Raw genomic sequence first — 57,671 nt, 5'->3', positions numbered from 1 at the left:
GTTGTGTCCGTCGCCCCAACAAGGACACTTGCATGCCATTGCTGGTCAACGCCTATTCCACGCTGCGCGAGCCGTTGTGGCCGGATTTCCTGCCGCGTGCCGCCGTGCAGCACCGCGACCACGCCGATCCGGAACTGGCCACGCATCTGCATGGCTTCGTCGGCTACGTGAGTCAGGCCGGCGACGGCCAGATGACTCAGCCGCGCTATCACCTGATGCGGCATGTGCAGCGGGTGCGTCAGCACTTCACCTTCGAGGTCGACGATGCGGCTTTCGGGGAATTGGCGCAGTGGGCCGAGCAGGCCAACGCGGTGTGTTTCCTGGCCGACGGCAGCGTGCGCGATCCGCACGGGCGGGTGCTGATCAGCCAGGGCGAGCCGGCGATCGATGAGCAGGCGCAGGTGCCGTATCCGCCGGATGCCTTGCAGCGGCGTGCGCAGCAACTCGCGCAGCTGACCGCGCAAGGCATCCGCGTGCCCCCCAGCCTGCCGCCGGTGCCTGGCGAGGCCGAAGCGCGGGTGCGCGATGCGGCGGCGGTGACGCAGCGCATGCTGGCATTGTTTGCGGTGGCCTTGCGCGCGGAGATGCTGGCCGCCGGCGATACGCCACCCGGGTTGGAAGAGATGGACGCCCGCCTGCCCGGCGTGGCGGTGGCACTGTCGCCGCAGGAGCGCGCCTTTTTTGCCCAGCCTGCGCCGGAGCCGCAGCAGCTCGCCAACTTCGGATGGCGCTACGAGAGCCTGGCCGTGCTGCAGTGGGCCCTGGGGCTGGCCGAGGCGCTGCCGGAGCCGACCAGCCTGTGCGATGTGCCCCTGGCTGCCCAGCGCGCGCTGGAGCATGCTGAGGCCGCGACGCGGCCGTTGCTGACGCTACGGCCGGTGCCCGAGCTGCTGGATGCGCTGGACCGGCACTTGCGCCTGCATTGGGCGGTGCGCCAGGCCGGCCAGAGCGAGCAACCGCCACCGGCCGGCATCGTGCCGGGCGTGGTCTACGAGCGTCACTACACCCTCAACTGGCTGCTGCACTTCGAAGACGCCGACTGGGACGAGGTGGATACGCCGACGTAAGCGGGCCGGCCGCAGGCTGCGCCGTCACTGCGCGGCAAGCGCGTCATCTGGCGGTCTGGCTGGTCGTTGCGTGCTTTGCGCTCCGCGCAGGCGTCGATGTGAAGCGGGCATCTCCAGGAGCGAACCGTCGCCCTAGGCGCCAGCCGCCTCCAGGCGCGCCTGCACGGCGGCCAGTGCATCCTGCAGCTCGGCGACGGTGGCTTCCAGCGTTTGTACGCGCGCTTCAAGCTCGCTGCTGTCGGCACTGCTGCGAGGGCCTGGCGCAGCGCGTGCCGCCGCGGCCTGCAACGCCTCTACGTCCAGCTCGCCGCTGAGCAGATGCGCATAGCGGTCCTCGCGCTGGCCGCTGGCACGCGGCAGCTGCACCGCCAGGCCGCGCTGGATCAGCCGGTCCAGATGGTGGCGTACGTCGTCGGCATCGTTGAAGCGCGCCAGCCGCTCGCTGCGCGCGAACAGCTCGCCCAGCGTCTGCGGGCCGCGCAGCAGCAACAGGCCGATCAGGGCCACCTGCTGGCGGGTCAGATCCAGCACGCTGCCCAGCCGGTGTTCGTAACGCTCGGCGCGCGAGGAGAACTGCTGGCGCACCAGGCCCAGCGTTTCCAGCTGGCGTAGCGCGTGATGCACCACGCCGGTCTGCAGGTTCAGCACCGGCTCGCGTGCGGTCTTCTGGTTGGCGGCCACCTGCGCGGCGTTGACCGTGAGCGGATACGCATCCGGCGTGGTCGCCTCTTTTTCGATCAGGCAGCCAAGCACGCGGGCCTGGGCGGTATCGAGGACGGGCGGGGAAGGTGCATCTGTCATGGGGGCGACTCCGGGGCAATCAGCGCACAAGCATATGCCGATCCTGCATTGGCGTTCTTCAGGCCGCGATCCCGTGCAGGGCAGCCAGAGCGGCAACGGGATCGAAGCGGCCGTCAGTCGTCGCAGGCGCATGAGGCACGCGTGCAACGCCAGCAAATCCCACGGTGACCACGTCGCCGTGCGTGCGCACGTGCCGCTGCCCGCAGCACTGCTGTCGGCCGGAGCGGGCGGCGCGGCGCGAACCCGCTAAAATCGCGGTCTTCATTGCCGCTCCTGTCCTGGTGGATGCCATGCGCCCCTCGCTTTACGCCCCGTTGTCCCTGCTCGCCTGCACCGCGCTGGCCCTGAGCGCCTGCAAACCCGGCGATAAGGAGCTGGCGCAGCGCGCGCAGGACGCGGCCGTGTCCGCCAATGCGGCCGCCGGCGCCGCCGCAGCCAAGACCGCCACGCCGCCCGTGGCCGCCACCGCGCCGGCCGGCGACGACAACCTCAACGCGGTGCTGTGGATGCAGCGCTCGGAGGAATACCGTGCAGTGGCCGAGCAGACCTACCGCGCCGCTGCCGACAAGCTGGACGCGGCGCTGAAGCAGCCCAACTGGGACGCGCTGGTGCCCGAGGAACGCGGCAATGCCGCCACCGGGCTGAAGCCGGCGGTGGTGCTGGACGTGGACGAGACGGTGCTGGACAACTCGCCGTACCAGGCGCGCCTGCTGCGCGACGGCAAGGAATACGACGAGCTGAGTTGGGACCAGTGGGTGGCGGAGAAGAAGGCCACCGCGATCCCGGGCGTGGTGGATTTCGCCAAGGCCGCCAATGCCCGCGGCATCACCCTGGTCTATATCTCCAACCGCGCCGTGCACCTGAAGGACGCCACGCTGGCCAACCTGCGCAGCGTCGGGCTGCCGGTGGCCGATGACAGCGTGTTTCTGGGCCTTGGCACGGTGGTCCAGGGCTGCGAGCAGAACGGCAGCGAGAAGAACTGCCGGCGCCAGCTGGCCGGCCAGAAGTACCGCGTGCTGATGCAGTTCGGCGACCAGTTGGGCGACTTCGTGCAGGTCACCGCCAACACCGGCCAGGCGCGTGGCGCGCTGCTGCAGCAATACCACGACTGGTTCGGCGAGCGCTGGTGGATGCTGCCCAACCCCAGCTACGGCGGCTGGGAGCCGGCGCAGTTCAACAACGATTACGCCCAGCCCTGGCAGCAGCGCCACGATGCCAAGCGCGCCGCGCTGGAGGTGGCCCGATGAGCCGCGCCCCGTTGCCGCTGGCCGCGCATGAGCGGCTGATCTTTGCGCTGGATGTGCCCGGCCACGACGAGGCGATCGCCTGGGTCGACCGCCTGGGCGAGTCGGTGTCCTTCTACAAGATCGGCATGGAGCTGCTGGCCTCTGGCGAGTACTTCCAGGTGCTCGACGCCCTGGCCAGGCGCGACAAGCGCGTGTTCGTGGACCTGAAGTTCTTCGACATCCCGGCCACCGTGGCCGGCACCATCCGCCGGCTGGCGCAGTGGCCGGTGAGCTATTGCACCGTGCACGGCTGGCACGCCGGCATGCTGCAGGCCGCCGCCGAGGCCAACCACGGCGACATGCGCCTGCTGGCGGTGACCGTGCTGACCTCGATGGGCCGGCCGGACCTGGCGGCGATGGGCATCGACCGCGAACCGGTGGAGGTGGTGGTGGAGCGCGCGCTGGCCGCGCAGGCCGCCGGCATCGACGGAGTGATCGCCTCCGGCCAGGAGGCCGGCCCGATCCGCAGCGCCACCGGCGCAGGGTTTTCGATCGTCTGCCCTGGCATCCGCCCCGGCGGCCCGGTCGGCGACGACCAGCAACGCACCGTGGGTGTGGCGCAGGCCTTCCACGACGGCGCCGATGCCATCGTGGTTGGCCGGCCGATCCGCCTGGCTGCCGATCCGGCCGCTGCGGCGAATGCGATCCAGGCCGAGATTCGTACTGCATTGGGGCAACGTCACGAGTAAGGCGGCTGCGGTTTCTTGCGACCTCGCAAGATGCGAAATGCGATAGCCAGTCAACTCAGGTAGGGAAATCACCCACCTGGGGTGGGGTATTGCCTGCTGGTGAGGATTACGTGAAAACGTAATTCTTTATCGGCAGGCGACCTAGACGGTGACCATCGTCTGCAAGGATGCGCATGTGCGCGATGTTTGCGCCATATCGCCCAAGGACGGTACTACCGCAGCGTCTCGCGCTGCCGGTCGCTGCCGATATGGGACACCGGTTTCGGATAGCAGTGTCATGCGTGATCTTTTTCGGCCGCTAACTGCGGTGGTGCTTTGTATTGGCCTTGGCGCCTGTTCTCTCGTCGCCAACGTGCCTGAGTTGTTCCGCTACAACGAACCCACCGACGGTCAACGAACGCGTCTGCGCATCGTCGGCGATGACGGTAATACCGTCATCTACCCTGGGACCACGTGCGACCGTGCCAACGTGCCGGGATTTGGCAGAGCTGCTCGCGCGCTGGTGTTCGGTGGGCAGGATCTGGGCATGCCGCGCTTGAGCGATACACCCAAACATCCCTTGGAATTGGCTGTGCGGGCAGGTGAACCCATGGTGGTGGGTTTCAGTGCCGGTGCTGTAGCCAGTCAGACGTGTCCCAAAGCGCCGCCAGGCTATCGAATGGTCTGCAATGCCCCGATCGGTCACGGGCCGACTTGCGCAACCACGCGGAGTTTCGTGCCGGAATCGGGTATCGATTACGAGGCGCACGTGGATTTCGGTGCGGGCCGCTGCCGGCTCGATGTGTATGCCCTGACAAAGCGTAACGACGGTACGACCGAACGCCGCGCCATTGCCGCCGCGTTACCCAGCTGCCCCGCCACCTCAAAGGAATGATTGCCATGGCACATGTCCGTTTAATCTCCATTGGCCTGGGCGCCGCACTGCTCAGCGCCTGCGCAACGGCTCCAAAACCCAAGGCGATCGTCGCCGAGCCGATCCAGCCACCATTGACCGTGGTCGCGTCGAAAGATACCTATCGCAAGACCACCGGGTTGCGTGTCGTGCATCGCTCGCACACCGCAAAGGCAACTAGCCTGAAAGTCATGCAGGGAATCTTCGGGGCGATGAGCACCGGCGGAAACATTACGGCATTTAAGAAGGAGGATCTGCTCGGTGACCCGAATGAGGATCTGGTAGATCCTTCAATCAAGGAACTCCCGCACGCGCTGGAAGAACAACTGCGCAGTTATGCGCTGGCGCATCCTGCGGCCACGCCGCCCGCGCAGTTTGTGATCCGTCCCGCCACATGGGCATTGATCTACACTTCGTTGTCGGATTCGCAGACGCCCTACCAATTGCACCTTTCATTGGATATGGAAGCGCGTGCTCCGGACCGCGACGGCCAGCGCCAGGCAACGGTCACACAACGCTGCAATCCGGCACCCATTGAGTTGTCACTGGCCGACTGGCAAGCGGCAGACTACGCCAAGGTGAAGCAGGTGGGTGCTGATTACGTTGCTCAGTGCAGCGAAGAGTTCGCACGCAACTTCCCGACCTTGTTTCACGAGACCGCAGCGGTCGCTGCTTCTGACTAATCAATGAGTTACGTAGATATTATTAAAGTGTTGCTTTAACGTTAAAGCCTGCGTACGATGCCCCTCGTCCGATGTCAGTCGGAAGCTGTGCCACTCATTGTCCACCGGGCTTGTCCCGGTTTTCGAAGGGATCGGGCCTTGTGCCCGGTCCTTTTTTTTGCCTGCCGATCGGTGCTTGCAGCGACTGCGTCGGCGGTGCCGTCGCTCAACGCGGCGCCGCTGCCTTGCAGTAGCGATCAATGAACTGCTGGTGGGTCGGCATGACGTCCACGCAGTGGCCGATGGTCTGCGCCACGCTGGCCAGGAAGCGTTCGGCGTCGTGATCGGGCACCTGGTCCACCAACGGGTGATAGCCCCGCGGCAGGATGCCCTGGCCGACCATCACCTGCACCCAGCTGATCTCGGCGAACATCTCCTCGGCATTGCGGTAGAAGCGCCCGCTGTCGCGGAACAGGTCCAGCGTGGTCTGCAGCTCCGGGGTGATCGGCATGGTGCGGCAGTGGCGCCAGAACGCGCTGTCGTCGCGCTCGGTGGCGTGGTAATGCAGCACCAGGAAGTCGCGGATGCGGTCGAACTCGAATGCCAGCCGGTCGTTGTAGCGCTGCACCAGCACCGGGCTGATGCCCTCGCGCGGAAACAGCTCCAGCAGCCGGGAAATGCCGGCCTGGATCAGGTGGATGCTGGTCGATTCCAGCGGTTCCAGGAAGCCGCTGGCCAGGCCCAGCGCCACCACATTGCGGTTCCAGAACTGCTTGCGCCGGCCGGTGGTGAAGCGCAGCGGGCGCGGGTCGGACAGCGGCTTGCCCTCCAGGTTGGCGAGTAGCGTCGCGGCGGCTTCGTCGTCGCTGATGTGCGCGCTGGAGTACACATAGCCGTTGCCGGTGCGGTGCTGAAGCGGGATGCGCCACTGCCAGCCGGCCGCGCGCGCGGTGGAGCGCGTATACGGCGTGGGCGGGCCGACGTTTTCGCTCGGCACCGCCAGGGCGCGGTCGCAGGGCAGCCAATGGGTGAAGTCGTGGTAGCCGGTGTGCAGCGCTTCTTCGATCAACAGCCCACGGAAGCCGGAGCAGTCGATAAACAGGTCGCCGCTGACGACCTGCCCGGAGGCCAGCTGCAGCGATTGCACGTGGCCGCTGTCCGCATGCAGCTGCACCTGCTCGACCAGGCCTTCGATACGGGTGACGCCGCGCTGTTCGGCGTAAGTGCGCAAGAAGCGCGCGTACTGCGTGGCATCGAAGTGATACGCGTAGGCGATATTGGCCAGCGGCGAATTGGCCGGCACATCGCCGGCCGAGGTCATGAACTTGCCGCGCACCGCGGCCACGGTGTTGAGCGTATAGGCACCCAGCGGCTGCGCCTTGCCGCGCGCGTGCTGCTTGATCCAGTACTGGTGGAACGGCAGCAGCCCGAGCGGGTGCCCAATCTGGGTGCCGAAGCCATGGATGTACGACGTGCCGGGCCGCTGCCAGTCGACGAACTCGATGCCAAGCTTGAAGCTGCCCTGGGTCTGGCGGACGAACTCGGCTTCGTCGATGCCGAGCAGGTTATTGAAGGCCTTGATGTGCGGCACGGTGGCCTCGCCGACGCCGACGGTGCCGAGCTGTTCGGACTCGATCAGCTGCACCTTGAAGCCGGGGCCAAGCACGCGCGCGAATGCCGCGGCGGCCATCCAGCCTGCGGTGCCACCGCCGACGATGACGATGTTGCGGAGGGGAGCGGGGATCATGCCTGTGTGTTCCTGGGCAAAGATGGCGGACGGACAAACGAACGGGGCCAGCCGGCCCCGTTCGAACTACCACACGCCCATGTCGGCGCGTGTGGCGATGGGGCCAATCAGAACTTGGCGCCGATTTCCAGCACGACACTGCGCGGCACGTAGTTGATTTCGCCACTGGTGTTGATGGCGATGTCCGGATCGAACTGCCCGTTGCTGCCGAAGCCGTTGTAGGCGTACGCGCTGTAGTTCTTGAAGTTGAAGGCGTTGAGCAGGTTCACGCGCGCGTTGAGCTTGAAGTCCCCGACCACGGTGAACTCCTTGGTGGCCTGGAAGTCCACCGTGCGGTAGCCCCAGATATCGCCACCGACCAGGAACTTGCCGCTGCCCGGCGGGGTGACACCGACCTGCTGGCAGGTCGCGCCATCGGGATCGGTGAAGCCGAAGCAGGCGATCGTGTTGATCGGCTCGGGCGTTGCCAGCACCAGCTTGGCACCGAAGGTGACGCCCCACGGACCATCGATCGAACCGGAAGCGACAAAGCGATGTGCGGCCACGGCGTCGGACTTCACGAACGGATAGCCGCGGATGGTCGCCTTGTCGAAACCGTACGGCTCATCGATGTTGCGGTTCTGGCGCGCGCTGGTGTGGGTGTAGGACAGGGTCAGGCCCCAACCGGATTCCTTGGTGTACGGCTTGTCGGCCGACAGCAGGACCTGGCTGTTGCGCTGCTCCAGGCCGTTGCTGCCCAGAATGGTGTTCTGGTAGCCCGGCACCGGCTCGCCCCACGGCACGTTGCCGTTCTGGAAGTAGGAGCCATCCGGATAGCGGTTGATCAGGCCCATCGCAAAGCCGTCGTAGCTCAGGATGCGCTGGAACGTCACATCGGTCAGCCAGTCGCCCACCTGGTTGGTGATGCCGATGCTGTACTGGTCGCTGTACGGCGTCTTGAGCTTGTTGTTGAACATGAACAACTCGGCGCTGCCAGCGACACCGGGAATGGTGTTGAGCTGATCGATGCCGTTGAGGTAACGCGGGTCGAACGCAACGCACGTGCGGTCTGCGCGATAGCACTGCTGGGTTGCCGGGTTTTCGAAATACACCGCGACCGGCGACAACGCCGCCTTACTGGTTTCCAGGGCCAGCTGCTCGAACAGGTTGCGGTCGTACGAACGCGCGGCACCGCCGTGCAGGATGGCGGCCTCGTCACCGAAGAAGTCGTAGGAGAAACCGAAGCGCGGAGCCCAGGCATCCTTGAAGTTCTTGCGGTTGTTGCCGGTGCTGATGTAATCGGCCACGTTGATGCCGCTGGGCAGCAGACGGTTGGCCCATGGTTGACCGGGGTTTTCCGCATCGTTGGCGTACAGCGCGTCGACGAAGGCCTGCGAGGTCACGAAGTCGGTGTAGGCCGGTGTGTCCTCGTAATCCCAGCGCACGCCGATGTTGATCATCAGCTTGTCGGTGGCGGCCCAATCGTCCTGCAGATAGATGCCGTACTGCTTGGACGGCGATACCACCGTCGCCCGCTGGCCGGGCGTGGTGTAGGGCGCAATGAAGTCGACGCGATACGGCGTGGATTCCACGCTGCCGCCGTTGACGCGGTAGCTGAACTGCGGATTCAGCGCGGCCGCGTCCTGCGAGGTCAGCTCGATGTCCTTGTAGTTCACACCCATCTTGATGGTGTGTTCGCCGTGCCACTGGAAGCTGGTGAAGGTCAGGTCGTTCTGCAGGAACCAGCCCTTCTGGCTCTTGCGCTGCGCATTCCTGCCGCCGGCCGAACCGGTGGTCAGGAAGGTGCGCTCATCGATATCGGTGGAGCCGGCACGCGGCTGGAAATATGTGTAGACGATGCCGTTGCCCAGCGTGCGCGGGGTCGGGTTGTTCTCCGAGTTTTCGGTGCCGACGATGACCTCGTTGAACCAGTTGTCTGCACTGTGCTGCCAACGCAGGTTGGTGCGCTTGTCCTTGTTGATCTTGTCGGTGGCTTGCGCGAGCGTGTTGGTGCCGCCCACGTTGGCGGTCTGGGTCTCGTCGCGATAGATCGTGCTCAGCTCGATGCGATCGCGATCGGTGGGTTCGAAATCGATCTTGCCGAAGAACAGGTCTTCTTCGAACGGCATGTTGGCCGGGCCGTACTGGCTGGCCAGATCGGAAGGCAGCTGGTTGAGGAACGCGGCTGCCTCTGCGCTCGGTTGCACGCTCTTGGGTGCGACGTTCTCCTTGCCTTCGTAGGCAACGAAGAAATGCATGCGGTCCTGGATGATCGGCCCACCCAACGCAAACCCGTATTCCTTGGTCTGCGAATCGATCTTGCCGTTGGCTTCCTCGTCGGGCCGCTTGTCGCGCAGATCCTGGTCGGTGTAGCGATAGAAGGCTTCACCGTGGAATTCGTTGGTGCCGGACTTGGTGGCCGCGGTGATCGCCGCGCCACTGATCTGGCCGTATTCGGCCTTGTAGTTGGAGGTGATGACCTTGTATTCGCCGATCGCCAGCTGCGGGAACGGGTTGCCCTGGGTGTCGCTCTGGCCGGCAACGCCGCCGCTGCGCACGTAGCTCTTCTGGCCGACGCCGTCGATATACAGATTGCCGGCGCTGGCATTGGAGGCGCCACCGCGCAGCTTGGTGTTGCCGTTGCCATCCACCTGAAACACCATGCCCGGCACGGTGTCGGCGAACTCGAGGAAGTTGCGCGTGGCCTGCGGCAATTGCTGGATCTGTCGCGCCGAAATGGTGTTGCCCACCTCGGAGGTCTTGACGTCGCGAATCATCGGCGCGCTGACCGTCACCGTGTCCAGTGTGGTCGCGTCGCCGGCGGGCGCCGCGGCCGCCTCGGTGCCGAGATCGACGGTGGCGCTGGAGGCCACCGACAGGGTCACCGTGCGGCTGGCGCCGTTGGATTCGACCTTGTAGGTGCCCGGCTGCAGACCGACGATGGTGTAGTTGCCGTTGGCATTGACCGGTGCGCGTCGCACCGAGCCGGTGGCGAGGTTGGTGACGACGACCTCGCTGCCGCTCTGTGCGGAAGCGACCTGTCCGCGCAACGTGGCGTTGCTGGACTGGGCCATGGCCGGGGTGGTGGCGAACAACGAGGCAGCCAGGGCGCAGCACAACAGGCTACGTGCCGGCAGGGTGGAGACGGTGCGGTGAGTCTTCATGACTTTCCCCCTCCCAGGGGTAAAGCGCGAACCAGTGAAGTGACTGGCGCGTCGAGGTTGGTGCTTGGTGTGGATGGAACGGGTACAGCGGGCAACAAACAAACAGCAGGGACGGCAAACACAGCAAAAACGGTCGCCAACCGGAGCGTGGCGTCTGCGGCATCGCGCGTCGCGCCGCAGCAACACATCTCAATCGGGACGATGCAACAAACCTGCTGCCGGCCCCTCCCCATTGCCGTGGGGCCGATGCAGCTTAGGCAGCGGGTGCGGTACCGGCGTCGAGACGCCGGATGCCGCCAACGCAGCCGTTACCAGATGATGCGTGCGCTCATGAACAAGGTCCGTGGCGGAGTGGACATCGCGCCGTACTGGTTGATGCTCACGCGCGGGTCGTATACGCCGGCACTGCCCCAGTCGATGCTGTACTGATCGTAGTTGCGGAAGTTCAGCGCATTGATCAGATCGCCGCGCACCTGCACCGTCACCGCATCGGTGATGTGCATGTCCTTGGACAACGACAAGTCCAGCTGGCGGGTGCCGAAGATATCGCCGCCGGTGATGAACTTGCCGCCGGGCGCATCCACCGAGACCACGCGGATGTTGTCCGAACTCGGGCCGCCGTACTGGTCGTAGGAGATCGCCTCGTTGCGCGGCGGCACCGTGGCCAGGGTCAGCTTGGCCGAGCCGCTGATGCCCCAGAACAGGTCGTAGATGCCGGTAAGCACCAGGCGGTGGCGCGGCACCGCATTGAGATCCAGGAACGGGTAGTCGGCAATGGTGGCCGCATCGAATCCGTAGCGATCGTCGTTGCCGCGATTGCCGCGCGCACGCGAGAAGGTGTAGGCCGCAGTCAGGCCCCAGCCGCTCTCCTGCGTATAGGGCTTGTCTGCCGACAGCAGCAACTGGCCGGTCTTGGTCTCCACGCCGTTGTTGCCGATGATCAGGTTGCCGAAGCCGCGGGGTGTCTGGCCGAACGCCTGGTTGCCGTTCTGGAAGAAATCGCCGTTGGCATAGCGGTTGCCCAGGGTGAAGATGAAACCGTCCTTGCTGTGGATGTACGACAGCGTGGCCGAGGTGTTCCAGTCGCCCAGCTGGGTGCGCAGGCCCAGCGAATACTGGTCGGCATACGGCGTCTTCAGATCGTTGTTGAGCAGGTCGATTTCGCCGTTGCGCACGCGCGCATCGACCAGGTTGGCCAGGCTGTCGGGATTGCTCACATAGTTCGGATCGAAGGCGGTGCAGGTACCCGCCGCCGGGACGCAGTTGGTGGGCCCGGCAAAGCGGATCGTGTACTGCGCCAGCGCGGATTTGATCTGCTCCAGGCCCATCACGTCGAACAGGTTGCGGTCGTAGCTGCGGCCGGCACCGCCGAACAGCACCAGCGACTCGTCGCCACGGAAGTCGTAGGAAAAGCCCAGGCGCGGTGCGAAGTTGTTGTTGTCCTGTTTGCGATTGCGGCCGTTGCTGATGTAGTCGTTGATGTCCACCCCGCCCTTGGCCAGCTGCTCGGCGTAGGTGGCGCTCACGGCCGGATCGGTGCCGGGGCCGTTCAAGGCCGCCACCACTTCCGGCGGGGTCACGTTGTCCAGGTACGAGGGAATCTTTTCGCCATCCCAGCGCACGCCGATATTCAACTGCAGCTTGTCGTTGACGTCCCAATCGTCCTGGATGTACAGGCCCAGCTGCTTGCTGGTGGTGGTCACCGACGGTGCGGCACCGGCGAACGGCAGGTTGAAGCGCACCTGGTAGGGAATGGCCGAGGTGCCCGCGCCATCGCCCACCGCGTAGTAGAACGACGGGTTGGCCGCAGAGTTCTCGCTCTGGGTCAGCTCCACTTCCTTGTACTTCACGCCCATCTTGATGACGTGGTTGCCGTGCCACTCCAGGTTGTTGAAGGTCAGGTCGTTCTGGAAGCTGGGGCCCTTCTGGCCCTTGCGCTGGATCGCCAGGCCGCTGGTGGCGCCGTCGTTGAGCAGCACGTCGTCTTCGGCGATGCCGCGCGTGTACACGCTCTGGCTGCCCACGGTGTAGGCGGTGGGATTGAACAGCACGTCTTCATAGGACACGCGCGCTTCGTTGACGTAGCGCTCGCCGTAATGCTGCCAGCGCAGGTCGAAGCGCTTTTCGGTGTTGAGGTTGATCTTGGAGGCGATCGCGGTGGTCTGGCCGCCGACGCTGTCGCGGCTTTCCTCGTCGCGGTACTTGCCGGTGAGCTCGAGGCGGTCGTTCTCGCCGATGTCCCAGTCGACCTTGCCGAAATACAGGTCTTCGTTGAACGGGCGGGTGACCGAGCCGAGCCGGCTCTGCACGCCGGCCGGCAAGTCGTCGCTGAGCGCGCTGAAGCGATCGGGCACGGCCACCGGATCGGCCGAGACCTCGAAGCCCTTGCCTTCGTAGCTGAAGAAGAAATGCGCCTTGTCCTGCACGATCGGTCCGCTCAGCGCAAAGCCGTATTCGTCCTGGTGGGTCTTGCGCTTGCTGCCATCGGAGTTGGGCGCGCCGGCGCGTTCGTCGGGCTGACGCGCGCGGAAATCGGTGTTGCTGGTGCGCCCGAAGATCTCGCCGTGGAACTCATTGCCGCCAGACTTGGTCGAGGCCACGATCGCCGCCGAACCGACCTGGTCGAACTCGGCCTTGTAGTTGGAGGTGATGACCTTGTACTCGCCGATGGCCAGCTGCGGGAACGGGTTGCCCGCGCTCTGCTCCTGCCCGGACACACCGCCGAACAGGTAGCTCTTCTGGCCGACGCCGTCGATGTAAACGTTCACCGCCGAGCTGCCCTGCGCGCCGCCGCGGATCTGGCTGTTGCCGTTGGAGTTGGTCTCGAACTGCATGCCCGGCACGGTGTCGGCGAACTCCAGGAAGTTGCGCGTCAGCTGCGGCACGGTGCTGATCTGCTTCAGCGACACGTTGGTGCCCACTTCGGAGGTCTTGACCTCCTGCAGCGTGGTGGCGGTGACCTGCACCGCATCCAGCGTGGTGGCATCGCCGGCAGGCGCCGCGGCTGCGCTGCCGCCCAGGTTCAAGGTGACCGACGAGGCCACCGACAGGGTCACGGTCTGCTCGCTGCCGGGGCCGGCATCCACCTTGTAGGTGCCCGGGGGCAGGCCAACCAGCGCGTAGCTGCCGTCGGCACCGGTGGGCACGCGTCGGACGGCACCGCTGGCGACATTGGTCGCGGTCACGGTGGTGCCGGCCTGTGCTGCCGCAACCTGGCCGCGCAAGGTCGCATTGCTGGACTGGGCCATGGCCGGGGTGCTGGCCAGCAACGAGGCGGCAAGGGCGCAGCACAACAGGCTGCGCGCGGGCAGGGTGGAGACGGTGCGGTAATTCTTCATGACTTCCCCCCTCCCAGGGGTAAAGCGCGAACCAGCGGAGTGGCTGGCGCGTCGGTACTGCGTCAAGCGGGACAGCTGGCAACAACGGCAAAGGACTGCAAGCAACACACGTTCGGCAAAGCGTGGTGGCGCGTTTCAGGTGGGAGGCGCCGCCCGCGGCGCGCTGGACGCGCGCACGATCAGTTCGGGAACCATCTCGGAAAACGCCGGCGGTGCGGCATCGGCGGGCGGGGCGGGCGCATCGACCAGTTGCTGGCCCAGCAACAACTGCAGTGCCCGCGCGCCCAGCCCGGCGATATCCACCCGCATGGTGGTCAGCGCCGGCAGCACGTAGCGCGCCATCGGCACGTCGTCGAAGCCGGCCAGCGCGATGTCCTGCGGCACCTTCAGCCCGGCATGGCCGAGCGCGAACAGGCAGCCCAGCGCCATCATGTCGTTGGCTGCGAACACCGCATCCGGGCGCGCGCCCTGTGCCAGCGTCTGGCCGGCACGGTAGCCGGACTCTTCGTCGAAGTTGCCCGGCAGCACCCACGGCTGCACGTCGGCATCCAGCGCCAGCTCGTCGCGGTAGCCGCGCAGACGCTCATGCGCATCGAAGTTGTCGGCCGGCCCGGCGATGAAGGCGATGCGGCGGTGGCCGCTGTCGCGCAGGTGCCGGGTCATCGTCCGCGCGCCGCCGTAGTTGTCCACGTTGAGCACCGGGCGCTGGCTGGCCGTGCCGGCGCAGTTGAGCAGCACTGCCGGCAGGCCGCCGGGCAGGGCGTCCTCGTGCACGCCGGAGTCGCCCAGCGAGGGCGACATCACCACCACCCCGTCCACGCGCCCGGGCAGGCGTTCCAGCGCCCTGCGCTGCGCCTGCGGGTCGCCGTGCGAGCTGGACACCAGCAGGTGGTAGCCCTGCTCGCGCGCCACCTGGTCGATGCCGCGGATCAGTTCGGAAAAGAACTCGCCATGCAGGTCAGGCAACACCACCCCGATGGTGTGGGTGCGCCGGCTGCTGAGGCTGCGCGCGGCGTGGTGCGGGATGTAATGCAGCGCGCGGGCCACCTGCAGCACGCGCTCGCGCACCGACTCGGCCACATGTTGGTGCCCATTCATGGTGCGCGAGACCGTTGCCACCGACACCTGCGCTTCGCGCGCGACGTCCTTGATGGTGACGCTACCGCCTTCGGAGCGTGGCCGACTCATGGCAAAACCTCCAGGACAACGCGGTTGCCGCCGCACGCCGGGAAGGGTCGCACGGTCCGCTGGCGCAGAACGTTCGTGTCACACATGCACATGAATGACATCGGCCCCAACCGATGGCGACCTCAGAGCGAGATGGCGCGCACGCTAGCAGGAACTGCAAGCGCTTACATGATGCGCTGCACCATTGGGCCAAACGCAGGTGGCACAAGGGCTTGGCGGCATCGCCTGGACAAGTTTGTCCGGGAAGGACAACGGCAGTCAATGTCGGACACTGGGCGACAACATGCATGGAACTACGAAAATCTAACGTTTCCGCACCGTACCCGGGCGCACGGTTGTCGCGCGCCTTGCCGCCAGTGCGTTCAGACAGCAAGATGCGCCGATCGATCAGGGGAACAGCGTGCGCATGTCGCCATCTACCGTCCGCGCCGGCCGGTTCCAGTCCATCGCGTGGGTGCTGCTGGCAGCGCTGTGCCTGGGCAGCTGCCAGCGCGCTGACAAGACCGCCGCCTTGCCGGGCGCCAGCGCCGAGCCAGCCGCAGCGATGCAGTCGATGACCCTGCCCTTGCGGCGCAACGACCTGGTCGCCTATGCGCGGATCCGGGTCACACCTGCGCAATACACCCAGCTGGAGGCGGCCTGGCGCAGCGGCGCCAGCCGTTGGCCGCTGACCGAGCTACCGCTGCCCAACGAGGTCGGCAGCCTGCTCGGCACTTTGTCGGCGCCCGGCGCCGAGCGCCAGCTGCAGCAGGCCTTCGATGCACAGCTGGCCGGCCAGTCGCAGGGCATCCGCCAGGCCGCGCAGTCGCTGGGCCAGTTCGGCGTGCAATACCTGCGCAGCCGCAGCGACTACCAGCCCGAGCAGCGCGCCCATTACGTGCAGCTGGTCGATGCCCTGAGCGCCTGGGCGGCCACCGCGCCGCTGGCCGACCGCGCGCGTGCCAAGGCCAGCATCGCCGACCTGGTGACCGCCGCCCGCGCCACCGGCATCGGCTCGGACGCCGATCTGCAGCGCTTGGGGATGGAAGAGAGCCTGCGCCGGCTCGGGCCGTTCTGGGCCGCGGCCAAGCAGGTGCTGGAGCGTTACGGCCTGTCGCTGGACAGCAGCCTGGATGCGCTGCGCACCGGCTTGATCAAGCAGGACGGCGACCGCGCCCAGGTGCGGCTGCGCTATCCGCTGGCCGCACACGACATCGACCTGAGCATCGCCCTGATCAAGCGCGACGGCCACTGGTACCAGCAGCAGACCCAGGACGAGGTGCAGGCGCTGCTCGGCGCTGCGCCGGCGGCGCCCGCACCCGACGCCGCTGCAAGGCCTGACACCCCGGCGGCCGCGCCCGCCACGCCCGCCGCCACCGGGCAACGCCCGGCTGGGCGATAATGACCGTGATGCCAGAACAGAATCCCCTGCCGTTCCCGGACGGCCAGCCCGCCCCGCCCAGCGCTGCCGCCACCGATCTCGGTGCCACGGCCGCCGCATTGCCGACCGCCGTTCCGGTTCCGCCGGACGCTGCGCCGTCGATCGCGCCCGCCGTCGCCGCTGCCCGCAGCGCCAAACGCCCGTGGTGGGCGCGCCTGCTCGGCCGCCTGGCCGACCCCTGGCTGAGCCTGACCATCGAACCGGACCAGCCGAGCCGCTACGACGACGGCACGCCGGTGGTCTACGTGCTGGAGGACTACGGCCTGTCCAGCGCGCTGATCCTGGACAAGGCCTGCCGCGAGGCCGGGCTGCCCTCGCCACTGGTGCCGCTGCCGGGCGACCCGCTGCAGCGCAAGCGCGCCTACCTGGCGCTGTCGCGGCGCAGCAGCAGCAATTCGCTGATCCCCGAGCAACGCGGCGGCAAGACCCATTCGGATTCGCTGGCCAAGCTGCTGCAGGCGCATCGCGTGCGCGCCGACCTGGACGTGCACCTGGTGCCGGTGTCGATCTTCGTCGGCCGCGCGCCGGACAAGCAGAGCGGCTGGTTTGCGGTGCTGTTCTCGGAAAACTGGGCGCTGGTCGGCCGCTTCCGGCGCCTGCTGGCGGTGCTGCTCAACGGCCGCACCACCATCGTGCGCTTCGCTCCGCCGATCTCGCTGCGCCAGACCATGGCCGAGGGCCTGCCGCCCGAGCGCACCCTGCGCAAGCTGCAGCGCGTGCTGCGCACCCACTTCCGGCGCATCCGCGAGGCGGTGATCGGGCCGGACCTGTCCACCCGTCGCCTGCTGGTGGACCAGGTGCTGGCGGCCGACTCGGTGCGCGAGGCCATCGCCACCCAGGCCAAGCGCGACAACTCCAAGCCGGTCGATGCCTGGCGCAAGGCGCATGCCTACGCCTGGGAGATCGCCGCCGACTATTCCAGCCCGGTGGTGCGCTCGGCCAGCTTCCTGCTGACCCACGTGTGGAACCGCATCTACGCCGGCGTGCTGGTGCATCACCTGGACAAGCTCAAGCAGGCCGCGCCCGGGCACGAGGTGGTCTACGTGCCCAGCCACCGCAGCCACATGGATTACCTGCTGCTGAGCTACCTGCTGTACGAACGCGGTATCGTGCCGCCGCACATCGTGGCCGGCATCAACCTCAACCTGCCGGTGGTCGGCACGCTGCTGCGCAAGGGCGGCGCGTTCTTCATCCGCCGCTCGATCAAGGGCAATGCGCTGTATTCGGCGGTGCTCAGCGAGTACGTCGCCCAGCTGGTGGCCGGCGGTTACTCGATCGAATACTTCGTCGAAGGCGGGCGCTCGCGCACCGGGCGCCTGCTGCAGCCCAAGGGCGGCATGATCGCGATGACGCTGCGCGCCTACCTGCGCCAGCCGCGCAAGCCGGTGCTGTTCCAGCCGGTCTACATCGGCTACGAAAAGCTGATGGAAGGCAACAGCTACCTTGACGAGCTCACCGGCCGGCCCAAGGAGAAGGAATCCATCTGGGGCCTGCTGTGGTCCATTCCCAAGGTGCTCAAGCAGAACTACGGCCAGGTGGTGGTGAACTTCGGCGAGCCGATCGCGCTCAACGACGTGCTGGCCAAGCACGCGCCCGACTGGGACGGCCAACCGCTGCCCGACGACGAAAAGCCCACCTGGCTGGCACCGGCGGTGGACACGCTGTCCACCCAGATCCAGACCCGCATCAACTGCGCCGCCGACGTCAATCCGATCAACCTGCTGGCGCTGGCGCTGCTGTCCACGCCCAAGCACGCGATGGGCGAGGCCGACCTGATCGCGCAGATCGAGCTGTGCAAGAAGCTGCTGGCGGAGATGCCGTATTCGGACCGTGTCACCGTCACCCCGCACACCCCGGCGCGCATCATCACCCACGCCGAAGAGATCAACGTGCTCACGCGCGTGTCGCATCCGCTGGGCGATGTGCTGAGCGTCAGCGGCGACACTGCGGTGTTGCTGAGCTACTTCCGCAACAACGTGCTGCACCTGTTCACCGCCTCCTCGTGGGTGGCGTGCTGCTTCCAGAACAACCGCCGCATGAGCCGTGCCGGTCTGTTGCGCCTGGGGCGCACCGTGTACCCGTTCCTGCAGGCGGAGTTGTTCCTGCCGTGGAGCGAGGACCGCTTTGCCGAGCGTATCGAGCAGACCATCGACATGTTCGTGCGCGAAGGCCTGCTGCTCAACGTCACCGATGACGATGGCGGCATCCTTACCCGCAACACCGGGCAGACCGACGAGGTGTTCCGCCTGCGTGCGATCGGCCATTCGCTGCAGCAGGCCTTCGAGCGCTATTACATCGCCATCTCGGTGCTGGTGAAGAACGGCCCCGGCGTGCTCGGTGCCGGTGAACTGGAAAGCCTGTGCCAGCAGGCCGCGCAACGCCTGAGCCTGTTGTATGCCCCGGCCGCCCCGGAGTTCTTCGACAAGACCCTGTTCCGCAGCTTCATCCAGAAACTGCGCGAGCTGCGCCTGGTGTGGCCGGACGAGAACAGCAAGCTGCTGTTCGACGAGCGCCTGGATGCCTGGGCCAAGGACGCCAAGTTCATCCTTGGCCGCGAATTGCGCCATACCATCGAGCGGGTCAGCCCCGAGGCGGTCAAGCCGGACGTGGTGCTGCCGCCGGTCGAGTAAGGCGGCAGTACAAACGCCAGCCTCTCCCTGCGGTAGGTGGTGCCGGGCAATGGCAGCGCACCCGCGGGAAAGCGCAGATGCGCACCATGCTTCCCTTCTCGCACAGGGAGAAGGTGCCCGAAGGGCGGATGCGGGTCGGTCAGCACGCAGATTATCCGGCGCTGCAGCTGACCAGAGTCACTCGCGGCGTTGTTCACCAACGCCCGCAACTTCACACAACAGTTCCGTTCGTTTCATCCGCCTCTTGCAGCCGTGCCGATAGCATCGCGCCACCTTTCATTACGATCGGGTGCGTTGGATCACAGGCGTGCCCGGCAGGAGACTTCCATGCGCGCAGCCATCCACACCCAATTCGGCGACCCGGCCAAGGTGCTTGAACTCGGTCAACGGCCCACCCCGCAGCCCGGCAAGGGCCAGGTGCGCATCGCCATGCGTCGCTCGCCGATCCACAACCACGACCTGTGGACGGTGCGCGGCAATTACGGCTACAAGCCCGCGCTTCCCGCAATCGGCGGCAGCGAAGCGGCTGGCGTGATCGACGCCCTCGGCGAAGGCGTACAGGGCCTGCAGACCGGCCAGCGCGTGGTCGCCGCCGGCGTGCACGAGAGCTGGGCGGAGTTTTTCCTGGCCGACGCGTCCGGCGTGGTGCCGCTGTCCGACGCGCTGGACGACGACCGCGGTTGCCAGTTGATCGCCATGCCGCTGAGCGCGCTGATGCTGATCGAGTTCCTGCAGGTCGAAAAGGGTGACTGGATTGTGCAGAACACCGCCAATGGTGCGGTCGGCAAGACCGTCGCCATGCTCGCCGCCGCGCGCGGCATCAACGTGGTCAATCTGGTGCGCCGCGACGCCGGCGTGGACGAGCTGCAGGCCCTGGGCATTGGCAACGCGGTCTCCACCGCCCGGGAGGGCTGGCAGGACAGCGTGCGCGCGCTGGTCGGCGAGGCGCCGATCGTGCGCGCAATCGACTCTGTCGCCGGCAGCGCGGCCGGCGACCTGATGGGGCTGCTTGCCGAGGGCGGCGAGCTGATCTCGTTCGGCTCGATGACCGGCGAGCCGCTGCAGATTTCCAGCGGCGATGTGATCTTCAAGCAGGCCAGCGTGCGCGGCTTCTGGGGCAGCAAGGTCATGGCCGCCACCAAGCCCGAGGACAAGCGCCGCATGATCGGCGAACTGCTCAAGGCCGCCGTCGATGGCAGCCTGGCTCTGCCGGTGGAAGCGGTATTCGATCTGGAAGATGCAGCCAAGGCGGCCGCGGCAAGCGCCGAACCGGGCCGCCGTGGCAAGATCCTGCTGCGCGCAGGCTGAGGACGGCGGCCCGGGTCGTCTTACGACAGTCGGCGCCTGACGCGCAAAAGCGGTGAGGCGCTTGCACGTCCGCTGACGCGAACAAGCGCCGGGATCCGTTGCCCAGATCGGCCGAAGAGATCGACAATTCTCCAAGACCGGTATATCAAGCCCCTCTCCCCTCGGGGCGAAGCCGCACCGCTTGCGCGCCACTGGCGCGCGTGCCTTTGAGCGCCCGCGTCGCAAGACGTGGGCTGGGGCGCGCAGCGGGATTGGGGTGAGGGTGTGGCCCAAGCGACCAACGCGACACGCCTCAGCTCGAGCCGGCGCCATGCCGATAAAACCCTGCCTGCGTCATCAACTGACTCAACTTCCTGTCACCGCGACCTTGATATCCACTGCCGCAAAGCAAACCCAGGCGGCCGCACGCACCAACCTCACGCCGGCTCGTCAGGCACCAGCTCCATTTCCAGCCGCGTGATGCAGTCCTTGAGATGCAGCTTGCGCTTCTTCAGGCGCTTCATCTGCAGCTCGTCCTCCATGTTGGCGGGCACGCGCTGGATCTCCTCGTCCAACGCGCGGTGGGCGCGTCGCAACTCGGCGATCTGCTCGGCGATCTCGGCGGGTGAGAGAGTTTCCACGGCTCCGAGCATACACAACCACGGGCCGGCCGCGTCACCCGTGCTTGCCAAGCCGCCCGGGGCTGCGACAATGCCTGCGCGCCGTTGGGGAAACGGCGGCGCGCCTGATCCCATCATTGCCGCGCGGCCATGGCCGTCGAGAAAGGAGTCTTTACGATGCGTTTGCGTTCTTCCCTGCTGGCCCTGAGCCTGCTCACCGCCGCCAACCTGGCCAGCGCCGCCGACGTCGCCAAGTACGACGGCTTTTTGTGCTGCAACCTGCGCACCGACGGCAGCTGGATCAGCGACAGCAACTACGCCGAAGACGGCAAGCGCATGCTTCCCGTAGGCACCCCGGTCAGCGTCACCGGCTTCGGTCGCAACCGCGTCAACCTCAAGATCGCCGGCGAAAAGCAGTCCATCGGCAACGATTACAGCCGCGACCTGGACAACACCGCCTTCGCCGCCCGCTATGTCGTCACCGCCGACCCCAAGCTCAAACTGGCCACCTTCCCGCCCAAGATCCGCCAGGCCATCAATGACGGCAAGCTCACCGGCGGCATGACCCGCGAACAGGTGCTGATGGCCGTCGGCTACCCGATCAGCAGCGAGAACCCGAATCTGGACGCCTCGCTGTGGCGCTACTGGCGCGACAGCTTCTCCGAGTACCAGGTGCAGTTCGGCCCCAGCGGCAAGCTGGTCAAGGTCACCGCGGATCCGCAGCTGATGAATCTGGTTTGGCTGCCGTGAATTGCCCGAGGTGGTCGCACATCGTGCGGCCATCTGCGTAGCAGGTTCATTGCCTGAGCAGGCACCTCGAACACCGGGAGACGGTAGGCTCCAGCAGCCGAGGTCTGGATCCTGGCGACACGCGATCAGAGCGCACAATCAGCGCCAGCGCTATTCCCCGGCCACCGGCCGCCAAAAACCGAAGCTCACATGCAACGACATCCGGACCTGTATCCCAACGACGATAACGGCGACACCCTCTGGCACATTGCCCAGCAAGGCGTGGACCTGTCGAAGCCGCGCGAGATTGCGTTCTCCGTGGTCTTCCCCACGAAGGAATCGGCCTTGGAGTTCTCGGTGATGCTGCTGCGCTTCGAGCAAAAGGTGCGTTGCTGCCACTATCCGGAAAACACCGCTTTTCCGATGGACGTGACGGTATATCCGACCATGGTGCCGTCGCACAAAGCGATTTCGGCATTCGAGGAGGAGCTGGCCGTGGAGGCCAAGCCCCTGGGTGGCCTGAATGACGGCTGGGAGTTTTCCGTGGATGACAAGGACGCCTGACGCAGCCCGTGTGCGAGAGCCAGCGATGCAGTCACTGCATCGCTGAGCCCGTTACACCCTCACCGCGTTACCGCGTTACCGCATCAGCGCTGCGACTGCGGTACGCGGCGCAGCTGCGACACGTCATAGCCCATGGCGGCGATGCGTTGGACGGCCTGCTGATAGTCGGCATCGGAGACCTGCGGAGTACGCGCCATGTACCAAACGTAATCGCGCTTGCTGCGCGCCACGATGGTCTGCGCATACTCCGCATCCCGCCAGGCGATCACGTATTCGGCCTTGAACGGCCAGAAGAACTGCATGCTCCACAGCGCACCATTGCCTTCCTTCGCCACCTGGCCGATCGGGTGCATGGACTTGAGCGGCGCCTGGAAGCTGCCCTTGCGGTAGGTGAAGGTGGTCTGGATGCGGCCATCCGGCCGCAGCGCATAGCGCTCCACGGCATCGTAGGCCTTGCGCTCCGGCCGGGTGGGAATATGCGCGATGACGTACCAGTCGCCCATGAAGCGCGGCACGTCGACGCTGTCTGCGCGGGGCAGGGCGGCACGCGACTCGCTCCCACTTGCACTCCCGTAGACCGCTAGCGTCAGCAACAACAGCATCGAACCACCTCGCATGGCAACCTCCACCAGAAAGAACCCGTAGATAGGCCTACGGCGTTACTGTGCGTCCGGATGCAACCCCATGCGATGCAGTTCCGGACTGAGTGCACGCTGGCGTGGTGTGCCAGCGGCACGACCGTAACGCTCGACATGTCATGGCGGTGTTGAAGCGCCAGGCCGACGCCTTGCGCATGCCAGGAAACGCGCGATCACGGAGCGGTGAGCGCCGGGTCGACGGTCAGCCGCACGAGGATTACGGCGCGCTTTGAAAGCGCAGCGGTGACAGGACGTGTCGTTCAGCGCCGACGGTCGAGCCATGACGGGCTGGTCGGAGTTCCGGCAGGCGGTAGCCCGACGGCATTCACCAGGGCGATACCGCGTCTTCCCCATACGGATAAATCGTCGCGATCTTTCCATCCGCGTCGTGCTCCAGCGATGCCATCTTGATGCTGCGCAGATGCGTCTGCCCGCCCGACAGCACGGCGTCGTGATAGAACAGATACCACTGGCCGTCGAACAGGCAGATGGAGTGATGCGTGGTCCAGCCGACCACCGGTGCGAGCAGTACGCCCTGGTAGGCGAATGGCCCGTACGGGGTATCGCTGGTGGCGTAGCAGATGCGGTGGGTGTCGCCGGTGGAATACGACAGGTAATAGCGGCCGGCGTGGTGGTGGACCCAGGGGCCTTCGAAGAAGCGGCGGGCATGGTCGCCGGCACGTAATGGTGTGCCGTGTTCGTCGAGGATGATGATCTCGCGGGTGGGTTCGGCCAGTTGCGTCATGTCCTCGCGCAGGCGGGCGACGCGCGGGCCGAGTGCGGGCGCGTCGTCGCCCGGTTCCTGATGGTCCGGCGCATAGACGTTGTCGCGGTACTGCTGCAGCTGGCCGCCCCAGATCCCGCCGAAGTACAGGTAATGCGCGCCGTCGTGGTCGGCAAATACCGCCGGGTCGATCGAGTAGGTGCCGGCGATGGGCTCGGCTGCGGCGACGAACGGGCCTTGCGGGCCATCGCCGACCGCCACGCCGATCTGGAAGATGCCGTCGGCCCGCTTGGCGGGAAAATACAGATAGGTCTTGCCGTCCCGCTGCGCGGCATCCGGCGCCCACATCTGGCGCTGTGCCCACGGCACGTCGCGCACGTGCAGGACCTGCCCGAGGTCCTCCACCGGTGCACCGGGATGGGCCATGCGGAAGACGTGGTAGTCGGCCATGTCGAAGTGCGAGCCATCGTCGCTGAAGGCAACGCCAGCATCGATGTCGTGCGAGGGGTAGATGTACAAGGCGCCGTCGAACACGTGTGCGGAAGGGTCGGCGGTATAGAGGTGGGTGACCAGCGGTGCGGAAATGGCGGTGCGCGCCAGCGCCTGCAGTGCAGCGGTGTGCAGTTCATCGGACATGCGCGTACCTGTGCATGAGGTGGGAGGAGGAGGAGGGCGTCAACTGGTGGCGAGCGCGGCGCTGCGTCGGCGCAGGCCCAGCTCGTGTTCGATGCGGGTTTCCAGCGGCTTGTCGATCTCGTACAGCGCAAGCAACGCGGTGCCGAGCAGGAACGGGATAGACGCATACACGCTGATGGCCAGGCGAATGCCGTTTGTCACGGCATCGCTTTGCAGCGGCAGGGCGGCATCGTAGCCATAGAACGCCAGGATGCCGGCAACCAGCGCGCCGCCGACGCTCAGGCCGATCTTCAGGCCGCACAGCATCGCCGAGAAAATGATCGCGGTGGCGCGGCGGTGATTCTTCCATTCCGAGTAGTCGGCCACGTCGGCGATCATCGCCCACAGCAGCGGGATGGTGATGCCGTAGAAGAAGCCGTGCAGCACGTAGGAGGCGAACACCCAGGCGATCGCAGTCGGTGGATACACGTAGAACGCCAGCAGGAACAGCGTGGAGATCAGCAGCGCGCCGCCGAACACGTTGCGCTTGCCGTAGCGATCGGCCAGCCGCTTGGAGAAGCCGATGCCCACGATCATCGCCAGGATGCCGCCGGCGCTGAACACGCTGAAGGCCGAGGTGGGTGCGTCCTGCGGCCATTGCAGCGCGCTCAGGCCGGCGCCGGTAAGCGCGCTGTTGATCGCAGCGATGAAGCGGTTGAAGCCGGCGTTGTCGAGGAACAGCGTCAATGCGTTCGCGTCGAGGGTGTACTTGAAGTAGTAGATGTACATCCCGCCCTTCATGGCGAGATTGATGAAGACCAGGATGGTCAGCGACAGCATCACCAGCCAGGGTTTGTTGCGGACCAGATCGGTGAGGTCCTGGCGCACGCTGCTGCGTTGTTCGCTGATCGGCAGCACGCGCTCGCGGGTGGTGAAGAAGGTGATCAGAAAGCACAGCGTGCCGACGGCGGCGAACAGCGCCATGGTGTTGCGAAAGCCCTGTGCCTTGTCGCCATTGCCCAGGATCAGCACCAGCGGCAGCAACAACACCTGGATAATGAACTGTGCAAACGTCACCGCCAGGAAGCGGTACGCCGACAAACTATTGCGCTGCTCCATGCTGCCGGTGAGCACGCCGCTCAATGCCGAGTACGGCAGGTTGTTGGCCACGTACACCAGCATCAGCAGCGTGTAGGTGGCGAAGGCGTAGGTGATCTTGCCCTGCTCGCCGAGTGCAGGCGTGTTGAACGCGGCCAGCGACAAGGCACCGAACGGCACTGCCGTCCACAGGATCCATGGGCGGAACTTGCCCCAGCGCGTGCGGGTGCGGTCGGCCAGGATGCCGATGATGGGCGTGAACACGAACGCGCCGAGCATGCCCACCACGAAGATCAGGGTGGCGGCCACACTCGCCGGGATGCGGAACACATCGGTATAGAAGAACGCCAGGAAGGTGACCAGCGTCTGGAAGATCAGGTTGGCTGCCAGGTCGCCCAGGCTGTAGCCGATCTTTTCGCGCAAGGAGAGCTGTTGTGAGCGATCGTTCATGAGGTGGGGCGGGGCTCAGGGAGTGCTGCGGAAAACGCCGCGGCGCGCGCCAGGCTGCCGGTCGCGATGGGAGGTGATCGCGACCGGCAAACACAGCACTCAAAAGGTACCGCGGATGCCGAGCATGACCGTGCGCCCGGGCTCGTACAGATCGTAGGTGGCGTTGGGCCAGGCGTAGGTGGTGCGCAGCGGCTCGTCGGTGAGGTTGGTGACGTTGAGGGTGATCTGCGGCTTGGACGGCAGCGATTCCAGCGTGTAGCTGGCAGACAGATCCAGCTGCCCGCGCGCATCGGCGTTGAGGCGCGCGTAGGGAATGCCGTTCTGGTTGGCGCCGGAGATCACCATGTCGTCGTTCCATGTGTAGGACAGGCGCACCGAGGCGGCGTCCTTTTCCCAGTACACGGTGCCGTTCCACAGGTTGGGTGCGACGCCGACCGCCACTGCCGGAATGCCTTCGCCTTCGGAGGATTGGGTGACATGGGTGTAGTTCACGCTGAAGCCCAGACCGTCGACCAGCCGGTCCAGCGGCTGCACCCAGATCGCCTCGGTGCCGCGGATGTTGAGCACGCCGTCGGCGTTGACCTGGGTCTGGACATCCACGGTGGCCGCATTCGGGCCGCCGCGCTGGTCCAGGCCGGCCTGCTGAATCGGCAGCAGGCTGTCGTAGGGCACGCCCAGGTCGTTGAAGGGAATGCGCCGCACGCCGTTGACGGTGAAGCCGCTGATGCGCTTGTTGAACAACGTCAGGCCCACATAGCCTTCGCCGCCGGTGTACCACTCGCCGCCGAAATCCACGTTGGTGGACAGGTACGGCGCCAGGTTCGGATTGCCCTGGGTTGCGGTCTGCGCGGAGGGGTCGCTGAAGTTGGTGTTGGGCAGCATCGCGCTGGGGTCGGGGCGGGTGAGCGTGCGCGAGCTGGACAGGCGCAGCACCACGTTGTCAGCCACGTCCCAGGCGGCGTTGAACGAGGGCAGGGTTTCCTTGTAGTCCGAATCCAGCACCTGGACGCGGCGGATGCCGTTGATGGTGACCGGGCCGGTGATGGTCTGGTCGGTGGTCACGTAGCGCACGCCGGCATTGAAGCGCAGCGTGCGGTTCCACACTTCGGTTTCCGCGTTGGCTTCGATGTAGAAGCCCAGGTTCTTTTCGCGGATGCCGCCGGCCGAGGCGCCGGTATTGGCGGAGTTGGTCTCCGGCGCGGAATCGCGCAGCGCGTAGTAATTGGTGTCGCCCAGGAAGCGGTTGAAATCGGCGGTGATGAAGCCATCCGGGCCGGGGCGCAGATAGCCGGCCAGCGCCGCATTCGGGATTGCCGAGCCGGGGCCGCCATTGCAGACATTGCCGCCGCCACCGCGGCAGACCACCTGCTCCCAGGCGATGCTGTTGTCGAAGCCACGGATGGTGCGCTCGGCCTGGTCGTAGGCGGCGCCGATCTTGATGTTGCGCTTGTCTTCGCCGAACTGCAGGTCGGCGCGTGCGCCCCGGGTTTCGGTCACGCGTTTTTCGTTCTGGATATTGACCCGGCCGCCGTTCCAGCCCCAGCCCAGATTGGGGTCGTTGAGATCGAGCGGGCTGCTGATCGAGGGGCGGTCGCCGCCTTCGTTGCGGTAATCGACGGTGGTGAACGGCGAGGTGACCAGGATGCTGGGCGACTCGCGCTCCAGCCAGCTGCGCGTGGCATTGGCCTGCACGTTGAGCTTGATGTCCTGGTTCTCGCCGAACAACAGCTCGGCACCCGGATTGACGCTCCAGAACTTGACCTCTTCCCGGTACGGGCGCGCTTCCAGGAAGTACTGCGCATTGGCAAACGTGGCGCTGGTGACCACGTTGTTCTGGTCCAGCTGCATGCCCAGCGGGATCATGTTGCCGTTGCGGCCGATCAGATTCATGCTGATCCGCTCGGTGGTGCGCTTGGCTTCCGAATACAGCGTGTCCAGGTAGAAATGCATGCTGTCGGACGGGCGCCATTCCAGCGACATCACCGAGGCATCGCGGTCGCGATCGCCATTCATGTAGACGCCGCGGCCCAGCCGCGGAATCAGCGCGTCGCTGATCTGGTCGATGCTCAGGCCCGGGTTGCGCGCCAGCAGCCAGGCCGCATCGATGGTCTCGCCGGTGGTCAGGCCGCTGCCGGCGGTGGCCGGCACGCGGTCGGGAATGCGCCAGTTGCCGCCACCATTGACGTTGCACGCGGCCGGTTGATTGGTGGCCGGGGTGCCGGCAGGCGGGGTGAGGCCGCACTGGGTGTAGGTGAGGCCGGGGTTGGTCCAGCCCACGCTTTCGAAGCCGCGCACGCCCAGCTTGCCGCGGACCGAGGCCACGCCCAGCAATGCGCCGAAGGTGCCTTGCTCGTTGGTCCAGCTGCCCATGAAGGCGCCGCGCGGGGTGGTCTTTTCGCTGGTGCTGTTCCAGTCCGCCTGGGCCTGATAGGTGAAGTGCACGCCGGGGCGATCGAACGGACGCGCGCTGCGCATGTCCACCACGCCGGAGACGCCGCCTTCGAGCATGCTGGCGGTGGGCGTCTTGCTGACCGTGAGCTGGGTGAAGAACTCGGTGGGAAACAGGTTCAGATCGACTTCGCGGTTCTGGTTCTGCGCGTTCAGGCCGATCGAGGCGGTGGCGATGCTGGCGCCGTTGAGCGTGGTCTTGGTGAAGCTGGTGCCCAGGCCGCGGATGGCGATGTTGAGGCCCTCGCCATTGACGTCGCGCGAGAGCTGCACGCCGGGGATGCGGTTGAGCGACTCGGCGATGTTCATGTCCGGGAACTTGCCGATGTCCTCGGCAAACACGGTGTCGGCAAAGCCCACCGAGTCGCGCTTTGCATCGGTGGAAAACTGGATGCTGCGCCGGTAGCCGGAGACGGTGACGGTGTCGAGCTGGGTCACCGCATCGCCGCTGGCAGCGGCGGCCGTGGGCGGTTGTGCGGTGGCGGCAGCGCTGTCGGCGTCGCTGGACTGCGCCCAGGCGGCGGTGCTGGTCATGCCCAGCAGGATGGACCCCAACGCGCAGGACAACGCGGTTTGTGCGTAGCTGTTCTTCACCGTAATCCCTTCCCTAACAGGTGAGCAGATGTCCCACGCATCGCCCCTGCGCAGGGAGTGCCGCTGCCGGTAGCGGCGCGGCGATGGTGCGATGGGGGAGACGGGCGATCAGCGGTGGCCGATGTTAGCGCTACCAAATTCAGAACATCACGCTGCAGGGCAGCATAGGCGACGGAAGGCATCGTGGCGGCTGCGACAGTGGCGCTGATCGGAATGGTGCCGGCTGCATATGGCGCACTGGCGTGTTGCACTGCGCGATGGTTTTTGCCCGGCAGCGTGGTAATGGTAGCGCTATCACCCGTGGCGCAAGGCCACCTTCGTGCAGGTGCAGTGCTCGATGAATCGAACCGAAGAACGCGGCAACCAGAGGCCGGGCCACACGCGACATGTGGCAGCGCATTGCAGTGGCCGTTGCGCGACTGCCTATCGCAGGCTGGGTCCAGCAGCGCTATGGCGCCCGCGCGCATGAGCGAGTTGCCGCAAGCGGCAGCCCCTGCCGGCACGCTGGCGCGCCTGGGCCGCATGCGTTGGCGCGTCTGCGCACTGCTGCTTGCCGCCACCACCATCAACTATGTCGACCGCCAGGTGCTGGGCGTGCTGGCGCCGTTTCTGCAGACGCAGATCGGCTGGAACGAGATCCAGTACGGCTATATCGTCACCGCGTTCCAGGCCGCCTACGCGCTGGGCCTGTTGTGCAGCGGTGCGGTGATCGACCGCTTCGGCACGCGCGTCGGTTACGCGCTGGCGATCGGCATCTGGAGCCTGGCGGCGATGGGGCATGCGCTGGCCACCAGCGTGGTGGGCTTTGCGATTGCGCGCTTCTTTCTGGGGCTGGGCGAGTCCGGCAATTTCCCTGCGGCATTGAAGACGGTGGCCGAATGGTTCCCGCGTCGCGAGCGCGCACTGGCCACCGGCATCTTCAATTCCGGCTCCAACATCGGTGCGATCGTCGCGCCGTTGCTGGTGCCGCTGATCGCCACCGCCTGGGGCTGGCAGGCGGCATTCCTGTTCACCGGCGTGCTCAGCGCCACCTGGCTGCTGGCGTGGTGGCTCAGCTATCACCCGCCCGAGCAGCAACCCGGCCTGTCGGCGGCAGAGCTGGCGCATATCCGCAGCGATGCGCACGAGCCAGTGCAACGGCGTCTGTCGTGGTTGCAGGTGCTGCGGCACCGGCAGGCCTGGGCGTTCGTGCTGGGCAAGTTCATCACCGACCCGATCTGGTGGTTCTTCCTGTTCTGGCTGCCCAAGTTCCTGCATGCCGAATACGGATTGAGTCTGTTGCAACTGGGCGCGCCGTTGATCGTGATCTTCGTGCTGGCCGACATCGGCAGCATTGCCGGCGGCTGGGTCGCCGGGCGCTTCATCGCGCGCGGCTGGAGCGTCAACCGCGCGCGCAAGAGCGCGATGCTGATCTGCGCAATCTCGGTGGTGCCGATCGTGTTCGCCGCACGCGCGGACAATCTATGGGTGGCGGTCGGTTTGATCGGTTTGGCCACTGCCGCGCATCAGGGTTGGTCGGCCAATCTGTTCACGCTGCCATCGGACATGTTTCCACGCCACGCGGTCGCCACCTTGGTCGGCATCGGCGGCTTTGCCGGCGCGGTCGGTGGCATGCTGATCGCCACCTTCATCGGGTTCCTGCTGCAGGCCACCGGCAGTTATGTGCCGGTGTTTCTGATGGCAGGCTCGGCGTATCTGCTGGCGCTGGCGGTGGTGCACATGCTGGTGCCACGCTTGGCGCCGGCGCAGCTGCCGGCAGATGCCGCCGCACCGACCGCCAACGCATCTTCCTGAGGGGATCATCATGCAATTACGCACACTGGCAATCGGGTTGTTGTTGGCGGCGAACGTCGCAACGCTTGCGCAGGCCGCACCGCTGGCTTCCGGCGCGCCCAAGTTCCTGGGCAGCGCCTACAGTCCGCAACAGTCCCCGGGATTTGCGCAGTACTGGAACAAGCTCACGCCGGAAAACAGCGGCAAGTGGGGCAGCGTGGAAGCGGTGCGCGACCAGATGGACTGGAGCGGGCTGGATACCGCCTACCGGCTGGCCAAGGCCAACGGCATGCCGTTCCAGATGCACGTGATGGTGTGGGGCAATCAGCAGCCGGAGTGGATCAAGTCGTTGCGGCCGGCCGAGCAGCGCCGCGAGATCGAGCAGTGGTTTGCCGCGGTGGCGCAGCGCTATCCAGATATCGACCTGCTGGAAGTGGTCAACGAGCCGCTCAACGACCCGCCCAGCAAGGACGACACCGGCGGCGGCAATTATCTGCAGGCGCTCGGCGGCAACGGCGCCAGCGGCTGGGAATGGGTGCTGCAGTCGTTCCGGCTGGCGCGCCAGCACTTTCCACGTGCGCGGCTGATGATCAACGACTACAGCATCACCAACAGCCCCCAGGCCACGCAAAAGTATTTGCAGATCGTGCAGCTGCTGCAGCGCGAGCAACTGGTCGATGCGATCGGCGTGCAGGAGCATGCCTTCGAAACCACCCCGAATGTGGCGATGTCGGTGCACCGCGACAATCTCGATGCACTGGCCGCGACCGGCTTGCCGATCTACATCACCGAGTTCGACCTGGACGGGCCCACCGATGCGCAGCAGCTGGCCGCCTACCAACGCGTGTTCCCGGTGTTCTGGGAGCACCCCGGCGTGCGCGGCATCACGCTGTGGGGCTTTCGTCCCGGGCTGTGGCGCGACAAGGAAGCGGCCTATTTGATTCGCGCCGATGGCACCGAGCGGCCGGCGCTGACCTGGCTGCGCGATTACGTTGCCAGCCACGGTGCGGCGCGGTGATCCCGGTGCCCTGCCTTTCTCCTGTCCGTTCGGCGACCGACTGATGCCTACCTCCATTCCGCTGACCCTGCACGCCGACCGCCTGTTGCCCGCCGACCCCGGCACGCGTGCGATCGCGCGCCGCCTGTACGCGCAGATCGCCGCACTGCCGATCATCAGCCCGCATGGCCATACCGACCCGGCGTGGTTCGCTACCGACGCGCCGTTCGCCAATGCCACCGCGTTGTTGCTGGTGCCGGATCACTACGTGTTCCGCATGCTCTACAGCCAGGGCGTCGCACTGGATGCCTTGGGCATTCCGCGTGCGGATGGGTCGCGCGCGGCGGTGGACCCGCGCGCAGCGTGGCGCGTGTTCGCCGAGCACTACACGTTGCTGCGCGGCACCCCCTCTGCATTGTGGTTGAATCATGTCTTCCATGAGGTGTTCGATCTGCGCATCCGCCTGGATGCCGGCACTGCCGATCATTACTACGACCACATCACCGCTGCGCTGCAGACGCCGGCATTCCGCCCGCGTGCCCTGTTCGAGCGCTTCAACATCGAGGTGATTGCCACCACAGAGTCGCCGCTGGACACGCTGCAGCACCACGCGGCCATTCGTGACAGCGGCTGGAAGGGACGCGTGCTCACCGCGTACCGCCCGGACCCGGTGGTCGACCCCGAACACGAGCAATTTACCGGTGCGCTGCAGCAGTTCGGCGCGCTCACCGGCGAGGATGTGCTGAGCTGGCAAGGCTATCTGCGTGCGCACCGGCAGCGCCGCGCCTTCTTTGCCGCACACGGCGCCACCTCGACCGACCACGGCCACCCCAGCGCGGCCACCGCCGATCTGTCGCCGGCCGAGGCGCAACGCCTGTTCGACACCGTGGTACGTGGTGCCGCCACACCAGCGCAGGCCGAGCTATTCCGCGCGCAGGTGCTGACCGAGATGGCGGCGATGAGCCTGGACGATGGCCTGGTGATGCAGTTGCACCCGGGCTGCTTTCGCAATCACAACCGGCAGTTGTTCCAGACCTTCGGGCGCGACAAGGGCGCCGATATTCCGATGCGCACCGACTACGTGCACGCGCTCAAGCCCTTGCTGGACCGGTTCGGCAACGACCCGCGCCTGCGCCTGATCGTGTTCACGCTGGACGAAACCAGCTACAGCCGCGAGCTCGCGCCACTGGCCGGCCATTACCCCTCGCTGCTGCTGGGGCCGGCATGGTGGTTTCATGACGCGCCGGAAGGCATGTGGCGCTTCCGCGAGCAGACCCTGGCCAGCGCCGGCTTCTACAACACCGTGGGCTTCAACGACGATACCCGCGCCTTCCTGTCGATTCCGGCGCGGCACGATGTGGCGCGGCGCGTGGACAGCGCCTTTCTCGCCAAACTGGTCGCCGAGCACAGGCTGGACGAGGACGAGGCGACCGAGGTTGCGATCGATCTGGCGTATCGCCTGCCCAAGCAAGCCTACAAGCTGTGAGGCTGGGCGAGGCAGCACGCAGCGATGCCTGCACGCGTGCAGGTGGTGCGGATGGGACACGCCTGCAGGCACGGTCGATGCGAGGCGCGATATGAAGCACACGGGCATGCAGGCGAGGGTGATGCGCGCGCTCAGGGATTGCGCACGCCTCGCGCGTGTCGCGATGCTTTGCATCTGCGTGGTAGTGCCCGCGCTGGCAGCACCACCGGCATCGAACCAGTTGCCGCGCGAGCGCGTCTCGCTCAACGCGCAGTGGCGCTTCCATCGCGGCGATCCTCCAGACAATCGGCAAATCCTGGACTACGACATCCGCCCGCACTTGCTACGCAGCGAAGACGGCAAGGTGGCCGACGCGCAGCCCGAGCAGGCGCAGCGCCTCGATGCCACCGCAACCCGCGTGCTCAAGCCATGGATCCTGCCCACGGCCAATGCCTCGATTGCAGATCCCGCGAAGCGGCACAAACGCCCGCCCGGCCACCCCGGCAGCAGCGTCGCTTTCGTGCAGCCGCAGTTCGACGACAGCGGTTGGGAGCGCGTGGATCTGCCGCACGACTGGGCCATCGCTGGGCCGTTCCTGGCCGATGGTCCCTACGGTGGCATGGGGCGCCTGCCGAGCTGGGGCGTGGGTTGGTATCGCAAGCGCCTGGACATCCCCGCCAGCGATCGCGGGCGGGCGCTGTTTCTGGATCTCGATGGTGCGATGGCCTATGCCACGGTCTGGCTCAACGGCAAGCTGGTCGGCGGCTGGCCGTATGGCTACAGCTCCTGGCGCGTGGACCTGAGCCCCTATGTGGTGTTTGGTGCGCGCAACCAGCTGGCGATCCGCCTGGACAACCCGCCCGACTCGGCGCGTTGGTATCCGGGCGGCGGGCTGTATCGCAATGTGTGGCTGACCAAAGCTGCGCCGCTGCATGTCGCGCATTGGGGCACGCAGCTGACCACGCCGCAGGTCTCGGCCGACACCGCGCAGGTGCAGCTGGCGATCACGCTGGACAACGCCGCGCGCAGCGCGGTGCAGGCGCAGGTCAGCACCGCCATCTATGTGCTCGACGATGCACGCGGCACACGCAGCGGCGAGCCGGTCGCGCGCATTGCCGCCGTGCAGGTTGCGGTTGCCGCCGGTGGCAGCGCCCGTGTGCAGGGCAGCACGCAGATCGACCGCCCGCGTCTGTGGGGCCCGCCGCCGACCCAGCGCCCGCACCGCTATGTCGCAGTGACGGAGGTCAGTCAGGACGGGCACGTGGTGGATCGCTACGAAACACCGTTCGGTGTCCGCAGCATCGTGTTCGATGCCGACAAGGGCTTGCTGGTCAACGGCGAACATGTGCCGATTCGCGGCGTGAACAATCATCACGACCTCGGCGCGCTGGGTGCGGCGTTCAACCTGCGCGCCGCCGAGCGGCAACTGCAGTTGCTGCAGCAGATGGGCGCCAATGCCATCCGCATGAGCCACAACCCGCCCGCACCGGAGCTATTGGAGCTGACCGACCGCATGGGCCTGCTGGTGGTGGACGAGGTGTTCGACAGCTGGGAGATGAAGAAGACCCCGCTGGATTTCCACCTGGTGTTCCCGCAGTGGCACGAGCCGGACCTGCGCGCGATGCTGCGGCGCGACCGCAATCATCCCTCGGTGATTTTGTGGAGCGTCGGTAACGAAGTCGGTGAGCAATACACCGGCGAGCCGGGTGCGGCGATCGCACGCACACTGCACGCCATCGTGCATGAGGAAGACCCCACGCGCCCCGCCACGGTGGCGATGAACTACGCCTCGCCCGAGATGCCGCTGCCCGCTGCGCTGGATGTCATCAGCCTCAACTACCAGGGCGAAGGCATCCGCGACGCACCGGAATTCGCAGGCACCGAGCGCATCCGCAAACAACCGCAATATCCGGCGTTCCATGGCAGGTTCCCGCACAAGGCCATTCTCAGCAGCGAGACCGCTTCGGCGTTGAGCAGCCGCGGTGTGTATCTGTTTCCGGTGACGCCGGACACCAGCGCGCCGGTGCGCGATGGGCGCGGCGGCGATTCGGTCGCGCACCAGGTCAGCGCCTACGAACTGCATGCGGTGGACTTCGGCTCCAGCGCCGACAAGGTGTTCGCGGCGCAGGACCAGCATCCGTATGTCGCCGGCGAATTCGTCTGGACCGGCTTCGACTATCTGGGCGAACCCACGCCGTACTACAGCTCGCGCAGTTCGTACTCCGGCATCTTCGATCTGGCTGGTTTTCCCAAGGACCGCTACTGGCTGTATCAATCGCGCTGGCGCCCTGATCTGCCGATGGCGCATCTGCTGCCGCACTGGACCTGGCCCGGCCGCGAGGGCCAGGTCACGCCGGTGCATGTGTTCACCTCCGGCGACGAGGCCGAGCTGTTCGTCAATGGCGTCTCGCAGGGGCGCAAGCGCAAGGGTCCGCTGCAGTACCGGCTGCGCTGGGACGCGGTGGTCTACCAACCCGGCGAGCTGCGCGTGCAGGCGTACAAGGAAGGCAAACCCTGGGCCGACGACCGCGTACAAACCGCCGGCAGCGCCGCGCGCATGCAGGTCACGCCCGACCGCAGCAGCATCCGTGGCGACGGGCAGGATCTGAGTTTCGTCACCGTGCGCCTGCTAGATCGCGCCGGCCGCCCCGCGCCGACCGCCGGCGATCGCCTGCGTTTCCGCATCGAAGGCCCGGGCGAGCTGGTCGCCACCGACAACGGCGATCCCACCAACCTGGAATCCTTCGCCGCGCCGCAGCGCAATGCGTTCAACGGGCTGTGCCTGGCGATCGTGCGTGCCAAGCCCGGCGCGCGTGGCACCATCACGCTGCATGTGGACTCCGACAGTTTGCAGGCCGCCAGTGCGCAGGTGGTGGTGGAGTGATGGAGTTCCTGATGACGCACTACCTGCGGTACCTGCACAGGAATCCGGCGATGCAGCAGACCCACGAGCGCCCAGCAGCATGCTTGCGTTTTGTTCTGGCCCTGATCGGCGCTGTGATGGCAGTGCCGGCCTCGGCTTACTGCGACACCCGCAGCACCTCGCTCAAGCACGCCTACGCCGACGGCTTTCTGATCGGCACCGCCGTCAATGCCGACATCGTCTCCGCCAAGGACGCTGCCTCTGCCGCGCTGGTCGCCTGCCACTTCAATGCCATCACTGCCGAGAACGTGATGAAGGCCGAAGTGGTCGCTCCGCGCCGGGGCGTGTTCGACTTCGGCGCGGCCGACGCCTTCGTTGCCTATGGGCGCGATCACGCCATGTTCGTGGTCGGCCATACCCTGGTCTGGCACAACCAGACGCCGGAGTGGTTCTTCGTCGATGCACAGGGCAAGCCCAACAGCGCCGACGCGCAGCTGGAGCGCATGCGCGCGCACATCGAGCGCGTGGCGGGGCGCTACGTCGGCAAGGTACAGGCCTGGGACGTGGTCAATGAGATCATCGACGAAGACGGACGTTACCGCGATACCAACTGGGTGCAGCGCGTCGGCGATGGCGACACCGTGGTGCGCAACGCCTTCACCTTTGCCCAACGGTATGCGCCGGATGCGGAGCTCTACTACAACGATTTCAACGCATGGCGGCCGAGCAAGCGCGATGGCATCGTGCGCATGGTCAGGATGCTGCAGCAATCGGGCATCCGCATCGATGGCGTCGGCATGCAGGGACACTGGGGGCTCAACTATCCCAGTCTGCGCGATATCGAAGACGCCATCGATGCCTACGCCGCGCTCGGCATCAAGGTCATGATCACCGAGCTGGACATCGACGTGTTGCCACTGACCAGGGAAGGCCAGGTCATCGGGACCGGGCTTGCGCACAAGCAGTTCCAGCTGCCGGAATTCAAGCGCTTTCTCGACCCGTATCGCGAGGGCTTGCCACCGCAGGTGCAGGCGCAGCTGCGCGATCGCTACGCCGAGTTGTTCGCGCTGTTCTGGCGCAAGCGCGACAAGCTCGCACGCGTCAGCGTGTGGGGCGTCAGCGATGGCATGTCCTGGAAGAACGATTACCCCGTGCCCGGCCGTACCAACTATCCGCTGCTGTTCGATCGAAACTACCAGCCCAAACCGGCACTGGATGCGGTGCTGGCGGTACCCGCGCACGCTGGCGAGCGCTAGCACGGCTGCCGGCATGCGCAGCAGGCCTGCACGCGCATGGTGGCATCATGGCCCGACTTCGTTACTGGACAGACCGATGCGCTTGCCGCCCTATCTGCTGTTGGCCGTTCCGCTGCTGGCAATCCTCGCCGCCTGCACCAGGAAGGAGGTGCCGCCACCGCGCTTTGCCGCGATCGGGCATCTGCAGAGCTTCGATCGCAGCTTCAGCGACGTGGTCGCTGGCGATGCGCGCATCGAGAAGCTCAGCGAAGGCTTCACCTGGCCCGAGGGCCCGGCCTGGGTCCGCAACGGTGGCTATCTGCTGTTCACCGATGTGCCGGAAAACAAGCTCTATCGCTGGTCCGAGGACGCAGGCCTGTCGGTCCTGCTGTCGCCATCCGGTTACAGCGGCCCGGAGCAGGCCACGCTGCGCGAAGCCGGCGCCAATGGGCTGTATGCCGAACCGGGCGGCACCGTGTTGCTGGCCGATTCGGGCACGCGCATCGTCGCCAGGCTCGACCCGGCCACGCGCAAGAAAACGCCGCTGGCGACGCAGTTCGAAGGCCACCGTTTCAACAGCCCCAACGATCTGGTCCGCCGCAGCGATGGCGTGGTGTTCTTCACCGACCCGCCTTACGGCCTGAAGGGCATGAACGATTCGCCGGTCAAGCAGCTGCGCTACAACGGCGTCTACCGGCTGGACACCGACGGCAGCGTGCATCTGCTGGACGACAGTCTCAGCCTTCCCAACGGCATCGCACTGTCGCCCGATGCGCGCACCCTGTACGTGGCCAACTCCGATCCGGAGCGCCCGATCTGGATGGCCTACACGCTCGACGCAGCCGGTGCGGTGACCGGAAAGCGCGTGTTCGCCGACGCCTCCGATCTGGTCGCCAAGGACGCGCCCGGCCTGCCCGACGGCATGGCGGTCTCCGCCGACGGCCACCTGTTTGCCACCGGCCCCGGCGGCGTCATCGTGTTCGCCCCCGATGGCCGCAGGCTGGGCCGCATCGAAACCGGCGAGCCCATCTCCAACTGCACCTTCGGCAACGACGGCCATACGCTGTACATGACCTCGCACGCGATGCTGGCGCGGGTGCGAGTCAAGGCGCTTGGCTTGGAGTTTGCGCCGTAGCGTCCATTTGCCGCCAAACCGCAGCACAGCAGTCGCCGCTCTGTAGGAGCGGCCCTGGCCGCGATGGAGCTGTACCGATCGCCGGGCATGACAAGTCGCATTCTCTCCGAGCCAGCAGCGCGATGCGACTCGAATGCAGCCAGGTCGCTTACCGAATGGCTTCCGCCTCACCCAGTACCAGCACATCATCCAGCTCCGGCCCGCCGCCGCGGTTGCCGCTGCCCGCCACGATGTACAGAGCGTCGCCGACCGCTGCGGCCTGGGTGCCGTGGCGCCCTTGCGGCAACGCAGCCAGCGTCTGCCAGGTGGAGGTGGCCGGGTCGTAGGCTTCGACGTCATCGTGCGCCTTGACCTGGCGCGTGCTCTCGCCGCCCATGACCAGCAGCTGGCCATTGCGTGCAATGGCGGCGGCACCGGCGCGCGGCGTCGGCAGCGCGGCCGGGGCAACGCTCCAGGTGCCGCGCTGGATGTCATAGACATCGACTTCGGAAATCGTCTGCGCCAAGGTGTTGCCGCTCTCGTGCGATGACCTGCGGCCACCGGCCGCGTACAGCTTGCCGTCGAGCACCACTGCATGGAAGTGATCGCGCGCACGCGGTGCGTCGGCCAGCTGCGTCCATTGCTGCGTCCTGGTGTCGAACGCATCCAGCCACGGCACGTACCCGCTCATATGGCCGCGCGTGTTGCCGCCGACCAGGTACAGCACGCCGTCGTGCGCCACCGCGCCTGCCGCGCCGCGGCGACGGCCTTTGGGAATCTCCGCGCCTGCCTGCCAGCGATCGGTGGCAGGGTCGTAGATCAACAAGTGGGTCAGCGCGGCTTCTTCCGGGTAGTCGCCGGTCAGGCCGCCGACGACGTAGATCTTCCCCGACGACACCACTGCCTGCGCATGGCTGACCGCCAGCGGCGGCGTGCTGCCCTTGGACCAGCGGCGTGTTGTGGTGTCGAAGATGTCCAGCGGGCGGTCGTCGCGCCCTCCGATCAGGTAGAGCCTGTCGCCGACCGACACCAGGCTGTTCTCATGGCGCGCGTGCGGTTTGTTGTGCGGGGTCAGCGTCTGCCAGGAGGCCACCTGCTTCGATTGTGCCGAGGTGGCCACCGGCACCGCCTTGTCGGTGGCCTGACCAAGCGCGGGGAAAGTGCCAACCGCGGCAGCAAACAGGCTTGCGCGGAACCAGCTCGTCAACAGGCGCATGCAGCACTCTTCCGATGGCGTGGGCAGGCCAGTGTAGCGACACGTGCGCGATGATCCACTCGCACAAGCATGCTGATCCAGGGCCAGGTCGCGCGTGCTTGCGCATTGCCGTGATGTCCCCGGCAGGCTGCCTAGGCAGTCCTGGCTGCCGGCTTCTTCACATCCAGCAGCACCGCGCATGCGAACACTACGGCAACGCGATACGACAGGAGAAAGGTGTGGCACGCAAACCGGCAAAGCAGGCGTCTTCGACAACACCGCCCAAGACAGTTGCCGACGCGGCGGCACGCGGATTGCGGTTGCGCGAGCAGCATGGGCGTGGTGGCACCGCAATCGGCGTTGCGCGTGCGCGCGATCTTTCGGCACGGAAATCGCTTTCCACGCAGACCATCCGGCGCATGCATGCGTACTTCGCGCGCCACAGCGTGGACAAGACTGGCAAGGGCTGGGCCGACCGTAGCGCGCCATCGGCCGGCTACATTGCCTGGCTGCTCTGGGGCGGCGATGCCGGCCAGCGCTGGGCGGCGCGGCAGTACCAGCGTCTGGAAGAGGCGGCGAGCGCGAAGACCCCGGCAGGAAAACGAGCAAGCGCGACCACGACGGCCGCCGCCCATGCCAGTGCCGCGGACAAGCGCACCCCGAAGAAGACCGCGAGAAAGAAGGCGGTCGCAAAGAAAGCAACCGGAACGTCGCCAGCGAGGAAACCGTCGGCAACACGGGCCGCGACCAAGAAAACGAGCGCCGCTAGCGCAGCGACGCGCAAGTCGGCGCACTCGGCCGGTGCCCGCAAGGCGACCGGCAAGAAGGCAGTCAAGAAGGCAGTCAAGAAGGCAGTCAAGAAGACTGCGGCCAGGAAATCTCCTGCAAAGAAGGCAGCATCGACGAAGAAGGCGGCAAACAAGACGGTCGCCCGCCGAACTGCAGCCGGGAAGAGCGCTTCCACGCGCGGTGCAGCGAAGAAAGGCACAAGCAAGACGTCTGCGCCATGGAAAAGGCCCAACCCCAAGAGTCGCTCGCGCTCAGGTCCGCTTTCCCCGGCGCAGAAGGCACAGGCCAGACAACGCGCCAAGGCAGCAGGCCGCCCCTATCCCAATCTGGTGGACAACATGGCAGTGGCAGGTAAAGGCAGCGCTGCCAAGCGGGCGAGTGGATCGGGTGCTGCGAAAAAAGCTGGTAAACGTTAGCCGCAACCGGCTGTCAGAATGGCCGAACCCGCTCGGCTCACGCGCGACGGCACGGGAGAGACGGGTTGCGCGTGAGCAGACTATTGTTCCGGGCGCTGCCGCTTGCTGTTTCGGCGGCATTGGTCCGAACAATACTTCACCTCGTCCCACACCTTTTCCCACTTCTTGCGCCAGCAGAAGGGTCGCCTGCATTGAACGCAGAGCTTTTCCGGCAAGTTCTGCTTCTTGTGGGCGGCCATGGCAAGGCGGACGTCGGACGCTGTGCGGCAGGGGTTCAAGCATGCCATAGCGATGCATTGGGCCGAAGCCTCCGCCGCTCCACGGGATGCGTCGGCGGGCTTGGCAGCGTGGTCGTGAAAGCGGCATGCGCAGTGTCTATAGTGACGCAGGTTGGCTTGTGCCGAGATGGAACGAGCCTCCCCAACGCGGGGACATGCACTCGCCTCATCATCAGACACGGACGCCCATGAAGCTGTTTCCACTTCTGCTATCTGCCCTGCTGTACGGCATTTCGCTGTGCCTTCCTGCACTGCATGGCGGTAATGATCAACTGGGTGGATTTGTCATCCTGCTGCTTGGCTGGATGCAGGTGCTCGATGGCCAGTGCCTGGCCTGGATGAGTAACCCGCTGTTCCTGCTGGCATGGCTGTGTTATTTCCTCAAGGCGGACAAGATGGCGGCGGCCCTGTTGGTAGCGGCTTGCCTGATCGGGTTGGATACCTTTCGCGCAACCCGGTTCGACAAGAACGAGGCTGGCCAGCAAGTCATGATCGATCACGTGGGCGCCGCATTCTATGTGTGGGAGTTGAGCTTTGTGGTCCTGCTCGTGCTGGTGCTGACGCGCATCTTCAATACATCCGGCGGCAGCCAGGGCGTCCGGGTATCGTGACCGACAGGCAAGCCAAGGTGTCTGAATGGCGCAGATCTGCATGACATCCAGAGGGCGCTCAGGACCATCGACATGTGGCCGGTCAACTTGAACCGCAGGGCGGTCATTGCCATCACCACGCTGGCGATTGCCTGCATCGCATCCAATCCGGAGGTTGCAGCGGCCATACCACTGCTGGAGATGGTGGGTATCGACGTGTTTGCATACTTGTTGGCAAGCCGGCTGGGCCCGGTTCTGCTGCAGGGCGTGGCGCCGGTGATCCGGGATGCATACATGCGCCGGGGCCACAGGCGGGTGCGGCCACTGGGCCATGCAGTCAACTGCTGCCTGGGTGGATACTTGCGGCAGGTGAGCTGGTACACCGGTCAGCTGGGGCTGGCCGCCGCGGTTGGTTGCACGCGGATCTGTGCGCTGCGTCGCCAGGCAACTGCCGTACCGGCTTGAACCCGAGTACCACGACAGAGGAGTCGATGCGTCGAACCTGCGCGACTGGTGAGCGAGGAAAGCGACGCTAAGGTGCCGGAACACGATTCGCGCATGGGGAACCGGCAGCGAAATCGGCAAGGTTGCGCAGGGTGATGTCGGAGATCTCCTGCAATGCCTCTGCGGTGAAGAACCCCTGGTGCCCGGTCACCAGCACATTGGGGAAGGTCATCAGGCGCTGAAACGCTTCGTCGTCGATGATCTCGCCCGAGCGGTCCTGGAAAAACAACGCGCTTTCCTGTTCGTAGACATCGATGGCCAGATGGCCGAGCTGGCGGGACTTGAGCGCGCGGATCACCGCATCGGTATCCACCAAGCCACCGCGCGAGGTGTTGACCAGCATCGCACCCGGCTTCATCGACGCCAGCGCCGCGTCATCGATCAGGTGCTGCGTTGCCGGTGTCAGCGGGCAGTGCAGCGAGACGATGTCCGAGCGTGCGAACAGCGTCTCCAGCTCCACCCGCTGCCCGAGCGCATCGAACCCAGGCGTGGGATAAGGATCAAAGCCCAGCACGTCGCAGCCCATCCCTTGAAAGATACGCGCAGTCGCCAGCCCGATCTTGCCCAGCCCGATCAGGCCCACCGTCTTGCCGTGCAAGGTGCGGCCGAGCAGGCCATTGAGCATGAAGTTGCCCTCGCGCACGCGGTTGTAGGCGCGGTGCGTCTGGCGGTTGAGCGTCATGACCAGCGCCAGGGTGTGCTCGGCCACCGCTTCGGGCGAGTAGGCCGGCACGCGTGCCACGAACAGCCCAAGTGCGGTGGCCGCAGCGAGATCCACATTGTTGAAACCGGCACAGCGCAGCAGCACCGCGCGCACACCGGCCGCGTGCAGTGCCTGCAGCACGGGCGCATCGAGCTGGTCGTTGACGAACACGCAGACCACCTCGCAGCCCTGCGCCAACGCTGCCGTCCGCAGATCGAGCGATGCCTCGAAATAAACGAACTCGGCTGCACATTGCGTGCCTAGGCGTAGTTTCGCTTCATCGAGAAAGCGCTTGTCGTAAGGGCGCGTGCTGAAGACAGCCATTTTCATGCAGAGAACTCCATCGGTGCGCGAATACGGTAGCTTGCGCATGGCCATATGGCGCTTGAACTTGTCCGAACGTGGGCGGGGCGTAGGTGAGGCCAAGCATGTCATGTCGAGCGATGCGGTGCAGATGCCATTGCAGGCACGAAGCTCTCTACCGCTGACAGCCCCTGCGCTACGCAGCCTTGCTTTGCTGCTCCGCACCGCAACAGGCACCTCTGCTCTCAGGCGCAAACAGCCGGCCTCCCTTCTGCAATCCAGACAAGAGCAGAATGCGTCCCTTCTCCCGTGCACGGGAGAAGGAACCGCAGAGCGCCGGGCAAGGGCGCTCGCCCCAGGCGTGTCACCTGCGGCGCGATCTCACCGCTGGTACCGCAGGCGCCACGCGGCTGATCAACAGCACGCCGCGTCCCGCCGTTACCCGCAAGGCATCACCCACTGCGAAACCGCAGTGTTCCAGCCAGCGCCCGGACAGCCGCAGCTTGGGCACCGCACAACCGATGACATCCTCGGCACGCCGCACGTCGTAGTGCTGGTAGCTCATGGTGACCCGCTCTGGAATGCAGAAGCCGGGCTTGCGCAAGGGCGGGGTAGGCGCCAGCGCTGGATCCACCGCTGGCTCAGCACCGGTCATGCCGGCAGCCGGGCGGTGCTTGGATCTGGCGCGTGTCACAACAGATCGCCTGGAAGGCGATGCAGCGCGTGCACGGGCGGTTGCTTTGGGACGGGTCATATCGAACTCCTTGTGCGATAGGAAGTCCGCCGCATCGCTGTCAATCGAGGTGGCGGACGGTATGCGGTTGACAGACCGGCCACAAGGTACCGGCAGACCTTTCGGTCTCCGCACACCGCCCGCCATAGAGCGGGCACGCCCCCACGCATGACATCGGGCAAGAAAAAGCGCCGACATCGTGCAATGGGCGCTGGTGCGCCTTGTGGTTTCGGACTGTCAAATCCGGCTGCGGAATGTGCCGCAGCACAGGGATCTTGCTACTCGCCAACACAGCGAGTCAAGACAGCACGGCACGGCTCCCAACCGATCCCTCGTATCTGGCGTATCGTTGTGCTCAAAGACGGCTTCGTTATCCCACTATGAGAAAGCGATGACTTCCACTGCCGAAACACCAGACCGTGCGATTCCACTGCTCCCCGGTCGCTCGATCGAACGCACTGTCGCCTTCTATCGGCGGCTGGGCTTTGTCGGCGACGCGCACCCGCACGATGCGGGCTACGCGATCCTGACGCGTGGCGAGGTGGAGCTGCATTTCTTCGCACACCCGGATCTTGATCCTGCGGCCTGCTATGCGGGCTGCTATATCCGGGTTGGCGATGTCGATGCGGTCTACGCCGCCATGCGTGCCGCGCAGCTTCGGGCGCACGGCATCCCCAGGCTCGATGCTGTCAGCGACAAGCCCTGGGGCATGCGGGAATTTGCGCTTGTCGATGAGAGCGGCAATCTGATCAGGATTGGGCAGCTAATCGGCGGCTAGGCGTCCAATCGCCCGCATCTGCGTACCTGGCTATCCGGAACAGGCCATCGGTCAGGTGGCGCGATATACACGCTGCCCGACATCGCACGATGCAGACATCGGGCCTTGCTGGCATGCGATGGCAGCCGGCGATGCGTTTGCCGCACATCACCTTGCATCGATTGCCAGCTGTATCTCTGCCGGTGTTGCAGTGCCCAGCGCAGCATAGGCAGCGCGCAGTGCCTCCACAAAACGCGTATCGCCAGAGAGCGCGGCGAACACCGCATCCACGGTGAGGAACGCCGCGATGTCATGGCTGGCATCGCCGGTGGTCGAATGGGCGATGTCGCTGAGGACCTCGCTCAGCGGATCGACCAGGGCCACGCCGTTGGCCGCCTGCCTGCGCACGAACTGCAGCCACGCCGCTACCGGAATGCAGAGCCGGTCGACCCGTCGCCCGGCGTCCAATGCATCGCTGATGACGCCGAGCAGGCGCACCGGAATCTTCTGCGAGCCATCCCATGCGATCTGGGCGAGCAGGTGGCGGATGGCGGGGTTGCGAAAGCGGGCGAGGATGGCGCCGCAGTAGTGCTGCGGGTCGAAGCCTTGCATCGGTTGCAGGGTGGGGGCGATGTCCTCGCGCATCAGGGTTTCGACAAAGGCAGCCAGTTGCGTGTGGCGCATGGCGTCGGCGACGGTTTCCAGATCGAGCAGGCTGCCGAGATAGGCGAGTGCGGAGTGCGGGCCGTTGAGCAGGCGCAGTTTGGCGCGTGCGTAGCCGGCGATATCGTCGCTGAGGGTCACGCCTGCGTTTTCGAAACCGGGGCGACCGTTGCAGAAGCGGTCTTCGATCACCCACTGGCTGTAGCGCTCGCGCTGGATCGGCCAGGCGTCGTGCAGACCGGTTTGCGCTTGTACGTTGGCGCGCAGTGCGTCGTCGGTGGCGGGGGTGATGCTGTCGACCATCGAGCGCGGAAAGCTGACCTGCCGGTCGATCCATGCAGCAAGCGCTGGATCGTGTTGCTGGGCGAGCGCCAATACCGCACTACGCAGCAGGCTGCCGTTGTCGGGCAGGTTGTCGCAGCTGAGCACGGTGAACGGTGCGCTGCCCTGCTGCCTGCGTTGTTGCAGGCCGGCGACCAGATAGCCGATGGCGCTGCGCGGTGTGCCGGGGTTAGCGATGTCGTGCGCGATGTCGGGATGGGCGAGGTCGAGGGTGTCGCCTGCGAGGCAATAGCCTTTTTCAGTGACGGTGAGGGTGACCAGGCGCACGGCGGGATCGGCTAGGCGCGCGAGCACGGCGGTTTGTTCGTCGGCTGCGCACAGCACTTCGCGAATGGCGGCGATGACGCGCAGTTGCGGGTGTTCGTCGAGCAGGGCGAGGGTGTAGAGGCCGTCTTGTGGACGCAGGGCGTCGCGCACGCTCGGGCTGTGCAGGGAGACGGCGCAGATGGCCCAGGTGGGGTCCTGCGCGAGCAGGTCGTCGATGTAGACGGCCTGGTGGGCGCGGTGGAAGGCGCCTGCGCCTAGATGGACGATGCCGATGGTGGTCTGTTTGGGGTCGTAGCTGGGAGTGAGGACGGTGGTTGGTAGGTGCGCGAGTGTTGCGATGGAGAGCGTTGGAATTGGCATGGGTTTTTGTTTGGAATCGTGGGGGTGCTGCAAGTTCGCCCGTGGCCGTACCCTCACCCCAACCCCCGCTCCGCGCCCCGGCCCACGTCTTGCGACGCGGGCGCTCCAAGGCACGCGCGCCAGTGGCGCGCAAGCGGTGCCTCTTCGCCCCGGCGGGAGAGGGGCTTAGGGCAATCGCGGCTGAGTGGGTTCTTCGCCCACGTCCGCATGGCGAGGGTGTCAACGGCTGCTACTTGTCGGTGACAGTAAAGCGTTGTGTGCTGCGGATGTCTGCGCTGGAAGCGCCGATCTGTACTTCGTAGTCGCCTGGATCCACTGCGTAGGCCTTGCGCTGCTCGTCGTAGATGCGCAAGGCGTCTTGCGCCTTGAGGGTGAAGCGCAGCTGCCGCTGCTCGCCGGGTTGCAGGGTGATGCGCTGGAAGCCGCGCAGTTCCTTGATGGCGCGTTCGCGTTGCGGCTTGAGCGGATGCAGATACAGCTGCACTACTTCATCGCCTGCGCGTTGGCCGGTGTTCTTCAGCCTGACCGTGGCCGTGAGCGTGCCATCGGCGGCAACGGTGGTGCGGTCCAGTTGCAGATCCGAGTAAGCAAACTGCGTGTAGGACAGGCCGTGGCCGAACGGGTACAGCGGCTTGCCGGCGAAGTAGCGATAGGTGCGGCCGCGCATGGCGTAATCGTCGAAGGCGGGCAGGCGCTCGTCTTCCTTGTAGAAGGTGATCGGCAAGCGGCCGCCGGGACTGGCCTGGCCGAACAGCACATCGCCGACCGCGCTGCCGCCACGTTGGCCGGGGTACCAGGCCAGCAGGATGGCGGGCACGTGGTGCTGCGCCCAGTCGATCGCCAGCGCCGAGCCGGTGGTCAGCACCGCAACCACCGGCGTGCCGGTGGCCTGCAGTGCCTGCAGCAATTCGCGCTGCGGTTTGGGCAGGCGGGTGTCGGTGCGGTCGCCGCCGGCAAAGCCGGGATAGTTGACGTCCATCTCCTCGCCTTCGACATCGCCGGTGAGACCACCAACAAACACCACCACCTCGGCGTTGCGTGCGGCGTCCACCGCTTCCTGCAGCGGCGGCTTGGCGCCGGGCATGCGCCAGGCCAGACGCACGCCGGCATCGCGTGTGGCTTCGAAGTATTCCACGCGCAGGTCGTAGGCCTTGCCGGCTTCCAGCGCGACGCTGGCATCGCCGCCGCGCATGCGCGGGGCCTCGCTCCATTGATCGATGAGCAGCTTGCCGTCCAGAAACAGGCGCACGCCATCGTCGGCGGCAATCTGCAGCTCGTAGGTGCCCGACACCGGCGGCAGCAGCTGGCCATGCCAGCGCACGCTGAAGTCGTCCTTGGCCAGCGCTCGATCGGCCTGCAGTTCACCGCGGCCGACGGCATCGTCGGTGGGCGCATTGCGGTCCCAGCGGAAGGCGATACGCGGGTCGATGCGGGTCAGCACCGGCTGGCCGACCAACGCACGTCCACGGAAGTATTCACCGGTGAGGCCGTTCTGCTTGGCATCCGGTGCCGGGCGCAGATAGCGGGTGTCGATCGGTGCCGCGGCATTGGGGTCTTCGCGCCCTTCCACCAGGTCGCTGCCGCGCGCGTAGACCACCTGCGCCTGCGGTGCGGCGTCGCGGATGCCTTGCAGGATGGTGACCGGCGCGGCCGGCGTGCCGTAGTAATTGCCCAGCAGCGACATCGGGTCGTCGGCGGTGGGGCCGATCACGGCGATGCGCTTGAGCGTGGGTTTGAGCGGCAGCAGGCCGTCGTTCTTCAGCAGCACCAGCGATTCGCGCGCGGTGCGGCGGGCCAGTGCATCGTGCTCTGGCGATTGATTGGCTGATGCAGGAATCTGCGCCCACGGCACCCTGGCCGGCGGGTCGAACATGCCCAGCCGCATGCGCGAGGTCATCAGCCGCTTGAGCGCGGTGTCGATGCTGGCCTCGTCGATCAGGCCGGCACGCACCGCCGCCGGCAACGCGGCATAGGTGTCGCCGCAATCCAGGTCGGTGCCGTGCTTGACGCCAAGCGCGGCGGCCGCTTCGGGCGTGGGCACGATCTTGTGGTTCTGCCAGATATCGCGGATGGCGGCGCAGTCGCTGACGATGTAACCATCGAAACCCCAGTCGCGGCGCAGGATGCCTTCCAGCCGCGTGCTGGCCGAGGCGGATTCGCCATTGACGCGGTTGTAGGCGCCCATCACTGCGGCGACCTTGCCTTCCTGCACCAGGGCCTGGAACGCAGGCAGATAGGTTTCATGGAGATCGCGCTCGCTGGGATGCACGTCGAAGTGGTGACGGTCGGCCTCCGGGCCGCTGTGCACGGCGAAGTGCTTGGCGGTGGCATCGAGCTTGCGGTACGGCCCTTGCTGCGCCTGCAGGCCCTGCACGAAGGTCACGCCCATGCGCGCGGTCAGAAACGGGTCTTCGCCATAGGTTTCCTGCCCGCGGCCCCAGCGTGGGTCGCGGAAGATGTTGATGTTGGGCGACCAGAAGGTGAGTCCCTGGTAGCGCTTGTGCTCGCCGCGCGCCAGGAAGGCGTGGTGCTTGGCGCGCGCTTCGTCGCTGATGGCGGTGGCCACCTCGGCCATCAACGGGGTATCGAACGTAGCAGCCAGGCCGATCGCCTGCGGAAACACGGTGGCGCCGCCGGCACGCGCCACGCCGTGCAGCGCTTCGTTCCACCAATCGTATTCGGGCACCTGCAGGCGCGGGATCGCCGGGGCGGCGTTCTGCATCTGCGCGGCCTTTTCTTCCAGCGTCATGCGCGACACCAGGTCGGCCGCACGCGCGTCGAAGGGGCGTTGGGTGTCCAGATACGGCGGCGGCGTTGCGGCCTGCGTGCCGGTGGCGGCCAGCGCCATCGCCAGCAGTAAGCCGCGCGCAGGTGGGCAACGCGGGGCGGTGGCGCGGTGGGCGGGGTGCGAATGCATGGTCAGTCCTCCTGGGTGCGGTGCGGTTCCAGCTGGGCAAAGGGCCCGATCATGCTGCCGACGAAGCCGCCGGCCTGTGCGGTGCTGAGCATGCCCGCAGCATCATTGCGGTGTAGCGATTGCCAGCCGCGCCCATCGGCATCGAAGGCAAAGCTGTACGCACCGCCGTCGCCGCTGATCTGCAGGCGCAGCTGCGCCGTTGCGGGGACGCGGGTGCGTGCGAGCGTGGTGGTTCTTGCGCCCTCGCGCTTGTCGAGAAAGACGTCCAGCGCATCGCCGGTGCGTCGCACACCCAGCGCATACCACGCGTTGGAATTCTGCAAGACGGCAAGCCCGGCACTGACGCCGGCCTGCGAGGGCACCGCCAACGCGGTGCTTGCGGTAAAGCGCGTGTGTTGCTGGCGCCGCGCCAGGAAGGCCGGTGTGGCAGTGCTGTCCAAGCCTTGCGCACTGGCATGCAGGGTCAGCCAACCGGTGCGTGCGCTTAGATCGGCCACCTCATGTTTGGGCACACGCAGAGATAGCCATTCGCGCTGCAGCGAGGTGCCGGCGAAGTCGTCGCGCCAGGTGAAGTTGCCCGACAACGGCGCTTGATCGGCCGGGGTCTTGGCGCCGCGCCGGCTCTTGGCGACATACGGAATCGGCTCGCCGGCCGGCAGGATCGACGGCCAGCCATCGCGCCAGTGCACCGGCAGCAGGAAGGTTTCGCGCCCGGTGTTGTAGCGTTCGCCCGCATACGGGCGGCTGGCCAGAAACACCGCCCACCATTGCCCGTCCGGTGTGTCCACCAGATCCACGTGCCCGGCATTGCTGACCGGGTGCGCGCGATCAGCCGGCAGGTCGCGCTGGGTCAGGATCGGATTGTGCGGCGAGGGCTCAAACGGCCCCCACACAGTGCGGCTGCGCAGCACCACCTGCGAATGCTGCGGCCCGGTGCCGCCTTCGGCACACGAGAGGTAATACCAACCGTCGCGTTGATACAGATGCGGGCCTTCGATCCAGATCGGCTTGCTGGCCAGATCCACCCCACCGTTGAGCAACACCTTGCGCGGGCCGACCGGTTGATTGCTGACAAGGTCGAAGCGCTGCATCCAGATCGCGCGATGGCCTTCGTACAACGGCGTGCCTTCTGGCGGGCCGTTGTTGAGCAGGTAGGCGCTGCCGTCGGTATCGAAGAACAATGACGGGTCGATGCCATCGATGCCTGGCAACCACGTCAGTGCCGACCATGGGCCTGCGGGATTGCTGGCGCTGGCGATGAAGTTGCCGCCGCTGTCGACCGAGGTACCCACCACATAGAAACGCCCGGCATGATGACGGATGCTGGCAGCGAACATGCCACGCGACACGCCCAGCCCGTCGTAGTCGAGCTGTTCGCGGCGCTCGACCACATTGCCGATCTGCGTCCAGTGCACCAGGTCGGTACTTTCGAACACCGGGATCGCCGGGAAATACGCGAACGTGGAATTGACCAGGTAGTAACGCTCGCCCACGCGTGTCACGCTGGGGTCCGGGTAGAACCCGGCCAGCACCGGGTTGCGGTAGTGCCCGGGCGGTAACGGCGTGGCGAACACCGCATCGTCGCCGCGATACTCGAACCAGTCGAAGGCGGCATCGGCGTGTGCTTGCGCCTGCACGCGCGCAGGCGCGGCCACCGCAAGCAGCAGTGCCGCAAGCGCGGCCGGCAGCCAGCGCATCACCAGTCCCACATCGCACCGTCTTCCAGTCGCGCGATCGGCAACTGCTTGGGCACGTAGGGATACTTCGCGGCCAAGGCCTCGTCGATGTCAACGCCATGCCCAGGCGTTTCGCCGCAATGCAGGCGGCCCTCGCGGAACACGTAATCGTGCGGGAACACCGCGTTGGCCTCGTCGGAATGGAACATGTATTCCTGGATGCCGAAGTTGGGCACCCAGGTATCGAAGTGCAATGCCGCGCCCATGCACACCGGCGACAGATCGGTGGCGCCGTGGAAGCCGGTGCGCACCTGATGCAGCGCGGCGAAATCGGCCAGCCGGCGTACATGGGTGATGCCGCCGGCGTGGACGATCGTGGTGCGGATGTAGTCGATCAGTTGCTGCTCGATCAGGTGCTTGCAATCCCACAGCGAATTGAACACCTCGCCCACCGCCAAGGGGGTGACCGTGTGCTGGCGGATCACCTCGAACGCGCGCTGGTTTTCTGCAGGGGTGGCGTCTTCCAGCCAGAACAGCCGGTACGGTTCCAGGTCGCGGCCCAGGCGCGCGGCCTCGATCGGGGTGAGCCGGTGGTGTGCGTCGTGCAGCAGTTCGATTTCATCGCCGTGGTCATTGCGCAATTGCTCGAACAATTTCGGCACCACGCCGAGATAGCGCGGCGTGGACCACAGCGTTTCGGTCGGCAGTTCGCTCTCGGCCGGCTCATACGGCTTGCCGCCGCTGGAAATGCCGTAGGTCTTCTTGATGCCGGGCACGCCGCACTGCGCGCGGATGGCGATGAAGCCCAGCTCGCGGAAGCGGCCGACTTCATCGCTGGTTTCGGCGATATCGCGGCCATTGGCATGGCCGTAGACCAGCGCGCCCTCGCGCGAGCGCCCGCCCAGCAGCTGATACAACGGCAGGCCGGCCATCTTGCCCAGGATGTCCCACAAGGCCACGTCCACCGCAGCGATCGCGCTCATCGTCACCGGGCCGCGCCGCCAGTACGCGCCGCGGTAGAAGAATTGCCAGATGTCTTCGATGCGGCCGGCATCGCGGCCGATCAGGTTCGGCACCAGGTGTTCCTGCAGGTACGCCGCCACCGCCAGTTCGCGGCCGTTGAGTGTGGCATCGCCCAGCCCGGTGATGCCCGAGCGGGTGCGGATCTTCAGGGTGACGAAGTTGCGGCCCGGGCAGGTGACGATGACGCGCGCCTCGACGATCTCGCGATCGCGGGCCGAGCCTTGTAGCGGAGCAGGGGAGTCGGGAGTCTGTGACATCGTGGTCTCGCTCAGGGAGAAGTGGCGGCAGTGAGGGGGAGTTCGAACGGGCCGGCCGGCAGGCCGCTGCGGTCGTACAAGGTGCATACCGGGCTGTCGGCCCAGCAGTAGCGCACGCGCGTGACGGCCAGGCCGGTGGGAACGCGCAGGCTGATGGCGTGGTCGTGCAAGCTGGCAACGGCATAGCGGCAGCTGTTGGGCGCGGCGCCGCACAGCTCGAAGCCGATTGGCGCATCGGCGCCATAGCTGAGCAAGGCGGTGTCCACCTCGTCGAAGGCGATGCGCACGCTGTCGCCTTCGCGTTGCGCGCTGCGCGGCACCGGGCCGGAGGGCGCAAGCGCTTCGCCATACACCACCTGCCGCGCCGCGCGTGCCAGGCGCCGGCCCAGTTCCTGCTTGTTGGCCGGATGGATGTCGTAGCGGTCGCCGATGTCGATCGTCACCGCCAGGCCCGCATGCGCATCGTTGGCGACGAAGCGGCGTTGCGCCTCGCGCAGCTGCGCCCAGCCGCTGTCGACCGGCTGGGTGGGCGGCGCGCCATAGTTGGCCAGCTGCACGATCAGCAGCGGCAACTGCGCACCGAAGCGCTGCCGCCAATCGCGTTGCCATGCAGTGAGCAAGGCCGGGTAATGCACCGCATCGCCGGCATTGGATTCGCCCTGGTACCACAGCACGCCACGCAGGCCGAGCTGGCCGAGCGGGGCGATCATGCCGTTGTACAAGGTGGTCAGCCCGGCCGCCGACGACCACGGCGCGCGCGGTGGCGAGCCCAGTTGCGGCGGCACGATGCGGTACTGCCAGGGCGCATCCAGTGGCAGCGTGCTGCCATCGGCGAACTGCAGCGCACGCGATTGCGCATCGCCCAGCAGCCCACCGCGCCGATAGGTGTTGAGCACATTGAGCACGATGCTGTTGCGCCCGGCATGCAGGCGCCCGCGCGGCACGCTGTAGCGACGCGGCTGGTCGGCACCGTAACTGCTGCCCACGCCGTGCCCGTTGACCCAGGTCTGGTCCAGCTCGTCCACCGGCCCGAGCAACAAGCTGGCGTCCTGCGCGGCCTGCGCCGGCGTCAGCTCCACGCTGGTGCGGTACCAGACCATGCCGTTGAAGCCGACCAACTGCGGCACGCCCCAGTCGTCCCACGCGCCCAATGCCGCCGGTGCGGTTTGCCAGGCGCCGGGCGCATCCGCCTGCCAGGGCTCGCCTTCGCCGTGCGCATGCCACCAGGCCTTCCACAGCGCGCCCCAATGCGGCGCGGCATCCACCGGGTCGCGTGCGTAACGCGCCAGCACATCCAGCGCCGGGCCATCGTCGCCGGCAGCGCGCAGTGCCTTCTCGCCGATCCAGGCCTGCAGTTGCGAGCCGCCCCAGGAGGCGTTGATCAGGCCCATCGGCACATCGACGGTCTTCTGCAATTCACGCGCGAAGTAGTAGCAGGCGGCAGAAAACTCCTTCACCGTCTCCGGCGTGGTGCGCTGCCATGCCGCAGCGCCACCGAAGCGGCGCTGCGGCGTCGGGCTGGACTGCGCGGGCACCTTGAACATACGGATGCGCGGGTTGTCGGCATCGGCGATCTCGCTGCGTGAATCCAGGGTGCGATGCACCTGCAATTCCATGTTGGATTGGCCCGAACACAGCCACACATCGCCAATCAGCACGTCATTGACCTGCTGCGTCACGCCCGTGCTGGTGCGTGCGCTCAAGCTGTACGGGCCACCCGCGGCGTGCGCGGGCAGGCGTGCCTCCCAGTGGCCTTGCCGATCTGCGCGTGCCTGCACCTGCTGCGCATCCAGTTGCACGCTCACGCGCGCGCCAGGGGGTGCGTCGCCCCACACCCGGATCGGCGCATCGCGCTGCAGCACCACATGCTCCTGAAACAGCGCATGCAGCAGCGGCGCATCGGCCGCCTGCGCCAGGCGCGGCAGCAGTGCTGCGCAGAGCGTTGCCATGATGACCGTCGAGAGGCGCGCGCTCATTTCGGATTCCCCGGTGCATACGGAAACTTCAGTGCCTGGTAATACGCCAACGGATGCGCCGGCGGCGCCGTGCCGGCCGGCAACGGCCGCCCGGACACGCGCTGGAAGTAGGCGATGCTGGCATCGCGCCACCACTGCGCTTCGTCCTGCTGGATCGCCAGGAAACTGGCCACCTGCCGGTAACGCGGTGGATCGATCCTGCCGGCCAGGCCCTGCCAGGTCGCGCGCATGGCACGCACCTCGTCCACGCCGTGGTCGTAATGCCATACCAGCTCGTCCCACAGCGGCCGCCCGGAGGCCATGCGGTGCTCCCAGGGCACGTGGTGGAACCACAGCAGGTAATGCTCCGGCACGCGCTGCACATCGCCAAACATGCGCGCCACCGGCCTGGCGTATTGCGCCACCGCATTGCTGCCGCTGGCGCTGCGATCAAAACCGATGCCGTCGCGATCGGCGCGGTGGTAGTAGACCGGGTCCCAGTCCGGGCGCTCGCTGCCCGCATCCCAGGGTGCCGGGCCGTAGTGATGGCCGCGCCCCATCAGGTGATGCAGGCCGAGCGGGGTCATGTAGTCCACCACTGCCTCGCGCGAGCGCAGCATCATGTCGACCACGGGCGTCACCACGTCAGCATCGTTGGAGAAGGTCATGCGCGCCCACTCCTGCGCGATCGCCTGCGGCGACAACTGCGGGTTCCACGCCAGCCGCCCGTACGCATACCAGTTGGCCTGATCGAAGATCGAGCCGCTCCAGTTGCGGTCCGCACCGATATTGGCCACCCCGGCAATACCGGTCAGCCGCGTGCGTCTGGCATCGTTGAAGAGCGTGCCATCCACGGTTCTGGCAACGGTCGAGCCTTTGCCGCGTGCATAGGTGTCGGCCTGCAGGGTCTCGGCAAACAGCGTGCCCAGATAGGCCAGATGGGTCGAAAAGCCCAGATACTCCTTGGTGATCTGGAACTCCGGCATCAACGGCGTCTTGCGCATCGCACCGAACAGCGGATGGAACGGCTCGCGCGGCTGGAAGTCGATCGCGCCGTTCTTGACCTGCACAATCACGTTGTCGCGGAACTGGCCATCCAGCGGCAGGAACTCGCTGTACGCCTGCTTGGCGCGATCGTCCGGTTGCTCGTGCGAATAGACGAATGCGCGCCACATCACCACCCCGCCGTGCGGCGCCAGCGCGTCGGCCAGCAGATTGGCGCCATCGGCATGGCTGCGTCCGTAGTCCTGCGGGCCGGGCTGGCCTTCGGAATTGGCCTTGACCAGGAAACCGCCGAAGTCCGGAATGCGTGCGTAGATCTGCTCGGCGGTGTCGCGCCACCACTGGCGCACCTGCGGATCCAGCGGGTCGGCGGTCGTCAAACCGCCGATCTCGATCGGCGCGCTGAAGCGCGCGCTGAGAAACACCCGGATGCCGTAGGGACGAAACACCTTGGCCAGTGCCGCCGCCTTGTCCAGATACTGCGGCGTCAGGCTCCAGGCCTTGGCGTTGACGTTGTTGAGCACGCTGCCGTTGATGCCCAGCGATGCATTGGCGCGCGCGTAGTCGGTGTAGCGTGGATCCAGGTAACCCGGCAGGGTCTGCCAGTTCCATAACGAGGCGCCGGCGTAGCCGCGCTCGACCACCCCGTCCAGGTTGTCCCAGTGGTTGAGCATGCGCAGCTGCAGCCGCGGCGACTCGCGCAGGTCCAGCGCGGCCAGCGACTGGCCGGTCTGCAGCAGGCGCAGGAAGTGGAACGCCCCATACAGCGCGCCGACATCGCTGCCGCCGACGATGGCGATGGTGCGATGCCCGTCCACGCTGACACTGCGGATCAGATAGCCCTCGCGGCCCAGGCCGGTGGTCTGCAGTTGCAATGCCGCGATCTGCGGCGCAGCCGCCGCGCCCAGCAAGATCGCCCCATCGCGCGTGACATTGGCGGACGACTGCGGCGCAGCACCAAGCAGGCCCGACAGTCCGCGCTGCAATTCCTCACGTGCAGCCTGCAACGTCGGCGAGTCGCCGGCGACGATCAATTCGCTTGCGCTGCCACGCAACTGCGCCGCGTTGGCCAGCGGGTGGTAGCGCAACCATAAATCGTAGCCATCCTCGGCCCGCGCGCCGGCACTGGCCAGCATCAATCCGCACAGCAACGTCAGCGCCAGCCACCACGGCTGCGCCAACGCAGCGCAATACGCGCCGCAGCGCCGCATTGCACGCGCGCTCATGCGGCATGCTCCAGCGACATCACCGCACGCCGCGGTGTATCGCCGCTCTGCCTGCTTCCCGGTACCATGCGTCGCATCGTCATGCACGCAATCGGCGCTTGCGTTACTGCAGCGGGTTGTGTGCATCGTGCAGGTTCGCCACCCACTTGAAGAGGCCACGCTTGGAGAAGGTCAGGAAATCGGTCCGCCGCACCAGCCGCGCGACCACCATCGACGAGGTGGCGGCGCTGGCGAAGGTCTCGCCGATGACGGTCTCGCGCGTGGTCAACAACAACGGCAGCGTGCGCGATGCCACCCGTGCCCGCGTGCTGCGCGCGGTCGACAAGCTGGGCTACACGCCCAACCTGGCGGCCAGTGCCCTGGCCGCCGCGCAGAGCACGCGCATTGCGTTGATCTACAGCGATCCCAGCGGCGCCTACCTGCGTGAGTTGCTGCTGGGCGTGTTGCGGGTTGCCTCGCGCACACCGATCCAGCTGGTGATCGATTGCTGGGACGACCTGGATGCCGACGCCGAACGCCGTGCCGCGCGCAAGCTCGCCAAGGGCGTGGCCGGGGTGATCCTGCCGCCGCCGCTGTGCGAATCCAAGGCCGCAGTGCTGGAACTGGTACGCGCCAAGGTGCCGGTGGTGGCGATCGCCTCCAACCATTTCAGCCCGGATGTGGCCTGTGTGCGCATCGACGAATTCGCCGCCGCCAAGGAAATCACCGAGCATCTGATCGCGCAGGGCCACACGCGTATCGGTTACATCGCCGGGCATCCCAACCTGTCTGCCAGCACGCGTCGCTTCGAGGGGTTCCAGGCCGCGCTGGCCGATGCGGGCCTGCGGCTGGACCGGCACCTGGTGCAACCGGGCGACTACACCTACAAATCCGGCCTGGTCGCTGCGGAAAAACTGCTGGCGCGCAAACGCCGCCCCAGCGCCATCTTCGCCAGCAACGACGATATGGCCGCCGCCGCGATCTCGGTTGCGCATCGGCGCGGGCTGGATGTGCCGCGCGATCTGTCGGTGGTCGGCTTCGACGACACCTCCGCCGCCACTGCGGTATGGCCCGAACTCACCACCGTGCAGCAGCCCATCGCCGCCATGGCCGACGCTGCGCTGGACATCCTGTTGAAGACGATTCGCGCCAAGGAGCGCACGGCGAAGATGGTCGATCATGTGGTCGCGCACCTGCTGGTCAAGCGGGATTCGGTGGCCGCACCGGCGGTGCCGGATGCAACGGAACAGCCATGACGCTGCACGCGGTTCTGCGCGCAGGCCGCCGGTGGTCGCCTGCGCGTGCAGGCGACCATCGGCACAACATCAACGCGTCAGATACTGGTTGATCAGGTTCTCGTAGGCTTCCTGACGGCCGCTGAGCTGCTTGGGTTCGTTGCCGGCGGCGTACTTGGCCAGATCCACCAGCGTGCTGCTGCCGTTGGCGAAGTCCGCGCCCGCGCCGCTGTCGAAGCTGGCGTAGCGCTCGGCGCGCCACTGCTCCAGCGGCGAGGAGGTCAGCAGCGCATTGGCCACTTCCAGCCCGCGTGCGAACGCGTCCATGCCGCCGATATGCGCCAGGAACAGATCCTGCGGGTCGGACGACTCGCGGCGCACCTTGGCATCGAAGTTCAGCCCGCCCGGTGCCAGCCCGCCCTGG

42 protein-coding genes and 1 pseudogene are annotated in these 57,671 nt (G+C 66.4%); 21 read left to right on the top strand and 22 right to left on the bottom strand.

What is annotated here, in order from left to right; all coding sequences use genetic code 11:
• Positions 1-32: 32 nt before the first annotated feature.
• Entirely contained in the window at positions 33-1,067 is a 1,035-nt protein-coding gene (locus tag AC1KVE_RS19430) for a DUF4272 domain-containing protein (protein WP_104575883.1), read from the top strand.
• A gap of 132 nt (positions 1,068-1,199) precedes the next feature.
• On the opposite strand, the gene AC1KVE_RS19425 is transcribed toward AC1KVE_RS19430, so the two are convergent.
• Both AC1KVE_RS19425 and AC1KVE_RS19420 read right to left on the bottom strand, forming a co-directional pair.
• On the bottom strand, positions 1,200-1,868 hold the full coding sequence (locus AC1KVE_RS19425; RefSeq protein ID WP_104555610.1) for a YceH family protein: 669 nt from the start codon (positions 1,866-1,868) through the stop codon (positions 1,200-1,202).
• Between the two features lie 58 nt (positions 1,869-1,926).
• The gene (locus AC1KVE_RS19420; protein WP_481092913.1) at positions 1,927-2,133 is read right to left on the bottom strand and encodes a hypothetical protein; all 207 of its coding nucleotides are present in this window, start codon (positions 2,131-2,133) and stop codon (positions 1,927-1,929) included.
• A 16-nt stretch (positions 2,134-2,149) separates the two neighbouring features.
• Here AC1KVE_RS19420 and AC1KVE_RS19415 point away from each other — a divergent pair, with 16 nt between their 5' ends.
• From AC1KVE_RS19415 to AC1KVE_RS19400, 4 genes are all read left to right on the top strand, one after another.
• Positions 2,150-3,115 (top strand): 5'-nucleotidase, lipoprotein e(P4) family, encoded by a 966-nt coding sequence (locus AC1KVE_RS19415; protein ID WP_102256375.1) that lies wholly within the window; start codon positions 2,150-2,152, stop codon positions 3,113-3,115.
• Positions 3,112-3,843: an orotidine-5'-phosphate decarboxylase gene (gene pyrF / locus AC1KVE_RS19410; RefSeq protein ID WP_046345131.1), complete on the top strand. Its 732-nt coding sequence runs from the start codon at positions 3,112-3,114 to the stop codon at positions 3,841-3,843. Before AC1KVE_RS19415 ends, pyrF begins: the two co-directional genes overlap by 4 nt.
• Positions 3,844-4,120: 277 nt before the next feature.
• Complete coding sequence (locus tag AC1KVE_RS19405; protein WP_126966958.1) at positions 4,121-4,717, top strand: hypothetical protein; 597 nt, start codon at positions 4,121-4,123, stop codon at positions 4,715-4,717.
• Between the two features lie 5 nt (positions 4,718-4,722).
• Positions 4,723-5,418, top strand: coding sequence for a hypothetical protein (locus tag AC1KVE_RS19400; protein ID WP_184381416.1), 696 nt, complete (start codon positions 4,723-4,725; stop codon positions 5,416-5,418).
• Positions 5,419-5,623: 205 nt separating this feature from the next.
• On the opposite strand, the gene AC1KVE_RS19395 is transcribed toward AC1KVE_RS19400, so the two are convergent.
• From AC1KVE_RS19395 to AC1KVE_RS19380, 4 genes are all read right to left on the bottom strand, one after another.
• Entirely contained in the window at positions 5,624-7,144 is a 1,521-nt protein-coding gene (locus AC1KVE_RS19395) for a tryptophan halogenase family protein (protein WP_024937642.1), read from the bottom strand.
• A 107-nt stretch (positions 7,145-7,251) separates the two neighbouring features.
• Positions 7,252-10,287: a TonB-dependent receptor domain-containing protein gene (locus AC1KVE_RS19390; protein ID WP_054592241.1), complete on the bottom strand. Its 3,036-nt coding sequence runs from the start codon at positions 10,285-10,287 to the stop codon at positions 7,252-7,254.
• Positions 10,288-10,595: 308 nt separating this feature from the next.
• Complete coding sequence (locus AC1KVE_RS19385) at positions 10,596-13,625, bottom strand: TonB-dependent receptor (RefSeq protein WP_481092914.1); 3,030 nt, start codon at positions 13,623-13,625, stop codon at positions 10,596-10,598.
• A gap of 135 nt (positions 13,626-13,760) precedes the next feature.
• Entirely contained in the window at positions 13,761-14,813 is a 1,053-nt protein-coding gene (locus AC1KVE_RS19380; protein ID WP_104593425.1) for a LacI family DNA-binding transcriptional regulator, read from the bottom strand.
• Positions 14,814-15,219: 406 nt separating this feature from the next.
• Here AC1KVE_RS19380 and AC1KVE_RS19375 point away from each other — a divergent pair, with 406 nt between their 5' ends.
• The 3 genes from AC1KVE_RS19375 (at position 15,220) to AC1KVE_RS19365 (ending at position 20,171) form a co-directional block, all read left to right on the top strand.
• Positions 15,220-16,194 carry a hypothetical protein gene (locus tag AC1KVE_RS19375; RefSeq protein WP_181098589.1) on the top strand — a complete coding sequence of 325 codons (975 nt, stop codon included), beginning with the start codon at positions 15,220-15,222 and terminating at the stop codon, positions 16,192-16,194.
• Positions 16,194-18,863, top strand: a complete 2,670-nt coding sequence (gene plsB, locus AC1KVE_RS19370) for a glycerol-3-phosphate 1-O-acyltransferase PlsB (protein ID WP_481092915.1) — start codon at positions 16,194-16,196, stop codon at positions 18,861-18,863. Before AC1KVE_RS19375 ends, plsB begins: the two co-directional genes overlap by 1 nt.
• Before the next feature lie 327 nt (positions 18,864-19,190).
• Positions 19,191-20,171, top strand: coding sequence for a zinc-binding dehydrogenase (locus AC1KVE_RS19365; protein WP_481092916.1), 981 nt, complete (start codon positions 19,191-19,193; stop codon positions 20,169-20,171).
• Between the two features lie 416 nt (positions 20,172-20,587).
• On the opposite strand, the gene AC1KVE_RS19360 is transcribed toward AC1KVE_RS19365, so the two are convergent.
• Positions 20,588-20,791, bottom strand: coding sequence for a YdcH family protein (locus tag AC1KVE_RS19360; protein ID WP_039513143.1), 204 nt, complete (start codon positions 20,789-20,791; stop codon positions 20,588-20,590).
• 156 nt (positions 20,792-20,947) lie between these two features.
• Here AC1KVE_RS19360 and AC1KVE_RS19355 point away from each other — a divergent pair, with 156 nt between their 5' ends.
• Entirely contained in the window at positions 20,948-21,520 is a 573-nt protein-coding gene (locus AC1KVE_RS19355; RefSeq protein WP_039527696.1) for a hypothetical protein, read from the top strand.
• A 189-nt stretch (positions 21,521-21,709) separates the two neighbouring features.
• A complete protein-coding gene (locus AC1KVE_RS19350) occupies positions 21,710-22,063 on the top strand; it encodes a ribonuclease E inhibitor RraB (RefSeq protein ID WP_039520877.1) in 354 nt (117 codons plus the stop codon).
• An 83-nt stretch (positions 22,064-22,146) separates the two neighbouring features.
• Here AC1KVE_RS19350 and AC1KVE_RS19345 read toward each other — a convergent pair whose 3' ends face one another.
• From AC1KVE_RS19345 to AC1KVE_RS19330, 4 genes are all read right to left on the bottom strand, one after another.
• Complete coding sequence (locus AC1KVE_RS19345; RefSeq protein WP_039513140.1) at positions 22,147-22,680, bottom strand: lipocalin family protein; 534 nt, start codon at positions 22,678-22,680, stop codon at positions 22,147-22,149.
• A 346-nt stretch (positions 22,681-23,026) separates the two neighbouring features.
• Positions 23,027-24,061, bottom strand: coding sequence for a glycoside hydrolase family 43 protein (locus tag AC1KVE_RS19340; protein ID WP_456363004.1), 1,035 nt, complete (start codon positions 24,059-24,061; stop codon positions 23,027-23,029).
• A gap of 39 nt (positions 24,062-24,100) precedes the next feature.
• Positions 24,101-25,588 carry an MFS transporter gene (locus AC1KVE_RS19335; protein WP_481092917.1) on the bottom strand — a complete coding sequence of 496 codons (1,488 nt, stop codon included), beginning with the start codon at positions 25,586-25,588 and terminating at the stop codon, positions 24,101-24,103.
• A gap of 99 nt (positions 25,589-25,687) precedes the next feature.
• Positions 25,688-28,630: a TonB-dependent receptor gene (locus AC1KVE_RS19330; RefSeq protein WP_481092918.1), complete on the bottom strand. Its 2,943-nt coding sequence runs from the start codon at positions 28,628-28,630 to the stop codon at positions 25,688-25,690.
• Positions 28,631-28,912: 282 nt separating this feature from the next.
• On the opposite strand from AC1KVE_RS19330, the gene AC1KVE_RS19325 reads away from it, so the two are divergent.
• The 6 genes from AC1KVE_RS19325 to AC1KVE_RS19300 all read left to right on the top strand — a co-directional run bounded on the left by AC1KVE_RS19325 (position 28,913) and on the right by AC1KVE_RS19300 (position 38,098).
• The gene (locus tag AC1KVE_RS19325) at positions 28,913-30,424 is read left to right on the top strand and encodes an MFS transporter (protein WP_481092919.1); all 1,512 of its coding nucleotides are present in this window, start codon (positions 28,913-28,915) and stop codon (positions 30,422-30,424) included.
• A 10-nt stretch (positions 30,425-30,434) separates the two neighbouring features.
• A complete protein-coding gene (locus AC1KVE_RS19320) occupies positions 30,435-31,421 on the top strand; it encodes an endo-1,4-beta-xylanase (protein ID WP_481092920.1) in 987 nt (328 codons plus the stop codon).
• Between the two features lie 43 nt (positions 31,422-31,464).
• Entirely contained in the window at positions 31,465-32,886 is a 1,422-nt protein-coding gene (gene uxaC / locus AC1KVE_RS19315; RefSeq protein WP_481092921.1) for a glucuronate isomerase, read from the top strand.
• A 163-nt stretch (positions 32,887-33,049) separates the two neighbouring features.
• The gene (galB, locus tag AC1KVE_RS19310) at positions 33,050-35,749 is read left to right on the top strand and encodes a beta-galactosidase GalB (RefSeq protein WP_481092922.1); all 2,700 of its coding nucleotides are present in this window, start codon (positions 33,050-33,052) and stop codon (positions 35,747-35,749) included.
• Between the two features lie 116 nt (positions 35,750-35,865).
• Positions 35,866-36,984, top strand: coding sequence for an endo-1,4-beta-xylanase (locus tag AC1KVE_RS19305; protein ID WP_481092930.1), 1,119 nt, complete (start codon positions 35,866-35,868; stop codon positions 36,982-36,984).
• Between the two features lie 76 nt (positions 36,985-37,060).
• On the top strand, positions 37,061-38,098 hold the full coding sequence (locus AC1KVE_RS19300; RefSeq protein WP_481092923.1) for an SMP-30/gluconolactonase/LRE family protein: 1,038 nt from the start codon (positions 37,061-37,063) through the stop codon (positions 38,096-38,098).
• A 148-nt stretch (positions 38,099-38,246) separates the two neighbouring features.
• On the opposite strand, the gene AC1KVE_RS19295 is transcribed toward AC1KVE_RS19300, so the two are convergent.
• The gene (locus tag AC1KVE_RS19295) at positions 38,247-39,293 is read right to left on the bottom strand and encodes a Kelch repeat-containing protein (protein ID WP_481092924.1); all 1,047 of its coding nucleotides are present in this window, start codon (positions 39,291-39,293) and stop codon (positions 38,247-38,249) included.
• A 218-nt stretch (positions 39,294-39,511) separates the two neighbouring features.
• Here AC1KVE_RS19295 and AC1KVE_RS19290 point away from each other — a divergent pair, with 218 nt between their 5' ends.
• Positions 39,512-40,477 carry a DNA-binding protein gene (locus AC1KVE_RS19290; RefSeq protein WP_481092925.1) on the top strand — a complete coding sequence of 322 codons (966 nt, stop codon included), beginning with the start codon at positions 39,512-39,514 and terminating at the stop codon, positions 40,475-40,477.
• A gap of 80 nt (positions 40,478-40,557) precedes the next feature.
• On the opposite strand, the gene AC1KVE_RS19285 is transcribed toward AC1KVE_RS19290, so the two are convergent.
• Entirely contained in the window at positions 40,558-40,716 is a 159-nt protein-coding gene (locus AC1KVE_RS19285; RefSeq protein ID WP_046346114.1) for a DUF2256 domain-containing protein, read from the bottom strand.
• 227 nt (positions 40,717-40,943) lie between these two features.
• Between AC1KVE_RS19285 and AC1KVE_RS19280 the strand changes: the two genes are divergently transcribed.
• Together AC1KVE_RS19280 and AC1KVE_RS19275 are read left to right on the top strand one after the other, a co-directional pair.
• A complete protein-coding gene (locus tag AC1KVE_RS19280) occupies positions 40,944-41,366 on the top strand; it encodes a hypothetical protein (protein WP_039520844.1) in 423 nt (140 codons plus the stop codon).
• Positions 41,367-41,438: 72 nt separating this feature from the next.
• Entirely contained in the window at positions 41,439-41,810 is a 372-nt protein-coding gene (locus tag AC1KVE_RS19275; RefSeq protein WP_481092926.1) for a hypothetical protein, read from the top strand.
• 67 nt (positions 41,811-41,877) lie between these two features.
• Here the strand turns inward: AC1KVE_RS19275 and AC1KVE_RS19270 are convergent, their stop codons facing one another.
• A complete protein-coding gene (locus tag AC1KVE_RS19270; protein ID WP_481092927.1) occupies positions 41,878-42,882 on the bottom strand; it encodes a 2-hydroxyacid dehydrogenase in 1,005 nt (334 codons plus the stop codon).
• A gap of 337 nt (positions 42,883-43,219) precedes the next feature.
• Positions 43,220-43,549 carry a SymE family type I addiction module toxin gene (locus AC1KVE_RS19265; RefSeq protein WP_481092928.1) on the bottom strand — a complete coding sequence of 110 codons (330 nt, stop codon included), beginning with the start codon at positions 43,547-43,549 and terminating at the stop codon, positions 43,220-43,222.
• A gap of 430 nt (positions 43,550-43,979) precedes the next feature.
• Between AC1KVE_RS19265 and AC1KVE_RS19260 the strand changes: the two genes are divergently transcribed.
• Positions 43,980-44,366 carry a bleomycin resistance protein gene (locus AC1KVE_RS19260; protein WP_435013398.1) on the top strand — a complete coding sequence of 129 codons (387 nt, stop codon included), beginning with the start codon at positions 43,980-43,982 and terminating at the stop codon, positions 44,364-44,366.
• A gap of 147 nt (positions 44,367-44,513) precedes the next feature.
• Here the strand turns inward: AC1KVE_RS19260 and AC1KVE_RS19255 are convergent, their stop codons facing one another.
• The 6 genes from AC1KVE_RS19255 to AC1KVE_RS19230 all read right to left on the bottom strand — a co-directional run bounded on the left by AC1KVE_RS19255 (position 44,514) and on the right by AC1KVE_RS19230 (position 56,018).
• Positions 44,514-45,977 carry a mannitol dehydrogenase family protein gene (locus AC1KVE_RS19255; RefSeq protein ID WP_435013405.1) on the bottom strand — a complete coding sequence of 488 codons (1,464 nt, stop codon included), beginning with the start codon at positions 45,975-45,977 and terminating at the stop codon, positions 44,514-44,516.
• A gap of 229 nt (positions 45,978-46,206) precedes the next feature.
• Positions 46,207-48,894 (bottom strand): glycoside hydrolase family 3 protein, encoded by a 2,688-nt coding sequence (locus AC1KVE_RS19250; protein ID WP_435013399.1) that lies wholly within the window; start codon positions 48,892-48,894, stop codon positions 46,207-46,209.
• A 2-nt stretch (positions 48,895-48,896) separates the two neighbouring features.
• Entirely contained in the window at positions 48,897-50,591 is a 1,695-nt protein-coding gene (locus AC1KVE_RS19245; protein ID WP_481092929.1) for a glycoside hydrolase family 43 protein, read from the bottom strand.
• Positions 50,591-51,850 carry a D-mannonate dehydratase ManD gene (manD, locus tag AC1KVE_RS19240; protein ID WP_435013400.1) on the bottom strand — a complete coding sequence of 420 codons (1,260 nt, stop codon included), beginning with the start codon at positions 51,848-51,850 and terminating at the stop codon, positions 50,591-50,593. The genes AC1KVE_RS19245 and manD overlap by 1 nt, the downstream gene beginning before the upstream one ends.
• A gap of 11 nt (positions 51,851-51,861) precedes the next feature.
• A complete protein-coding gene (locus AC1KVE_RS19235) occupies positions 51,862-53,826 on the bottom strand; it encodes a sialate O-acetylesterase (RefSeq protein WP_435013401.1) in 1,965 nt (654 codons plus the stop codon).
• Entirely contained in the window at positions 53,823-56,018 is a 2,196-nt protein-coding gene (locus tag AC1KVE_RS19230) for an alpha-glucuronidase family glycosyl hydrolase (protein ID WP_481092931.1), read from the bottom strand. The genes AC1KVE_RS19235 and AC1KVE_RS19230 overlap by 4 nt, the downstream gene beginning before the upstream one ends.
• Positions 56,019-56,194: 176 nt before the next feature.
• On the opposite strand from AC1KVE_RS19230, the gene AC1KVE_RS19225 reads away from it, so the two are divergent.
• Positions 56,195-57,268 (top strand): LacI family DNA-binding transcriptional regulator, encoded by a 1,074-nt coding sequence (locus AC1KVE_RS19225; RefSeq protein ID WP_184435090.1) that lies wholly within the window; start codon positions 56,195-56,197, stop codon positions 57,266-57,268.
• A gap of 69 nt (positions 57,269-57,337) precedes the next feature.
• Here AC1KVE_RS19225 and AC1KVE_RS19220 read toward each other — a convergent pair.
• A pseudogene (locus AC1KVE_RS19220) lies at positions 57,338-57,671 on the bottom strand (xylose isomerase); the annotation flags it as partial.

Source organism: Xanthomonas sp. NCPPB 2864, from assembly GCF_056675615.1.
This window is presented reverse-complemented; position numbering and strand designations above follow the sequence as displayed.

Coding starts and splice junctions, on each gene's coding strand:
- AC1KVE_RS19430 (WP_104575883.1), top strand. CDS start 33: ATGCCATTGCTGGTCAACGCCTATTCCACGCTGCGCGAGCCGTTGTGG.
- AC1KVE_RS19425 (WP_104555610.1), bottom strand. CDS start 1,868: ATGACAGATGCACCTTCCCCGCCCGTCCTCGATACCGCCCAGGCCCGC.
- AC1KVE_RS19420 (WP_481092913.1), bottom strand. CDS start 2,133: ATGAAGACCGCGATTTTAGCGGGTTCGCGCCGCGCCGCCCGCTCCGGC.
- pyrF (WP_046345131.1), top strand. CDS start 3,112: ATGAGCCGCGCCCCGTTGCCGCTGGCCGCGCATGAGCGGCTGATCTTT.
- AC1KVE_RS19405 (WP_126966958.1), top strand. CDS start 4,121: ATGCGTGATCTTTTTCGGCCGCTAACTGCGGTGGTGCTTTGTATTGGC.
- AC1KVE_RS19400 (WP_184381416.1), top strand. CDS start 4,723: ATGGCACATGTCCGTTTAATCTCCATTGGCCTGGGCGCCGCACTGCTC.
- AC1KVE_RS19395 (WP_024937642.1), bottom strand. CDS start 7,144: ATGATCCCCGCTCCCCTCCGCAACATCGTCATCGTCGGCGGTGGCACC.
- AC1KVE_RS19390 (WP_054592241.1), bottom strand. CDS start 10,287: ATGAAGACTCACCGCACCGTCTCCACCCTGCCGGCACGTAGCCTGTTG.
- AC1KVE_RS19385 (WP_481092914.1), bottom strand. CDS start 13,625: ATGAAGAATTACCGCACCGTCTCCACCCTGCCCGCGCGCAGCCTGTTG.
- AC1KVE_RS19380 (WP_104593425.1), bottom strand. CDS start 14,813: ATGAGTCGGCCACGCTCCGAAGGCGGTAGCGTCACCATCAAGGACGTC.
- AC1KVE_RS19375 (WP_181098589.1), top strand. CDS start 15,220: ATGTCGCCATCTACCGTCCGCGCCGGCCGGTTCCAGTCCATCGCGTGG.
- plsB (WP_481092915.1), top strand. CDS start 16,194: ATGACCGTGATGCCAGAACAGAATCCCCTGCCGTTCCCGGACGGCCAG.
- AC1KVE_RS19365 (WP_481092916.1), top strand. CDS start 19,191: ATGCGCGCAGCCATCCACACCCAATTCGGCGACCCGGCCAAGGTGCTT.
- AC1KVE_RS19355 (WP_039527696.1), top strand. CDS start 20,948: ATGCGTTTGCGTTCTTCCCTGCTGGCCCTGAGCCTGCTCACCGCCGCC.
- AC1KVE_RS19350 (WP_039520877.1), top strand. CDS start 21,710: ATGCAACGACATCCGGACCTGTATCCCAACGACGATAACGGCGACACC.
- AC1KVE_RS19345 (WP_039513140.1), bottom strand. CDS start 22,680: ATGCGAGGTGGTTCGATGCTGTTGTTGCTGACGCTAGCGGTCTACGGG.
- AC1KVE_RS19340 (WP_456363004.1), bottom strand. CDS start 24,061: ATGTCCGATGAACTGCACACCGCTGCACTGCAGGCGCTGGCGCGCACC.
- AC1KVE_RS19335 (WP_481092917.1), bottom strand. CDS start 25,588: ATGAACGATCGCTCACAACAGCTCTCCTTGCGCGAAAAGATCGGCTAC.
- AC1KVE_RS19325 (WP_481092919.1), top strand. CDS start 28,913: ATGGTAGCGCTATCACCCGTGGCGCAAGGCCACCTTCGTGCAGGTGCA.
- AC1KVE_RS19320 (WP_481092920.1), top strand. CDS start 30,435: ATGCAATTACGCACACTGGCAATCGGGTTGTTGTTGGCGGCGAACGTC.
- uxaC (WP_481092921.1), top strand. CDS start 31,465: ATGCCTACCTCCATTCCGCTGACCCTGCACGCCGACCGCCTGTTGCCC.
- galB (WP_481092922.1), top strand. CDS start 33,050: ATGCTTTGCATCTGCGTGGTAGTGCCCGCGCTGGCAGCACCACCGGCA.
- AC1KVE_RS19305 (WP_481092930.1), top strand. CDS start 35,866: ATGGCAGTGCCGGCCTCGGCTTACTGCGACACCCGCAGCACCTCGCTC.
- AC1KVE_RS19300 (WP_481092923.1), top strand. CDS start 37,061: ATGCGCTTGCCGCCCTATCTGCTGTTGGCCGTTCCGCTGCTGGCAATC.
- AC1KVE_RS19295 (WP_481092924.1), bottom strand. CDS start 39,293: ATGCGCCTGTTGACGAGCTGGTTCCGCGCAAGCCTGTTTGCTGCCGCG.
- AC1KVE_RS19285 (WP_046346114.1), bottom strand. CDS start 40,716: ATGGCCGCCCACAAGAAGCAGAACTTGCCGGAAAAGCTCTGCGTTCAA.
- AC1KVE_RS19280 (WP_039520844.1), top strand. CDS start 40,944: ATGAAGCTGTTTCCACTTCTGCTATCTGCCCTGCTGTACGGCATTTCG.
- AC1KVE_RS19275 (WP_481092926.1), top strand. CDS start 41,439: ATGTGGCCGGTCAACTTGAACCGCAGGGCGGTCATTGCCATCACCACG.
- AC1KVE_RS19270 (WP_481092927.1), bottom strand. CDS start 42,882: ATGAAAATGGCTGTCTTCAGCACGCGCCCTTACGACAAGCGCTTTCTC.
- AC1KVE_RS19260 (WP_435013398.1), top strand. CDS start 43,980: ATGACTTCCACTGCCGAAACACCAGACCGTGCGATTCCACTGCTCCCC.
- AC1KVE_RS19255 (WP_435013405.1), bottom strand. CDS start 45,977: ATGCCAATTCCAACGCTCTCCATCGCAACACTCGCGCACCTACCAACC.
- AC1KVE_RS19250 (WP_435013399.1), bottom strand. CDS start 48,894: ATGCATTCGCACCCCGCCCACCGCGCCACCGCCCCGCGTTGCCCACCT.
- AC1KVE_RS19245 (WP_481092929.1), bottom strand. CDS start 50,591: ATGCGCTGGCTGCCGGCCGCGCTTGCGGCACTGCTGCTTGCGGTGGCC.
- manD (WP_435013400.1), bottom strand. CDS start 51,850: ATGTCACAGACTCCCGACTCCCCTGCTCCGCTACAAGGCTCGGCCCGC.
- AC1KVE_RS19235 (WP_435013401.1), bottom strand. CDS start 53,826: ATGAGCGCGCGCCTCTCGACGGTCATCATGGCAACGCTCTGCGCAGCA.
- AC1KVE_RS19230 (WP_481092931.1), bottom strand. CDS start 56,018: ATGCGGCGCTGCGGCGCGTATTGCGCTGCGTTGGCGCAGCCGTGGTGG.